49 protein-coding genes and 3 pseudogenes are annotated in these 50,904 nt (G+C 72.6%); 23 read left to right on the top strand and 29 right to left on the bottom strand.

What is annotated here, in order from left to right; translation table 11 throughout:
* Nucleotides 1-91: 91 nt before the first annotated feature.
* Both ACIQIB_RS35425 and ACIQIB_RS35430 read left to right on the top strand, forming a co-directional pair.
* Nucleotides 92-1,216: pseudogene (locus tag ACIQIB_RS35425) on the top strand (IS30 family transposase); the annotation flags it as partial.
* On the top strand, nucleotides 1,197-1,520 hold the full coding sequence (locus ACIQIB_RS35430) for an integrase core domain-containing protein (protein WP_363612236.1): 324 nt from the start codon (nucleotides 1,197-1,199) through the stop codon (nucleotides 1,518-1,520). The pseudogene ACIQIB_RS35425 and the gene ACIQIB_RS35430, both read left to right, overlap by 20 nt.
* Nucleotides 1,521-1,573: 53 nt before the next feature.
* Here the strand turns inward: ACIQIB_RS35430 and ACIQIB_RS35435 are convergent, their stop codons facing one another.
* A complete protein-coding gene (locus ACIQIB_RS35435; RefSeq protein ID WP_363612237.1) occupies nucleotides 1,574-1,834 on the bottom strand; it encodes a hypothetical protein in 261 nt (86 codons plus the stop codon).
* On the opposite strand from ACIQIB_RS35435, the gene ACIQIB_RS35440 reads away from it, so the two are divergent.
* Nucleotides 1,827-2,096, top strand: a complete 270-nt coding sequence (locus ACIQIB_RS35440) for a transposase domain-containing protein (RefSeq protein WP_363612239.1) — start codon at nucleotides 1,827-1,829, stop codon at nucleotides 2,094-2,096. The two genes, ACIQIB_RS35435 and ACIQIB_RS35440, sit on opposite strands and share 8 nt — an antisense overlap.
* A 167-nt stretch (nucleotides 2,097-2,263) precedes the next feature.
* Here the strand turns inward: ACIQIB_RS35440 and ACIQIB_RS35445 are convergent, their stop codons facing one another.
* Nucleotides 2,264-2,791, bottom strand: a complete 528-nt coding sequence (locus tag ACIQIB_RS35445) for a GNAT family N-acetyltransferase (RefSeq protein WP_400763071.1) — start codon at nucleotides 2,789-2,791, stop codon at nucleotides 2,264-2,266.
* Between the two features lie 186 nt (nucleotides 2,792-2,977).
* Nucleotides 2,978-3,481: a carboxymuconolactone decarboxylase family protein gene (locus tag ACIQIB_RS35450; protein ID WP_363612243.1), complete on the bottom strand. Its 504-nt coding sequence runs from the start codon at nucleotides 3,479-3,481 to the stop codon at nucleotides 2,978-2,980.
* A gap of 847 nt (nucleotides 3,482-4,328) precedes the next feature.
* On the opposite strand from ACIQIB_RS35450, the gene ACIQIB_RS35455 reads away from it, so the two are divergent.
* Complete coding sequence (locus ACIQIB_RS35455; protein WP_400763073.1) at nucleotides 4,329-4,829, top strand: DUF1772 domain-containing protein; 501 nt, start codon at nucleotides 4,329-4,331, stop codon at nucleotides 4,827-4,829.
* Between the two features lie 279 nt (nucleotides 4,830-5,108).
* On the opposite strand, the gene ACIQIB_RS35460 is transcribed toward ACIQIB_RS35455, so the two are convergent.
* Complete coding sequence (locus tag ACIQIB_RS35460; protein WP_400763075.1) at nucleotides 5,109-5,804, bottom strand: alpha/beta fold hydrolase; 696 nt, start codon at nucleotides 5,802-5,804, stop codon at nucleotides 5,109-5,111.
* 338 nt (nucleotides 5,805-6,142) lie between these two features.
* On the opposite strand from ACIQIB_RS35460, the gene ACIQIB_RS35465 reads away from it, so the two are divergent.
* Nucleotides 6,143-7,240: a chitinase gene (locus ACIQIB_RS35465; protein WP_400653019.1), complete on the top strand. Its 1,098-nt coding sequence runs from the start codon at nucleotides 6,143-6,145 to the stop codon at nucleotides 7,238-7,240.
* Here ACIQIB_RS35465 and ACIQIB_RS35470 read toward each other — a convergent pair.
* The 3 genes from ACIQIB_RS35470 to ACIQIB_RS35480 form a co-directional block, all read right to left on the bottom strand.
* Entirely contained in the window at nucleotides 7,218-7,637 is a 420-nt protein-coding gene (locus tag ACIQIB_RS35470) for a hypothetical protein (protein ID WP_400763077.1), read from the bottom strand. The genes ACIQIB_RS35465 and ACIQIB_RS35470 overlap by 23 nt on opposite strands.
* Before the next feature lie 422 nt (nucleotides 7,638-8,059).
* Complete coding sequence (locus ACIQIB_RS35475; RefSeq protein ID WP_400763079.1) at nucleotides 8,060-8,512, bottom strand: GNAT family N-acetyltransferase; 453 nt, start codon at nucleotides 8,510-8,512, stop codon at nucleotides 8,060-8,062.
* A 221-nt stretch (nucleotides 8,513-8,733) separates the two neighbouring features.
* Nucleotides 8,734-11,355: an RICIN domain-containing protein gene (locus tag ACIQIB_RS35480; RefSeq protein ID WP_400763081.1), complete on the bottom strand. Its 2,622-nt coding sequence runs from the start codon at nucleotides 11,353-11,355 to the stop codon at nucleotides 8,734-8,736.
* Nucleotides 11,356-11,942: 587 nt separating this feature from the next.
* Here ACIQIB_RS35480 and ACIQIB_RS35485 point away from each other — a divergent pair.
* Nucleotides 11,943-13,070: a nucleotide disphospho-sugar-binding domain-containing protein gene (locus tag ACIQIB_RS35485; RefSeq protein WP_400763083.1), complete on the top strand. Its 1,128-nt coding sequence runs from the start codon at nucleotides 11,943-11,945 to the stop codon at nucleotides 13,068-13,070.
* Between the two features lie 261 nt (nucleotides 13,071-13,331).
* Here ACIQIB_RS35485 and ACIQIB_RS35490 read toward each other — a convergent pair whose 3' ends face one another.
* From ACIQIB_RS35490 to ACIQIB_RS35510, 5 genes are all read right to left on the bottom strand, one after another.
* Nucleotides 13,332-14,129 carry a sterol carrier protein domain-containing protein gene (locus ACIQIB_RS35490; RefSeq protein WP_400763085.1) on the bottom strand — a complete coding sequence of 266 codons (798 nt, stop codon included), beginning with the start codon at nucleotides 14,127-14,129 and terminating at the stop codon, nucleotides 13,332-13,334.
* 46 nt (nucleotides 14,130-14,175) lie between these two features.
* Complete coding sequence (locus tag ACIQIB_RS35495) at nucleotides 14,176-14,967, bottom strand: putative protein N(5)-glutamine methyltransferase (protein WP_400763087.1); 792 nt, start codon at nucleotides 14,965-14,967, stop codon at nucleotides 14,176-14,178.
* A 478-nt stretch (nucleotides 14,968-15,445) separates the two neighbouring features.
* Nucleotides 15,446-17,539 carry an NAD-dependent DNA ligase LigA gene (gene ligA / locus ACIQIB_RS35500; protein ID WP_400763089.1) on the bottom strand — a complete coding sequence of 698 codons (2,094 nt, stop codon included), beginning with the start codon at nucleotides 17,537-17,539 and terminating at the stop codon, nucleotides 15,446-15,448.
* Between the two features lie 49 nt (nucleotides 17,540-17,588).
* Entirely contained in the window at nucleotides 17,589-18,236 is a 648-nt protein-coding gene (locus tag ACIQIB_RS35505; RefSeq protein WP_400763091.1) for a ScbR family autoregulator-binding transcription factor, read from the bottom strand.
* A 425-nt stretch (nucleotides 18,237-18,661) separates the two neighbouring features.
* Nucleotides 18,662-19,351, bottom strand: a complete 690-nt coding sequence (locus ACIQIB_RS35510) for a ScbR family autoregulator-binding transcription factor (RefSeq protein WP_363612267.1) — start codon at nucleotides 19,349-19,351, stop codon at nucleotides 18,662-18,664.
* Nucleotides 19,352-19,438: 87 nt separating this feature from the next.
* On the opposite strand from ACIQIB_RS35510, the gene ACIQIB_RS35515 reads away from it, so the two are divergent.
* The 3 genes from ACIQIB_RS35515 (at nucleotide 19,439) to ACIQIB_RS35525 (ending at nucleotide 22,483) form a co-directional block, all read left to right on the top strand.
* On the top strand, nucleotides 19,439-19,627 hold the full coding sequence (locus tag ACIQIB_RS35515) for a hypothetical protein (RefSeq protein WP_400763092.1): 189 nt from the start codon (nucleotides 19,439-19,441) through the stop codon (nucleotides 19,625-19,627).
* Nucleotides 19,628-19,885: 258 nt separating this feature from the next.
* Nucleotides 19,886-21,037: a Cmx/CmrA family chloramphenicol efflux MFS transporter gene (locus ACIQIB_RS35520; RefSeq protein ID WP_400763094.1), complete on the top strand. Its 1,152-nt coding sequence runs from the start codon at nucleotides 19,886-19,888 to the stop codon at nucleotides 21,035-21,037.
* Between the two features lie 75 nt (nucleotides 21,038-21,112).
* On the top strand, nucleotides 21,113-22,483 hold the full coding sequence (locus ACIQIB_RS35525) for a condensation domain-containing protein (RefSeq protein WP_363612273.1): 1,371 nt from the start codon (nucleotides 21,113-21,115) through the stop codon (nucleotides 22,481-22,483).
* A 153-nt stretch (nucleotides 22,484-22,636) separates the two neighbouring features.
* On the opposite strand, the gene ACIQIB_RS35530 is transcribed toward ACIQIB_RS35525, so the two are convergent.
* The 3 genes from ACIQIB_RS35530 to ACIQIB_RS35540 form a co-directional block, all read right to left on the bottom strand.
* On the bottom strand, nucleotides 22,637-22,933 hold the full coding sequence (locus ACIQIB_RS35530) for a phosphopantetheine-binding protein (protein WP_400652997.1): 297 nt from the start codon (nucleotides 22,931-22,933) through the stop codon (nucleotides 22,637-22,639).
* Nucleotides 22,930-23,181 (bottom strand): hypothetical protein, encoded by a 252-nt coding sequence (locus ACIQIB_RS35535; protein ID WP_400763096.1) that lies wholly within the window; start codon nucleotides 23,179-23,181, stop codon nucleotides 22,930-22,932. The genes ACIQIB_RS35530 and ACIQIB_RS35535 overlap by 4 nt, the downstream gene beginning before the upstream one ends.
* Before the next feature lie 165 nt (nucleotides 23,182-23,346).
* A complete protein-coding gene (locus ACIQIB_RS35540; protein WP_363612279.1) occupies nucleotides 23,347-24,846 on the bottom strand; it encodes a class I adenylate-forming enzyme family protein in 1,500 nt (499 codons plus the stop codon).
* Nucleotides 24,847-25,392: 546 nt separating this feature from the next.
* Between ACIQIB_RS35540 and ACIQIB_RS35545 the strand changes: the two genes are divergently transcribed.
* Nucleotides 25,393-25,944, top strand: coding sequence for a YceI family protein (locus tag ACIQIB_RS35545; RefSeq protein WP_363612281.1), 552 nt, complete (start codon nucleotides 25,393-25,395; stop codon nucleotides 25,942-25,944).
* A gap of 80 nt (nucleotides 25,945-26,024) precedes the next feature.
* Here the strand turns inward: ACIQIB_RS35545 and ACIQIB_RS35550 are convergent, their stop codons facing one another.
* Both ACIQIB_RS35550 and ACIQIB_RS35555 read right to left on the bottom strand, forming a co-directional pair.
* Complete coding sequence (locus ACIQIB_RS35550; RefSeq protein WP_400763098.1) at nucleotides 26,025-27,248, bottom strand: serine hydrolase domain-containing protein; 1,224 nt, start codon at nucleotides 27,246-27,248, stop codon at nucleotides 26,025-26,027.
* A gap of 193 nt (nucleotides 27,249-27,441) precedes the next feature.
* The gene (locus tag ACIQIB_RS35555) at nucleotides 27,442-27,846 is read right to left on the bottom strand and encodes a RidA family protein (protein WP_400652992.1); all 405 of its coding nucleotides are present in this window, start codon (nucleotides 27,844-27,846) and stop codon (nucleotides 27,442-27,444) included.
* Between the two features lie 223 nt (nucleotides 27,847-28,069).
* Here ACIQIB_RS35555 and ACIQIB_RS35560 point away from each other — a divergent pair, with 223 nt between their 5' ends.
* Nucleotides 28,070-28,690, top strand: coding sequence for a C40 family peptidase (locus ACIQIB_RS35560; RefSeq protein WP_400763100.1), 621 nt, complete (start codon nucleotides 28,070-28,072; stop codon nucleotides 28,688-28,690).
* 206 nt (nucleotides 28,691-28,896) lie between these two features.
* Here ACIQIB_RS35560 and thrS read toward each other — a convergent pair whose 3' ends face one another.
* From thrS to ACIQIB_RS35575, 3 genes are all read right to left on the bottom strand, one after another.
* Complete coding sequence (thrS, locus tag ACIQIB_RS35565) at nucleotides 28,897-30,153, bottom strand: threonine--tRNA ligase (RefSeq protein ID WP_400652988.1); 1,257 nt, start codon at nucleotides 30,151-30,153, stop codon at nucleotides 28,897-28,899.
* A 277-nt stretch (nucleotides 30,154-30,430) separates the two neighbouring features.
* Nucleotides 30,431-31,840: a dihydrolipoyl dehydrogenase gene (gene lpdA / locus ACIQIB_RS35570; protein ID WP_363612291.1), complete on the bottom strand. Its 1,410-nt coding sequence runs from the start codon at nucleotides 31,838-31,840 to the stop codon at nucleotides 30,431-30,433.
* A 151-nt stretch (nucleotides 31,841-31,991) separates the two neighbouring features.
* Nucleotides 31,992-33,554, bottom strand: coding sequence for a M28 family metallopeptidase (locus ACIQIB_RS35575; RefSeq protein ID WP_400653055.1), 1,563 nt, complete (start codon nucleotides 33,552-33,554; stop codon nucleotides 31,992-31,994).
* 171 nt (nucleotides 33,555-33,725) lie between these two features.
* Here ACIQIB_RS35575 and ACIQIB_RS35580 point away from each other — a divergent pair, with 171 nt between their 5' ends.
* From ACIQIB_RS35580 to ACIQIB_RS35590, 3 genes are all read left to right on the top strand, one after another.
* Complete coding sequence (locus ACIQIB_RS35580) at nucleotides 33,726-33,902, top strand: antitoxin (RefSeq protein WP_400763102.1); 177 nt, start codon at nucleotides 33,726-33,728, stop codon at nucleotides 33,900-33,902.
* A 364-nt stretch (nucleotides 33,903-34,266) separates the two neighbouring features.
* On the top strand, nucleotides 34,267-34,752 hold the full coding sequence (locus ACIQIB_RS35585; RefSeq protein ID WP_363612295.1) for a TrkA C-terminal domain-containing protein: 486 nt from the start codon (nucleotides 34,267-34,269) through the stop codon (nucleotides 34,750-34,752).
* 4 nt (nucleotides 34,753-34,756) lie between these two features.
* Nucleotides 34,757-36,019 carry a cation:proton antiporter gene (locus tag ACIQIB_RS35590; protein ID WP_400763104.1) on the top strand — a complete coding sequence of 421 codons (1,263 nt, stop codon included), beginning with the start codon at nucleotides 34,757-34,759 and terminating at the stop codon, nucleotides 36,017-36,019.
* A 71-nt stretch (nucleotides 36,020-36,090) separates the two neighbouring features.
* Here ACIQIB_RS35590 and ACIQIB_RS35595 read toward each other — a convergent pair whose 3' ends face one another.
* Entirely contained in the window at nucleotides 36,091-36,264 is a 174-nt protein-coding gene (locus ACIQIB_RS35595) for a hypothetical protein (RefSeq protein WP_400763106.1), read from the bottom strand.
* A 92-nt stretch (nucleotides 36,265-36,356) separates the two neighbouring features.
* On the opposite strand from ACIQIB_RS35595, the gene ACIQIB_RS35600 reads away from it, so the two are divergent.
* The 7 genes from ACIQIB_RS35600 (at nucleotide 36,357) to ACIQIB_RS35630 (ending at nucleotide 42,954) form a co-directional block, all read left to right on the top strand.
* Nucleotides 36,357-36,947, top strand: a complete 591-nt coding sequence (locus ACIQIB_RS35600) for a TetR/AcrR family transcriptional regulator (protein WP_400763108.1) — start codon at nucleotides 36,357-36,359, stop codon at nucleotides 36,945-36,947.
* Nucleotides 36,944-38,335: an MFS transporter gene (locus tag ACIQIB_RS35605; RefSeq protein ID WP_400763110.1), complete on the top strand. Its 1,392-nt coding sequence runs from the start codon at nucleotides 36,944-36,946 to the stop codon at nucleotides 38,333-38,335. The genes ACIQIB_RS35600 and ACIQIB_RS35605 overlap by 4 nt, the downstream gene beginning before the upstream one ends.
* A gap of 156 nt (nucleotides 38,336-38,491) precedes the next feature.
* Nucleotides 38,492-39,367 (top strand): class I SAM-dependent methyltransferase, encoded by an 876-nt coding sequence (locus ACIQIB_RS35610; protein WP_400763112.1) that lies wholly within the window; start codon nucleotides 38,492-38,494, stop codon nucleotides 39,365-39,367.
* 114 nt (nucleotides 39,368-39,481) lie between these two features.
* Complete coding sequence (locus ACIQIB_RS35615; protein ID WP_400763114.1) at nucleotides 39,482-40,105, top strand: hypothetical protein; 624 nt, start codon at nucleotides 39,482-39,484, stop codon at nucleotides 40,103-40,105.
* Nucleotides 40,106-40,490: 385 nt separating this feature from the next.
* Entirely contained in the window at nucleotides 40,491-41,369 is an 879-nt protein-coding gene (locus tag ACIQIB_RS35620; RefSeq protein WP_363612311.1) for an isocitrate lyase/PEP mutase family protein, read from the top strand.
* Nucleotides 41,370-41,461: 92 nt separating this feature from the next.
* A complete protein-coding gene (locus ACIQIB_RS35625; protein ID WP_400763116.1) occupies nucleotides 41,462-41,740 on the top strand; it encodes a hypothetical protein in 279 nt (92 codons plus the stop codon).
* Between the two features lie 161 nt (nucleotides 41,741-41,901).
* The gene (locus ACIQIB_RS35630) at nucleotides 41,902-42,954 is read left to right on the top strand and encodes a bile acid:sodium symporter family protein (RefSeq protein WP_400763123.1); all 1,053 of its coding nucleotides are present in this window, start codon (nucleotides 41,902-41,904) and stop codon (nucleotides 42,952-42,954) included.
* Here ACIQIB_RS35630 and ACIQIB_RS35635 read toward each other — a convergent pair.
* The 5 genes from ACIQIB_RS35635 to ACIQIB_RS35655 all read right to left on the bottom strand — a co-directional run bounded on the left by ACIQIB_RS35635 (nucleotide 42,920) and on the right by ACIQIB_RS35655 (nucleotide 47,462).
* Nucleotides 42,920-43,366 (bottom strand): hypothetical protein, encoded by a 447-nt coding sequence (locus ACIQIB_RS35635; protein ID WP_400652977.1) that lies wholly within the window; start codon nucleotides 43,364-43,366, stop codon nucleotides 42,920-42,922. The two genes, ACIQIB_RS35630 and ACIQIB_RS35635, sit on opposite strands and share 35 nt — an antisense overlap.
* 97 nt (nucleotides 43,367-43,463) lie before the next feature.
* A complete protein-coding gene (locus ACIQIB_RS35640) occupies nucleotides 43,464-44,138 on the bottom strand; it encodes a DUF402 domain-containing protein (protein WP_400652975.1) in 675 nt (224 codons plus the stop codon).
* Between the two features lie 218 nt (nucleotides 44,139-44,356).
* Nucleotides 44,357-45,202, bottom strand: coding sequence for a hypothetical protein (locus ACIQIB_RS35645; RefSeq protein WP_400652973.1), 846 nt, complete (start codon nucleotides 45,200-45,202; stop codon nucleotides 44,357-44,359).
* The gene (locus ACIQIB_RS35650; protein WP_400763118.1) at nucleotides 45,199-47,073 is read right to left on the bottom strand and encodes a GMC family oxidoreductase; all 1,875 of its coding nucleotides are present in this window, start codon (nucleotides 47,071-47,073) and stop codon (nucleotides 45,199-45,201) included. Before ACIQIB_RS35650 ends, ACIQIB_RS35645 begins: the two co-directional genes overlap by 4 nt.
* Nucleotides 47,070-47,462: a hypothetical protein gene (locus ACIQIB_RS35655; RefSeq protein ID WP_363612323.1), complete on the bottom strand. Its 393-nt coding sequence runs from the start codon at nucleotides 47,460-47,462 to the stop codon at nucleotides 47,070-47,072. The genes ACIQIB_RS35650 and ACIQIB_RS35655 overlap by 4 nt, the downstream gene beginning before the upstream one ends.
* Nucleotides 47,463-47,840: 378 nt before the next feature.
* Between ACIQIB_RS35655 and ACIQIB_RS35660 the strand changes: the two genes are divergently transcribed.
* A complete protein-coding gene (locus tag ACIQIB_RS35660) occupies nucleotides 47,841-48,650 on the top strand; it encodes a DUF4389 domain-containing protein (protein WP_400763120.1) in 810 nt (269 codons plus the stop codon).
* A 165-nt stretch (nucleotides 48,651-48,815) separates the two neighbouring features.
* Here the strand turns inward: ACIQIB_RS35660 and ACIQIB_RS35665 are convergent.
* Both ACIQIB_RS35665 and ACIQIB_RS35670 read right to left on the bottom strand, forming a co-directional pair.
* Nucleotides 48,816-49,433 (bottom strand): annotated as a pseudogene (locus ACIQIB_RS35665) (transposase); the annotation flags it as partial.
* A gap of 185 nt (nucleotides 49,434-49,618) precedes the next feature.
* On the bottom strand, nucleotides 49,619-49,951 hold the full coding sequence (locus tag ACIQIB_RS35670; protein ID WP_363612327.1) for a hypothetical protein: 333 nt from the start codon (nucleotides 49,949-49,951) through the stop codon (nucleotides 49,619-49,621).
* Between the two features lie 338 nt (nucleotides 49,952-50,289).
* Between ACIQIB_RS35670 and ACIQIB_RS35675 the strand changes: the two genes are divergently transcribed.
* A complete protein-coding gene (locus ACIQIB_RS35675; protein WP_400763122.1) occupies nucleotides 50,290-50,484 on the top strand; it encodes a hypothetical protein in 195 nt (64 codons plus the stop codon).
* 30 nt (nucleotides 50,485-50,514) lie between these two features.
* On the opposite strand, the pseudogene ACIQIB_RS35680 reads toward ACIQIB_RS35675, so the two are convergent.
* A pseudogene (locus ACIQIB_RS35680) lies at nucleotides 50,515-50,664 on the bottom strand (IS3 family transposase); the annotation flags it as partial.
* Nucleotides 50,665-50,904 lie beyond the last annotated feature (240 nt).

Here is a 50,904-nt window from a genome sequence, read left to right on the forward strand (position 1 = left end):
CACCAAGAAGCAGTAGCCGACCGAACCCCCGCAGCCAGCAGCCCTCTCCCCAACCTCAACTCGAAACGGACATCAACTCTCGAACCGCCCTCTCAAAGCGCAGGGCATCGGAGTCCGGGAGACCGCGCGACGCCTCGGCCGCGATCCATCGACCGTGTCCCGAGAGCTACGGCGTAACGCCGCGCCCCGTGGCGGCCGAATGGACTATCGGGCTTCGGTCGCGCAGTGGAAGGCCGACCTCGTGGCTCAGCGCCCGAAGACGGCAAAGCTGGCCGCGAACGACCGGCTGAGGGACTACGTGCAGGACAGACTTTCAGGCCAGGTCAGCCGCCCGGACGGGACGGCACTGGGGCCAGAGGCCGCGCCGTGGAACGGGAGGAACAAGCCGCACCGCGGCGACCGCCGGTGGGCCACGGCGTGGAGTCCGGAGCAGATCGCGAACCGGCTGAAGGTCGACTTCCCCGATGATGATTCCATGCGGATCAGCCACGAGGCGATCTACCAGGCCCTGTTCATCGAAGGCAGGGGAGCGCTCAAGCGCGAGCTTGTCACCTGCCTGCGCACCGGCAGGGCCCTGCGGGTGCCCCGGGCCCGATCCAAGCGGCAGGCGTGGGCCCACATCACGCCTGAGGTATTGATCAGCTAACGGCCGGCCGAAGCCGACGACCGCGCTGTGCCCGGACATTGGGAGGGCGACCTGCTGATCGGACTCGAGCGATCGGCGATCGGCACGCTGGTCGAGCGCACGACCCGATTCACGGTGCTCGTCTACCTGCCCCGCCAGGACGGCTACGGCGTCGTCCCCCGCACCAAGAACGGGCCGCCGCTGGCTGGCTACGGCGCCGTGACGATGAAGGATGCACTTGCGACGACGATCGGCACCCTGCCCGAGCAGCTATGGCGGTCACTGACCTGGGACCGCGGCAAGGAGTTGTCGGCACACGCCCGGTTCACGATCGAGACCGGCGTCCCGGTCTATTTCGCCGACCCGCATAGCCCCTGGCAGCGCGGTACCAACGAGAACACGAACGGCCTGCTGCGGCAGTACTTCCCGAAGGGCACAGACCTGTCCCGCTGGACCGCGGAGGATATCGAGGCGGTCGCTGCCACGCTCAACAGCCGGCCTCGCAAGACCCTCGCTTGGAAGACACCCGCCGAAGCCCTCAACAACCACCTACTATCGACCCAACAAGCCAGTGTTGCGTCCACTGGTTGAACCTGGCCAATATACGTCGGGTGCGTTCGCCGGGGTCTGCCGGACGCACGGGATACGGCGCTCGATGGGCCGGGTCGGCTCCAGCTACGACAACGCGCTGGCGGAGTCATTCCTCGCCGCGTTGAAGCGTGAACTGCTCTACGGTTCACGCCGGCTGACCCGGGCGCAGGCCCGCATCGCGGTCTTCGCCTGGCCGGCCTGGTACAACCGCAAGCGGCGGCACTCCGCCCTCGGCTACCGCAGCCCCATCGACTACGAGCAGCAGCACGCCACGAGCGTCATTAACCTGGACTTGGTTCTATAACAGGCGAGTTTCTACGAAATAGGGCAAAGCCTACACTGTGTCCGTCTCCCCTCTCAGGACACTGGGCCCAGCACGCACAATGTTCCCTTGGGCGCGGTGAATTTCTCCCGCACTTCCCACTTTCCGTCCTTTTCTGCGTCTACGTCCAGGGAGGTACTGCCGGAAGCGAGCAGTGTGGCTTCGGGGTTGGTGAAGTCAACCGCGATCTTGTAATTCGCCGCCTTCTTGTCCGGGTTGGCCGCCAGACCCTCCGCGTGCCACCCGTCCGGGGTCGCCTCGCACTTGATGATGGAGACCTGCTTGCGCTTGTCCAAGTCGTTGGGGAGCGAGGGGGGAGCGGTGTGGGGCAAGCTCGCCGCCGGTCTGGACGCCCTCGCCCTGGCGCGGCCGTGCATCTCCGCGCTGTGCCGGGCGCGTCGCCGGGTGGGGACCAAACCGTTCAAGGCGCTTTTCGAGACGCTGGCCGGGCCCGTCGCCTGGCCGCACACCCCCGGCGCGTTCCTGGGAGACCAGGCGTGCGGGGCCGGGCGGGCGCGACGCGGCGGTTCCCGTGCGAGCGCTCCGGAGCGCCACTGACCGAAGCGTCTTCGAGCGCTCGAACGCCGTTCCCCGCCGGGTGCGTTGCGCCCGTCGGCCGCGCGTCATGGTGACATGGCAGCGGCCATGAAGAACCCGTCCCCGTCTGGTCGGCCCGATCCGTCGGGCCCCGCTCTCGGACGAACTGGTCCGATCCGCCCGGTGTCTCAGATGATCTCACGGTCCAGCGTGGAGTCGCGGACCATGCGCGCATTGGACAGCCTGCCTCTCCAGAGCTCGCGCTCACCTGTGAACGTGAATCCGTGGCGCTCGTAGAAGCGGACCGCCCTTTCGTTGTAATCAGTCACCCAGAGGCGTATCCGCACGTCCCCCGCCCATGCGAGGAACTCGCCCATCAGCCTTTGTCCGATGCCCTGGCCCTGGGCTTCGTCGAGCAGGTACATCGGTCCGAGGGTGACCGTCCCGTCCCGGCGGCCGCAAAGGAACCCGACGATCTCCGCCCCGGAGCGGACGACACGGCAGAAGAGCAGGTCCGGCTGCCGCTCGGCCTCCTCAATGAACTCCCGCCACTGGGCGATGCCCTCCGCCGTGGCAGAGGACCCGCGGTGCTCGCGGATCCACGTCTCGTCGATCCCCGCCGCTTCGTTGGGGTACGTCTCGAGCCAAGCCCTCAGCTGCATCCGGCCCACAGCTGCGGCATCGGCGGCGCAGGGGGCTTCGATCCGACGGGTCATGAGGACATTCTTGACGATGCACCTGATGTGTCTCGCATGATTTTCTTCCGTCACATGCACTGCACCGGCTGATCCACGTAAGCGCGTACCGGCAGGTGGTCCTGCCGTCGGCCGAACACCGCGTTCCACGCCCGGGATGCCGGCCCGTCGCGAGGGGGTCGCACGGGAGATCCGGTTCGGGGGTGTTCAGTCGATCCCGGCCGAGGAGCAGCGGGAGCGAGGCAGGCGTGTGGGCGGTTGGACGGGCAGTTCGACCCAGAGCGCTTTTTGACTCCCGATCTCCCTGTTACCAGGTGGCGCCGCCGGCTGGCGGGTGGTGGCGTGGAGGCGGTTGAAGAGGTTGGTCAGGCTGATCCACAGGACCAGGCTCGCGAGCTGCTTCTCGTCGAAGTGGGCAGCGGCGTTCCAGGCGTCGTCGGGCACCACGGCCCGGTCGGCGAGGCGGGTGACGTGTTCGGCGAGTTCGAGCGCCGCGCGTTCGGCGTCGGTGAGGTACGGCACCTCGCGCCAGGCGGCGACCGCGTGCAGCCGCTCGTCGCTCTCGCCGTTTTTCCCGGTGCCGGCGATCCCGCCGATGACGCGGTAACTGCAGCCGTTGATCCGGCCGGCCCGCGGGTGGACCAGTTCCAGGGTGGTCTGCGGAACGCCGCCGGTGCGGGCGGCCTTGGCCACGGCGAGGATCGCGGGCATCGCCCCGGGAACGAGGCGGGGTCGGGCATCCGGGCGTCGTTCATGGTGTCCGTCTCCTTCGGGTCCGTGGCTGTCACCGCTTCGACGGAGCGCGGCACGCGAGTGTGACGGGGCGGGGCGGGAGACTTCTCCGGTGGCGACTCCCGGCGGCGCGGGGGCCGGGTCGGCCGTCCGCGCCTCGCGCCGCCGGCGCGGTGCCGGGGTCCGCGGGCGGGTGATCCACTCCCCGCGGACCTCCCACTCGCAGCCGCCGGGCGCTCTCGGCCACACCGTCCTGGCGCCCTGCTCCATGACGACGCCGGACAGGCTGAAACGGCGGGCAAGAGCACCATCGGGACCACGAGCAGCCCACAGCAGCCGGCCCCGGCCGATCCAGCCCGGAGATCATTCACCGGACGACCCGTAGCCTGGGGCGATGCGGCTGGAAACTGCGCACGACCTCGCGGACAGGCTCCTGTCGGAATTTCCTCCTCGGTGGGCACACTCTCAACCGGTCTTCGCCCGGGCCAAGTTGCCGGCCCCGGATCCGGGCGGTCGAGGTGTGCCTCTGATGGTGAGCGCGATCCTGCACGACGTGGGGTATGTGCCCTCTGCGGTTGATACCGGTCGGCACATGATCGATGGTGCTCGCTGATCACGTGGGGGTGAGGACGGGGCGCGGCAGGAACGCCCGGCGGGTTCCGGGCACGTCGAGGAGTCCCGTGAGAGCGCGACCGTGACCCAACCGTTGGGTGCTTGGCATGGGTTGACGGTCTGTCATTTGAGAGGGTCTTGAGTGGCCGGGGTAAGCAGTGGCCGGTGTTGTGACGGTTGATCGGCGGGTCGGCCGCCGGAAGGGGACTGCACGATGGAACTGTCGCGTGTGATCGCGCTCGTGGCCGCCACGGTGACGACCGGGCTGACGGCCGGGTTGTTCTACGCCTACGCGTGTTCGGTGATGCCGGCGCTGCGGGAGGCGGAGGACCGGACGTTCATCGAGGTGATGCAACGGGTGAACGTGGCGATCCTCAACGGCTGGTTCATGCTGGGGTTCGTGGGGGCGCTGCTGTGCACGGGGGCGGCGGTGGCGCTGCACGTACCGGCCGACGGGCGGCACGTGCTGCCGGCGGTGGTGGCGGCGCTGGTGTTCTACGTGGCGGCGCTGGGGGTGACCCGGCGGATCAACATCCCGCTGAACGACGCGCTGGCCGCGGCGGGGACACCGCCGCGGATCGGGGACCCGGCGGCGGTGCGCGGGCGGTTCGAGGCGCGGTGGGTGCGGTGGAACGTGGCACGGGCGCTGCTGTGCACGGCGGCACTGGGGTGCCTGTGCTGGGCTCTGGTCCTCCACGGCAGCGCGGGCGCCTGAGCGGACGGAGGCAGGGCGCGGGGCGGCGAGCACCTGCCCGGGGGGCGTGGGCAGGTGTCCCGGCGGCTCGGGCCGGGGAACGCGGGCGAGCACCCGCAGGCCGTCTCCGTCCGCCGGGCGACCGCCGGGGCGGAGGAAGCCGCCCGGCCCGGCCAGGAGGAGCCGGACCAGTGCGCGGCCGCCGGGCCGCAGCCGCACGAGCAGCCGGCCGTCGCGCAGCACGCCGGGCTCCGGGCTCCGGGCCCTCGGACCGCCGGCCCGGCTCGTCCGCGGCTGCCGTCACAGGCTCAGCAGCAGGTCCCGGACCGCCGCGGGCCGGGACAGGAACGGGTGGTGGCCGGCGTCCAGCTCGACGACGCCGCCGGCCCGGCGGGCGAACTCGCGCTGCAGCCGCGGCGCGGTGCCCCGGTCCTGAGCGCAGACGAGGTACGTCGAGGGCACCTGCCGCCATGCGGCCGCCCCGACCGGCTGCCCGGTCACCTTCACGCTCTGCCGGGCGAGGTGGTCCGCCGCCTGCGCCTGGACCTCGGCGTCACAGTCCTGCAGGAACGTGTCCACGAGCAGTTCGGGGCGGACCCCGAACGTGCCGGCGCCGGGGTCGACGTCGAGGAACGGGGCGGGGCCGCCGTCCCCGAACTCCGACAGGCTCTGCCCGACCTCGGGCAGATAACCGGAGACCAGCAGCAGGTGGCGCACCGACCCGATTCCCGCAGCGGCTTCTGCGGTGACGACACAGCCGTAGCTGTGGGCGACCACGACGGTCGGCTCGTCGACGGCCCGCAGCACCCGCCGCACCGCGGCAACGTCCTCGGGCAGCCCCGGACCGTCGACGCCGCCGGGCAGGCCCGCCTCACCGCAGCTCGGTAGCGCCGGGGCCACACTCGGCACCCCCCGCTCCCGCAGCAGCCCGGCGGTACGGTGCCACCACCACGACCCGTCCCGCACGCACGCCCCGTGCACGAACACGACTCTCATCGCCACCTCCACGCCGACCCCGGCCTGCCACCCATGCTCGCCGAACCCGCGCCGGCCCGCACGGACGAGACAGGCGCCGGCACCGTCAACCGGGAACCGGGCTCCGGGCTCCGGGCTCCCCGGACCACCGATTGGTCCAGACCTATTGACGGTTCATCAGGGTGCTCCTACGATTCCCTGCGACCGCGGAACGCGCCCCGGACACCCCACACCTGTCAGGGCCGTGACACCCCGCGGTCGGGCTTCCCGCCGAACACCCCCACGTCACTCGCCATGGCCTCCCCCACGCCGGCCCGCCCCGGGCCCGCCAGGCCATGGCCGGAAGGGAGCACACCGTCATGACCACACGGACCGCACGACTGCTGGGCGCCGCCCTGGCACTGGCCCTCGCCTCGGCCGCGCCCGCCGCCACCGCCGCCCCCACCTCACCCGCCCCCGCCCGGGCGGGGACACAGGCCGCCGCAGGCGCCACCTGCGCGCTGCAGAGCCGGCCCACGGGCAAGGTGCTGCAGGGCTACTGGGAGAACTGGGACGGCGCCGCCAACGGTGTCCACCCGCCGATGGGCTGGATCCCGCTGACCGACGCCCGCATCCCCGCGCACGGCTACAACGTCGTCACCACCGCGTTCCCGGTGATCCTCTCCGACGGCACCGCGCTGTGGCAGGACGGCATGGACACCGGCGTCAAGGTTCCCACCCCCACCGAGGTGTGCCAGGCCAAGGCCAACGGCCTGACCGTGCTGATGTCCATCGGCGGGGCCGCGGCCGGCATCGACCTGAGCTCCACCGCCGTCGCCGACCGGTTCGTGGCCACCATCGTGCCGATCCTCAAAGCCGGCAACTTCGACGGCATCGACATCGACCTCGAGACCGGCCTCGTCGGCAGCGGCAGCATCACCGCCCTCTCCCCCTCCCAGTCCAACCTGATCCGCATCATCGACGGCATCCTCGCCGCGATGCCCGCCGGCTTCGGCCTGACCATGGCCCCCGAAACCGCCTACGTCACCGGCGCCAGCATCGTCTACGGCTCCATCTGGGGCGCCTACCTGCCCGTCATCAAGAAATACGCCGACAACGGCCGCCTGTGGTGGCTGAACATGCAGTACTACAACGGCAGCATGTACGGCTGCGCGGGCGACTCCTACTCCGCCGGCACCGTCCAGGGCTTCACCCAGCAGACCGACTGCCTCGACAAGGGCCTCACCGTCCAGGGCACCACCGTCCGTGTCCCCTACGACAAGCAGGTCCCCGGCCTGCCCGCCCAGCCCGGCGCCGGTGGCGGCTACATGAACACCACCCAGGTCGCCCAGGCCTGGAACACCTACGGCACCACCACCACCAACCGCCTCAAAGGCCTGATGACCTGGTCCCTGAACTGGGACGGCTCAAAGAACTGGACCTTCGGCAACAACGTCAAAACCCTCCAGGGCCGCTGACATCACCACCCGCATTACCCGCGCCACCCGCACTGCCCGCACCCCCCGGCGCCACCGGCACCGGGGGGTTGCGGCGCAGCGGGGCGAGCTCCCGGGCCAGGGCCCGCACGTCCAGCGCGATACGCCGGGCGATCTCACGCCCTCCCGTACCCGCGGGCAGACGGCGGCTCCAGGAACGGGCACGCGCGGCACCGTCGTGAGCCATGTGGAAGTCCAGCCGCAGCGCTCCGCCCACCTCGACGAGACCGATCAGGAAATGCGTGTCGGACAGATCGATGACGACCTCGTCACCGATACACGAACAGCCGACGAGATCACCGATCTCCTCCTGCGCCAGATACCCGGCGAGCTGAACGGCCTTTCCCTCGACACGAAACGGTCGCAGTGCGGGACTCATACGGTCGCCGCCCTTCCCATGGTCGCCACTGAACACCTACCCCAACCCCAGGCCACCCGGCACCGGCGAGGGAAATCGGCGCACGGGGGAACCCACCGCAATTCTAGAACCACCTCCCGCCATCAAGTCCCCCCGCCACAACGTGACTTGGCCAACACCACCCACGGGGACACACCGGACACACACCCCACGAACCACCCCCCGCCCCACACCCCCACCGGACGGAACCAGCACCCACCGGACGACACCCCGCAACCGGAAGACACGTACCACCGCGGACACGCCACGGGCCGGCCGGCTCCCCCGGTCAAACCGCCGGGACGTGCACGGGAGACGCCGCGGACAACAGGACGTGACAGGGCCTCACAGGCCCACGGGGACGGCCCGTCCGGCGGCGCCGTACGGCCCCCTCAAACCACCCGTCACGGGCTCGCCGGCTGCGGCTGCGGCCGGCAGAGGTAGAACAGCTCGGGGTCGCCCTCATCGAGACCGTGGAGAAAACCGACCTGGCTCCAAAGAAGCCGCCGCATCGGCCGGTTGGAGACGTTCGTCGAGGTGAACAGCCTCGGGGTCGTACACGAGTCGGCGACCGCCTCCAGCAACCGGTGACCGACACCCCTGCCACGTGCTGGCGGCGCCACCATCAGCATCGTGACGAAACCCTGCTCGAAGAACGTGTACTCAAGCACGCAGTACCCCAGCAGACCGGACACGTCCTCCGCCACGACCACCAGGCCCTGCCGGCACCACCGCCGGATACTCGCCCGCCGCCCGACGTCACCCCCGGCCGCGACCACATCGATCCCGGCCAGCGCCTCCGACTCCGACCCGCACGCACGACGCACAACAAACCCGCCCGGGCCGACCCCATCCACGACCCCATGCCACCCAGCCCACACCCGGACCCCCACCATCGACCAGACCGTCAGTCAGGACCGGGAAAACCCTGTTCAAGCAGGCGCCGGGCCGGAGCCTCGGGCGACTGCGCGCAGTTGCCCGAGGCTCCGCCGATGCAATGGACTGACGGCACGCGAGTCGGTGCGGTCGTCGGCCGGGAACTGCGGGAAGGCCGCCCTGTTCAGTGGGCGTTGTGTCGTTACAGGCGGAAGGGGTTCGCTCCTGAGCCCGCCAGCAGGTACCAGGCGGTGGCGCCGGTGTGGCGTGAGGCGTAGTAGAGGTCGCCCTGGCCGGTTTCGAGTCCGTCGCTGGAGGCGGCGACGATGGCGTGCCCGTCGTTGTTGGGAGCTGAGGTCTGAGCGTCTTCCAGGGTCTTCTGGAGGATCGCGGCCTTGTCGCCGTCGCCGGGAGCGCTGCGGGCGTGGTAGGCGGCCAGAAGGTGGGCGGTGCCTTCGAACCAGACCTTGGAGCTGTAGAGCTGCACCAGGTCGGGGCGGTAGGAGTTGGGGTTGGCGAAGCCGATCCCGGTGAAGATCCCGTCGGTCGCCTTGATGTTCTGCGCTGCCCAGTCCACCGAGCGGGAGAAGTCCGGGCTGAGGGTTGCCAGGTAGCTCCAGATCTGCACGTCGGCCGGGATGGTGTCCTGGTTGATGCTGGCGCCGTCATTGCCGGTGCCGGTCCACAGGCGGCCGTCGTCGGCCTGCATGCTCTTCACGAAGGCGAAGGCGGTGTTCGACCCGTCGCGCCATTTCTGGACGCCGGTGATATCCGCGAGCATGCCGAAGAGCGCGCCGACGTCGATGTTGTGCTCGGTGGCCTTCCAGGTCTTCTTGACCATTGCGGTGCCGTTCTCCGAGGTATCGGCGTAGCCGCCGGTGTAGCCCGGGATGCCGCCGCCGTCGTAGGCGTTGGCCTGGATCCACTCGGCCGCCTTGAGCGCGCCGTCGAGGTACTTGTTGTCTCCCGTCGCCCGGTACAGGTGGCAGAACGCCATTCCCGCCCACGCCATGTTCCCGGTGTACACCGACCAGCCGCCGATGTAGGGGGTTCCGACGGGGTAGTCCCGGCCGAGGGTCGTGATGAACGGGTCGGGCAGATAGGAGGCGCGGATCCTGCCGTCGGTCCTGGTCATGACTTCGTTGGCGGTGGCGGGGTCGTGCTGCTGGGCATAGAGCAGGCTGTCGCCGAGTCGGATCGCGCGTTCGGGGTCACGGCGGGACCCCTGGAGCAGCGCGGCGATGACGACCGCGTTGTCGTAGGTGAAGGAGGTCTGGTAGCCGTCGGGAAAGTCGCCGGTGTCGTCGAAGTGGCCGCCGGTGTAGCTTCGCGGCACTCCCAGGGGACGGGCGCTGTCGACGTGGGCGTCCAGGACCCCTTGGAGGTAGGAGTAGGCGGCGTTCAGCGAACCGCCGGGTGCGTCGGCGACGGGTTTGTTCGAAACGACCTCGTTCGGGGTGCCGCCGTAGCCCGGGGTGTCGCCCTGGTAGGTGTACTGGTTGAGTGCTTGAACGGCACTCAGCGGGTTGCCCAGCTCGTACATGTCCACGGCGAGGTAGTTCGGCTTCTTGCGTGCGGCCGGGGTGCAGAACCGTTCGGCGCGGTTGAGGACCTTTTCGTTGTCGGCTTTCGCCGCCGTGTCGAACAGTGGGGCGTCACGGAAGTGATTCATGACGAACAGGCGCCGGAACCCCTTCTCTTCTTTCGCGAGGGGGATCTCGTTCCACCGGGACTTGCAGGTCCAGTCCGAGTTCCCGACGGGGCCGCCTATGGTCCAGTAGTTCTCGACGGTCCAGTCCTTCTGGAACATGAAGCCGACGTTCCGGCTCGGGTCGTCAGGGAAGAGGTCCGTCTTGTCGTCGCGGTCGGAGAAGAGGATCAGGCGCTTCCCGCTCGACCGCAGCGCCGACAGCGTGGGCCAGCCCTTGGCCCTCACCTCGAATCCGGGCTTGCCGTCCGTCGGGTTGTCGTCGAGCGGATCGAACACCAGGCCGTCGAGTTGGCCGCCGGCCCCCAGTTGGCCGCCGACCTCGGCGCGCATCTGCTCGGCGGTGGTGTAGTCCTCGACGAAGGCGGTGACGATCTCGTTCTCGTTGCCCGGGGCCTTGAGGAAGTTGGCGATGTCGGTGAGGACGTAGGACATCGGTTTGCCGCCGTCGTCACCCATACAGGTTTCGTGGCACATCCGGACTTTGCCGTTGTTGTAGTGGGCGTCGAGCATCAGAGCCCGCACTCCGCCCTGGAGCTGGTTCGCGATGGACTGGTTCTGATTGGCCACGAACCAGGCGTGACCGTTGGTGTCAGGGGTGTTGTTGAAGGAATTGTGCGTGGTCAGGAAGGTCATCTGATCGAGTGTCCGGTCGCCGTCGGCCGGCATGGCGCCGTGCGGGAACGCGACCGGAGTGACGTACCACTGCTGGCGGTCGCCGCTGACCGTGATGGGCGAGAAGGTGACCTCGCCGGACAGGTCCAGCGGCGTCTCAAGGGTCTCCTGGGGGTGTTGCGCCGGATGGATGCGGTAGCGCTCACCCTTCACCCGGTCGAAGATCCAGTCGGTGCTCGGGTCGGCGCAGTTCTGCTGGAACGCCAGGCGCGCGTTGCCTGCGGTGTCGGAACTACGGCTCATGCAGCCGTCCTTGGTGAGGCTTCGCACCCTGTAGGTGCCGGCGCCGGACTGTTCCAGCTTCCACTGCTGGTTGTCCTCGTCGCCCTTGGGCGGCGTCGCGCGGAAGAGGATCTCGGTGCCGGAGATCTGGAAGCCACTGCCTCCGGCGAGGCCCTGGCTGCCTCCGTCGCCCTGCCCGTCTCCGATGCTCTGGAACACCACCGGTTGTCCGAGCGGAGGCGTCAGCACTTCTGCCGAGGCCGGGGCCGGGGACAGACCGGTGACCGATGCCCCCGCGAGCAGGACGGCCGACACGGGCCACGCCGCCCGTCGTTGAATAAATCGCCTCATGGAGAGCCTTTGTGTGATGGCGGTGTGCACATGCGTGTGCGCGGCCAGCAGATCATGAATGCCCCTGCCCGGACCAGGCTGTACTGCCGACAGAAGTGGCCGGTGGCACAGTTCTTCCGGCCGGCATCGACTCTTCCGGCGGGCATCGGCTACCGCGGGTGATCACCGCGCGGACGATCCCGACCCGGCGGGTCGCCGACCTGGTCAGAGAGTCGATCGGCTTGGCCGGACTCCAGGTCGAGAACGGCAGGCCGCGCTCGGCCGCGAGCGCCGCCCCGGTGTCCGGGGCGGGAGAGCGGAGCACACCGTACCCCCGTTGACAAGGCCTCTGCCAGAACGTCCGATTATCGATCGTGCCGGGAAGAGGAATTGACCGTCCATCAGTTGACGGAGAAGGCGGGCCCGGCCCGCGCAGATTCGATCTCGATCAGCCGAAGAACGACCAGGAGACAACCGTGCGCATACTCTTCACCGGCCCGGCCGCGCCCAGCCACCTGTTCCCGATGGTGCCGACCGCACAGGCCCTTCGGGCCGCCGGGCACGAGATCCTGTTCGCCAGCCCGAAGCCCATGGATCAGCTCCGGGCGGCCGGCTTCCCGATCGTCGAGATCGGCGACGGCCGACCGCTCCGGGAGGCGTTCGAGGTCGTCGCCGGTGAGGATGCGCACTACGCCATGCCGGAGCTGGCTCAGGAGCAGATCCTCGATCTGGCCGCCACCGCCTTCGCCTACGCCTCCCGATCCACCGTGGACGGCCTGCTGGCCACCGCCGACGAGTGGGACGCCGACCTGCTGATCCACGACTCCTGCCTGGCCTCCGCCCAGCTGGTCGCGGCCAAGCTCAAGATCCCGGCGGCGCTGCAGAACTTCGGCTTCACCTCCGGCCTCGACATGGCCGCGCGACTGGCCGGCCACTTCACCGACCTCTACGAGGCACACGGCGTCGCCGCCCCTGCCGAGTCCACCCCGCTGAACATCGTCCCGGCCGCGCTCGGCGGCGACCCGGGCGGCCTGCGGATGCGCTATCTCCCCTACAACGGCGGTGGCGTGGTCCCCGCCGGCCTGCTGCGCCGCGGCGCCCGACCGCGGGTCGCCGTCACCCTGGGTACCGTGGTCGCCGAGATGGACGGCCTGCACGCCATCGCCCGCCTGATCGAAGCCGCCGCCTCGGTCGACGCCGAGTTCCTGCTCGCCGTCGGCGACGCCGACCTCACCCTCCTCGGCACACTCCCGGCCAATGTCCGCCCGCTGCCGTGGGTCCCGCTGGCGGAGTTGCTGCGCGTCTGCGACGCGGTGGTCCACCACGGCGGCTCCGGCAGCACGCTCACCGGTCTGCAGGCCGGCGTGCCCCAGCTCCTCCTCCCCCAGGGCGCCGACAACTTCGCCGTCGCCGACATCCTCACCGCCACCGGTGCCGCCCTGCGCTCCGCCTCCGACGACGTCGACACCCCCCTCCTCACCCGCCTCGTCACCGACCCGGGGCTCCGCGACGCCGCCGCCCGCCTCCGGGCCGAGAACGACGCCCTCCCCACCCCCGCCGCCCTCGTCCCCGCCATCGAAGCCCTCGCGACCGCCCCCCACTGACCCGCACAGCCCCGGGGAACGCCAGAGCCGCAGGTCGGACGACCTGCGGCTCTGCCGGATGGGGCAGGCGACGGAAACCGAATCCGACGCACCCCACAAACCCCTTGGCACTATGGCGAATTCACCGGATCCCGCACGAATCCGCGCCCGCCCCCACCCGAAGCCAAGGTACGACGCGCCCTTCACCCACTACCCGGCGACGGCCCGGGCCCCAGGCCCTCGCCGTCCTGCGGCCCGTGCCCGGCAGTACGCCCGCCTCGGTCAGTACACCGGGAACGACTCCCCACCCGGACAGAACGGCGCGCCCTCCGCCCGCAGCGCCGTGTCCAGCGCGGCCAGCGCTCCCGGGCGGCTCTCCCGCACCCGGCCCGTTCCGGCCAGCGACGCCAGGGCCGTTCCACCCAGGTAGGCGGAGCCGAGATCGGCCACCGGCAGCGCCAACTCCACCTCCCGATCGGTGCGTTCGCACAGCGCCGGCCGGCCGGCCCCGGCGCGCAGCAGGTACCGGCCGGTGTTCCAGGGGCAGAAGGCGTCCTCGACCTCGATCACCGTCTCCACCTGCGCCGCGTACGGGCGCGCCGCCAGGGCGCGTGCCACGTCCACCAGGCGTACCCAGAGCCGGTCCACCACCGTGCTGCGCAGGGCCCGTGGGTCGCGCAGGAGATACGGCAGCGCCTCGTCCACCGCGCCCTCGTGGGTGAGCCGGTCGAACAGGTCGACACCGATGAGGTGGCCCCAGAGCCGCGCATACGCCTGCGGGCTCGCCGCGGCGAGCTCCACGACCCGCACCGTGCCGCCGCCGGCGTCACCGTTACCGCTGAACGCCTGGCGCTCGGCGGACTTGAGGCGGTAGAGGGCGTAGCCGGTGGGGGTGCCGTCCGCGTCGTGGTGGACGGCGTGGCGCAGGGCGGTCGCGCCGTCCCGGATCCGGGGCTCGTCGTACAGGCGGACGTCCCAGAGCGGGGTGGTGCGCCGCGGCCAGCCGGTCCGGGTCCGCCGCACCCCGTCGTACACCGCCTCCACCGCCGGGCGGGCGCGGTCGGCGTCCAGCAGCCGCACCCGCCCGGTGCCCGGTGCGCAGGCGTACCGACGGGCCGGCCGGTGGTCAGCGGCGCGTGGCGGTCACCACGGTCGCGTCCAGGTCCTCGCACCAGGAGAGGGCCGCGTCCAGTCCGGCCGCCCCCGCCACCGCGAGGGCCTCCGGCGCCTGCCGCTCGCTGGTCTCGAACAGCAGCGAACCGCCCGGGGCCAGCCACTCCGGGGCCTGCCCCGCCACCCGGCGCAGCACGTCCAGGCCGTCCGCACCGCCGTCCAGCGCGGGGCGCGCCTCGTGCAGGCGGGCCTCCGCCGGCAGCAGTTCGATGTCGGCGGTCGGGACATAGGGCACGTTGGCCAGCAGCACGGTGATCCGGCCCCGCAGGGCCGCCGGCAGTGGCTCGAAGAGATCGCCCTGGAACACCCGGCCCCCGACGGCGGCCAGGTTCCGGCGCGCGCACCGCACGGCGGCCTCGTCGACGTCCGCCGCGTACACCTCGACCGGGAGTCCGACCGCCGTCACCAGAGCCGCTGCCAGTGCGCCGCTGCCGCAGCACAGGTCGACCACCAGCGCGTCCGCGCCCGTCAGCCCGGCCGCGGTGCTCACCAGGAACTCGCTGCGGCGCCGGGGGACGAACACGCCGTCGTCCACGCTGATCCGCAGGCCCCCGAACTCGGCCCAGCCGACGACGTGCTCCAGCGGACGGCCCTGCGCCCTGGACCGGACCATGCCCGCCAGCTGAGCCGGTGTGGTGGCGGCGGCGAGCAGGATGCGCGCCTCGTCCTCGGCGAACACGCACCCCGCCGCCCGCAGCCGGGCGGCGACCGACGAACGCAGCAGCACAGAAGAGAAAACCGACAAGAGAACCCCTCAAAGAAAAGGCGGAACAATCCGCCAGGGCTCCCCACAAGGCCGTCACCGAACCGGCGCGGCGCGCTATGCGCTCGGCGCCACGCCCACACGGCCGTTCCCGGGGAGCACCCGCTCCGACACACCGGTAATGGGTCTCACCTCCCCAAGATCGCGATCACATTCGGCACCGGTCACCCTACCCCACCCGGGCGCCGCCCTTCGCCGGGCGGGGGAAGGGGCCCGGGTGGGTCTCCAGCTGCGGTGACCCGCCTCCACCGCGCCCGGCAGACACCGTTCCCCGACGGCGTGCCGGGCGACCTCGACGGCGTCAAACGCTTCTTCGGCCACGGAGAGGTGACGCGCCTCGACCATGCGGGGCGTCGCACCCGTGACCGGCGGCGGGCCGACGTGGCAGGCCTGGGCCCGGGCGCCCGGGCAGGGGCGGAAGCGGAAGCCAGAGCCGAAGCCGGAGCCGGAGCCGCGGATGTCAGCCGAGCTGATCGGCGACCAGGACGGCGAACTCCTCCGGGGTGACGATCCGGATGCCCAGCTCCTCCGCCTTGGCGCGCTTGGAGCCGGCCTTCTCCCCGGCGACCAGCAGCGTGGTGCGCTTGGAGACGGACGAGGAGGCCCTGCCGCCGGCGCGCTCGACGAGTTCGTTCACCGCGTTGCGGGACAGCTCGGCCAGGGCGCCGGTCATGGCACCGGTGACGACCACGTGCTGGCCGGCCAGCGGTCCCACCGCCGCTCCACCCTCGGCCCCCTCGGCCCCGTCCTCCACCCCGTCGGCTGCCGCCGTGGACCCGCCGGCCCTGGCCGGTACGACGGGCGCGGTGACCGCGGTACCGACGTTCTGTGCGGTGAGCCGGTCCAACAGGACCGCCACCTCGGCGAGTTCGGCGACGATCACGGCGGCCTTCTCGACACCGATGCCGTCGACCTCGGCGAGCGCCTCGGCGTCGGCCGCCCGGATCGCCGCCAGCGCGCCGAAGTGCGCGGCGATCCGGCGGGACATCGTGCGGCCCGTGCCCCGGATCCCGAGCGCGCAGAACACCCGGTTGAGGGGCTGCGCGCGGGCGGTCTCGATGGCCGCGAGGAGCTTGTCGGCGCTGGTGTCGCCCATCCGCTCCAGGGTGAGGAGCTGCTCCCTGGTGAGGGTGAAGAGGTCGGCGAGGTCGGTGACCAGTCCGGCCTCGACGAGCTGGACGGCCCGGGTGCCGCCAAGGCCCTCGATGTCGAGCTGGTCGCGGCCGGCCGCGTAGATGATCGAGGCGACGGTCTGGCAGGCGCGGCCACGCACACAGCGCCAGCGCTGCTCGGAGGTGTCGATGGCGTCCCCGCACCGTGGGCAGACCTCGGGGAAGACGACCGGCTGCTCGGCACCGGTGCGCTGGTCCGCCAGCGGGGCCTCGACCCGGGGGATGACATCACCCGCGCGGTAGACGAAGACCTGGTCGCCGATCATCAGGCCCCGGCGCTCGATGTCCGCCGGGTTGTGCAGGGTGGCGTAGGTGACGGTGACGCCGTCGATCACCACCGGTTCCAGGACGGCGCGGGGCGCGATGATGCCCGTCCGGCCGACGTTCCACTCCACGCCGAGCAGCCGGGTGACCTTGTGCTGGGCCTGGAGCTTGCGCGCGACCGCCCAGCGCGGGGCGCGGGAGCCGGACCCGGCCTGCTCCTGGTCGGCGACCGCGTCCGCCTTGACCACGACCCCGTCGATCCCGAACGGCAGGGCGGCGCGCAGGGCGGCGATCTCGTCGATCCGCTGCTGCGCCTCGGCGAGGGTGGCACAGCGCCGGGGGTCGGCCGCGGTGCCGGCGGCGGTGTGGGCACCGAGCCCGGCGAGGCGGGCCAGGAGCTCGCCGTGGTCGAGGCCGGGCAGGCCGAGGGCGTCGTAGGCGAAGAAGGTCAGCTCGACGCGGTAGGGGCGGTCCTTGGCGCGCAGAGTCCCGGCGGCGCCGCTGCGGGGGTGGGCGAAGGCCGTCGCGCCGTGGGCGGTGCGGACGGCGTTGGCGTGCTCGAACTGCTCGTGGGTGAGCAGGACTTCGCCGCGCAGCTCGATGTCGAGCGGTTCGGCGAGCCGGTCGGGCAGACCGAGGACGGCATCGGCGGCGTGGGTGATGTCCTCGCCCGCGAGACCGTCGCCGCGGGTCAGGACCTGGGTGAGGCGGCCGGCCCGGTAACGGGCGGCGACGGCGAGGCCGTCCAGCTTCGGCTCGACGCACCAGGCGGTCACCGGCCGGCCGAGGCGGCGCTCCAGACCGGCCGCCCAGGAGTCCAGCTCCTCCGCCGAGAAGACGTTGTCGAGCGAGAGCATCGGCACCGAGTGCGGAACGTCGCCGACCACCGCGCCGCCGGCGACCTTGCCGGTCGGGGAGTCGGGGAGCACCTCCTGCGGGTGCTCGCGCTCGTAGGCCTCGATCGTGCGCACCAGGGCGTCGTACTCGTCGTCGCCGAGCGGGGTGGTGCCGTCGGCGTAGTAGGCCGCGGCCGCGCGCACGGCGGTGGCGACGGCATCGGCGTAGGCGTCCGGGGAGGCCAAGACAGCGGGAGAGGCCAGGGTGGCTGCGTCCTTCATACCGCCATCATGGCGACTCGCACTGACATTCGCCCCGCACCGGCCGGCGTCAGCGGGGCGGGGGCCCGGTCCGGTAGGCGCCCACCGCGCCCGGGGGCACCAGGCAGGGCAGCAGCCATTCCCAGAGCGCCTCGACCCGGCGCGAGAGCTCCTCCCGGCCGCACCCGCCGCCGGACACCACCTCCAGCCCGCACGCCGCCGTCACCACCAGCGTCTCGGGCCCGACCCCGCCCGAGCGGTCCCGCAGCTCCCCCAACCTGCGTGCCGCGGAGAGCAGTTCCCGCACCACGCCCGCCCATACCGCGTGGAAGCCCTCCACCCCGGACATGGAGCCGACCGGCCCGGTCCCGCCCTGCCACACCCCGCCCTCGCGGCCGAGGCGGAACGCCGCCCGCGTCACCGCGTCCGACTCCAGCGACTCGACCAGCCAGTACCCGGCGTCGATCACTGCCTGCAGCGGCGACGCACCGGCCCGCAGCGTGCCGCAGGCCGCACGCATCGAGCCCTCGGCGCGCTCCAGCACCGCCCGCGCCAACTCCTCCTTGGAGGCGAAGTGGAAGTAGAGCGCCCCCTTCGTCACTCCGGCCGCCCCCGCGATCTGGCCCAGCGTCGCCCCCGCGTAGCCGCTTCTGTCGAAGAGCGCCGCACCCGCCTCGACCAGACGTCCCCGTGTCCGCTCCGACCTCTCCTGCACCACCGAACCCACAACCCTTCACACCCGCAAGCACATCAGGACCGCCGCCGTACCCGCGCCCGGACTGGCGCCGACTCTCGCCCGACCCGGGTGAGGCGTCCGCCGCCCGGAGCACCCTCGCCCCCGGTACCCGCCACCACCTCCGCCCGCTCCGACTCCCCACGCTCCGGCCCCGCCATCAGAACCGAACGCCGCAACCGCCGCAACCCCGCCGACGGCTCCATCCCCAACTCCCGCACCAACGCCCCCCACCGAGGAGGCCCGACCGACCCTCGGCCCCCGCACCCGACACCGCCCCCGGAAACGGCGAAGGCGGCGCCGGACCTCACCGGTCACGCGCCGCCGCCGAATCCCCCTGCCCAGCAAGGACGTTCACGGAGTGACAACACGGGCGAGCCCTACCGGCCCACGTGCCGCCCCCGGCACCACTACGCCACGCCGACGCCCTCCGCCGCCACATCGGCCACCGCCGCCGCACGGGCCGCCGCGACCTCCGCCACGACCTGCGCTCCGCGGTCCGGCCCCATCAGCAACGAGCCCAGGACGCCCGGCACCGCGATGCTCGGCATCACATGCTGGAACAGACCCGCCACCCGACGCTCCAGGTCCACCCGCCCCGACAACTTCTGCGACTGGATCTGCACCCCCGCCCACGACGCCGTCACCAGCCACGCCGAATCCGCCGGCACCACATGCGGCAACAGTTCCCCCCGCTCCCCCGCCGCCACCAGCAACCCCTCCAACCGCACGATCCACCCCGGAACCACACCCCCACCCAGATCCCCGAACGCATCCTGGCCCAACGACAACCGTGCCCCCGCACTCAACAGCGGATCCCGCGGCATCAGATGCGCCACCACCATCCCCGTATCCACGAACTCCTGCAGCTTGCAAACCCGTTCAGGAATCTCCTCCTGAACGAACTGCTCCTCCACCACCCCCTGCGCCAACTCCCGCTTCGACGCGAAATGGAAGTACACCGCCCCCCGCGTCACCCCCGCCCGCGCCACCACCTCACCAATCGTCGCCCCCTCATACCCGAACTCATCGAAAACCGACGCCGCCGCCTCCAGAATCGCCCGACGCGTCCGCACCGCCCGCTCCTGCCGCACCACCACAACCACCCCACCCTGCGCACCTGGAAAACAAAACCAAACACCCCGTATCTTAACAAGCAGCCACCGTCGGGCCACAAGGACGTGACCATGAATCGCCACATCCTCATCACCGGCACCACCGGCTTCATCGGCACCGCCGCCACCCGGGCCGCCCTGCACACGCCAGAGCGCCGGCCGCGCCCCCTCCACCACCGCACCGCTCCCGTGGTCCCCGCCGACCGGGCGGACCTCGCCGACCCGCACCACCCCGAACTCCTCACCGATTCGCGCGCATAGAAACCGGATATTCGGTATGCAATCCGCGAAGTCCGGCTTGCGGCCGGGCCGATCCGCGGGGCACCCGAACTTCCTGGCGACCGCGAGCCCACCGTTGCTACCCTCTGCCCCATGTCAAGCCCTGAGGCGTCAAGACGCTGACCACCACCGGCCGCCGCACGCGCGGCCCCTGGTGGTACCGCGAGCGCGTTCACCGGCGGATCCGGCCGTTGCCCGGATCCGCTGCCGGGGTTTTTCGACATGGTTGCGGGGTTTGCTGTGCCCTTCGTTCTCTATCTGCTCGCCCTGGCGGTCTTCGCCCAGGGGACTTCCGAGTTCATGCTGTCCGGTCTCGTGCCGGACCTCGCCGACGACCTCCAGGTGTCCGTCCCGGCCGCCGGAGCGCTGAGTTCGGCGTTCGCCGCCGGGATGGTCGTGGGGGCGCCGCTGATGGCGGCGGTCGGGAGCCGCTGGTCGCAGCGGCGCGCGCTGGCGACCTTTCTCGGGGCCTTCCTGCTCGTTCATGTGATCGGTGCGACCACCAGCAGCTACCCGGTGCTGCTCGCCTGCCGGGTGGTCGCCGCGCTCGGTAACGCCGGCTTCCTCGCCGTGGCCCTCAGCACGGCCGTCGGGCTGGTCGCGCCGAACGCCAAGGGGCGCGCCACCGCCGTGCTGCTGGGCGGCACCACCATGGCCTGCGTCGTAGGTGTGCCGGCGGGCGCCCTGCTCGGACAGGTGTGGGGGTGGCGCGCCGCCTTCTGGGCGGTGGCGGTGGTGACGGCACCGGCCCTGATCGCCGTCCTGAGGTCACTGCCCCGCCCGACGGCCGACACCGCGGCCGAGCAGCCGAAGGCTCCCTCCCCTCGCGATGAACTGCGCGCCCTGCGCCGGCCTCGGCTGGTCCGCATCCTGCTGCTCGCCGCCCTGGTGAACGGCGCCACGTTCTGCGGTTTCACCTACCTCGCGCCCCTCGTCACGACCGTCACCGCCATCACGCCCGGATGGGTCCCGGCGGTGCTGGCGCTCTTCGGGCTGGGTGCCTTCGCCGGCGTCACCACGGCCGGCCGCCTGGCCGACACCCGGCCCGGCCTCCTGCTGCCGGCGGGCGGGGCGGTTCTGCTCACCGCCTGGTCGGCCTTCGCGATGACCGCCGACGAGCCGGTCGCCGCCCTCGGACTGGTCCTGCTCCTGGGCTCGTTCTCCTTCGCCGTCGGCGCCACGCTGGTCGCGGAGGTCCTCTACGCGGCACCGGACGCCCCGACGCTCGCGGGCGCCTTCGCCACCGCCGCGTTCAATGCCGGGGCGACGGCCGGCCCGCTCCTCGGCGGCACCGCCATCGACGCGGGCCTCGGCTACCGCTCGCCGCTCTGGGTCAGCGCGGTGCTGGTCGCGGCCGCCCTGCCGCTGGTCCGCACGGTGGGCAGGCGGTAGCCCGGGCACGATGGAACGCCCTAGGATCCGGTGCCACATGATGGTCTGTACCACCGGAAGGCGGGGGACGTCCCGATGCCGATGCACGACGACGGGCTGCAAAAGGGCGGGCGGCTGGAGGTCCGCTTCGAGGGGCTGGCGGAGGAGGCCGGACCGGCGACCTGGGGGCAGCGGACGATCTGGGCACCGATCTCCTGGTACGCGCCCGACGACCACTACTTCAACATCGCGCTGCCGCTGGAACTGCGCCATCCCGTCGAACCGGAGGCGTTCGGGGCGTCGCTGCGGGCGCTGCTGGAGCGGCACGAGTCCCTGCGCACCCTGTACCGCCTGGCACCCGACGGCTCGCTGGAGCAACGGCTGCACGGGCGGGGCATGCTGCCCGTCCGGCTGGTTCCGGCCCCGGCCGGCGAGCCGGTGGCCACCGCCCTGGGGCGCGTCGCCGCGCAGGACAGGGCGGTCCGTTTCGAACTGCTCGGGGACGGGCTGCCGTTGCGGGTCAGTGCGGTGCTGGTGGACGGCCTGGTGGCGGGAGCGGTGCTGACCGTGGCGCACATCGCCGCCGACGGCACCGGAGCGCAGGTGGTGCGGGACGACCTGCGCCGGCTGCTCGTCCAGGCGCGGCGGCGCCCGGGCACCCTGCCGCCGCCACCACCGGGCCGCCGGCCGAGGGAACAGGCCGCGTACGAGGCCGGCCCGCAGGCGGCCGCCCGCAGCAACGCCGCGATCGGCCTCTGGACCCGACAACTCGCCGGGATTCCGGCCTCCCTGTGGCCCGAGGAGGCCGGCCCCGGGGAGGCGGAGCGCTGGTGGGAGGGCGAACTCGTCTGCCCCCGGCTGGACTCGGCGAGCCGGGTGGCGGCGGTCCGCACCGGAACGTCGGCGAGCGCGGTCGTCCTGGCCGCCGTCGGGGTGGAGTTGGGCGAGCGCACGGGTGCCGACGCCGTCCCGCTGAAGGTCATCATGGGCAACCGGGTGAGTGAGGCCCAGCGGACGGCGGTCGGCGCCTTCGCCCAGAACGGCCTTGTCGTCCTGGGGACTTCCGGCGACTTCGACGAACTGGCCCAGCGGGCCTGGCGGTCCCAGATGCAGACCTTCCGGCACGGCCACTACGACCCCGGCGCGCTGGCGGCGGCGGTGGCGGAGGAGGGGAAGCGACGCGGCACCGAACTGGACCTCAACGCGCTCTTCAACGACCACCGCGAACCGGACCGCCCGCCGGGCGGCGGCGCACCGGAGCAGGGGGATCCGGACGGTCTCCCGGCCGGGCGCTTCGGGTGGCGGTCGCGATGGGCCCGGCAGGACTGCAAGTTCTTCTTCGGCCTGGCGCACCGCGACGGCGAGGCGCTCGCCACCCTGCTGGTGGACACCCGGTACTTCCCCGCAGCCGAGGTCGAGCCCTTCCTCCGAGCGGTGGAGGAACGCGTCACCCGGGCCGCGCGCTGACCCAACCCATCGGCCCTGGCGGGCGTTCGCAGCGGACCGGGGTGCTCGCCGTCGCCGCGAACGCCGCCGACGTATCGGGCGGGGACCCGGGTTCCCCCTGAGTCACGCCTGCGGGAAACCGCCGGACACCGCGCGGCACCTGCCGAGGTGCCGTCAGCTCCCTCCCGGGCCGGCCACACCGTGCCCGACCGCCAGGTGCTCGGCGAGCGCGCCGAGGCTGCGCAGGAAGTCGCCGCCGCCGTCGAGGTCGAGGAAGACCTCGAACCGCTCCTCCACCGCGTCCACCAGGCGGAGTTGGGCGAGCGAACCAATGCCCAGCGCGACGAACGGGGTGTCTGCCGCGGCCGTCAGCTCGGCGGCGGTCACGGCTCCGTCGGAGGCCTCGGCGACGAAGCCGGCCAGGATGGTCAGCAGGCCCTCGGCCTGAACGGTGCTCACACGGTCGGTCACAGCTGCTCCTTCACGGCCTCGGCGAGGCCGGTCGCATGGGGGGTGTCGAAGAAGACGTCGAACTCGACGTCCACGCCGTGGGACGTACGGATCCGGGCGGCGGTGTCCACCCGCTCGAAGGTGATCCGCCGCGACAGGTGGAAGCCGGTGCGCGCGGCGCCGAGGCGCTCGGTCAGCCAGACGCCCTGCCGCGAAAGGCCGACGGCGGTGGGGGTGACGGGGGACGGTTCGGGGGTGCGGTCGGGCATCGACAGCTCGCTTCGGAGTCGGGAGGTGCCAGGGGAGGGGGAGACGCGCAGGGGCGCTCCGGTCGGACGGCGGGTACGCCGACGCGCCGGGTGACGCCGAGGACGGCGGGTGGGCCGTGAAGGTGGAGGTACGAAGGCGGGGCCCTGACGGAGCGGCGGTCCCGGTCAGGCCGGGGCGGCCAGCAGTTCGCGCACGGCGCGCTTGAGCGGCTTACCGCCCTCATTGCGCGGCAGCGTGTCCAGGGTGGTGATCCGGACGGGGATCTCGTGCCCGGCGAGCCGGTCGGCGAGGAAGGCCCGGAGGTCGGCCGGTTCGAACCCGGCGCCGGGGACGGGGACGACGGCCGCACCGACGCTCATCCCGAGGACGGGGTGCGGCAGCCCGACGACGGCCACCTCGGCGACCGCCGGGTGCTCCAGCGCCGCCGCCTCGACCTGGAGGGTGGAGACCTTGTACGCACCGGACTTGATGACGTCGGACTCGCGATCCACCAGGTGCAGGTAGCCGTCCTCGTCGAGGAAACCGACGTCGCCCATCCGGACCCAACCGGTGCGGAAGACCGCCGCGCTCGCCTCGGTGTCACGGTAGTAGGCACGCTGGGCCCCGGGCGAGCGCAGGTGGACGTCCCCGGTCTCCCCCGGCGGCAGCGGTCGGCCGTCCGGCCCGGCCACCATGACCGTGCCGTGTACGGCCAGGCCGAGTGCGGTCGGGCGGTCCGGGTCGTAGATCATCGCGGTCTGCGCGGGCGCGGCCTCGGTGGAGGTGTAGTAGTTGACCACGGTGGCGTTGGGGAACGCCCGGGTCAGCGCGGCGGCCACGGTGGGCGGCAGCGCGGCGGCGGTCGAGCCGAGCAGTCGTACCGAGGAGAGGTCGTAGCGGGTGTGCACGCCGGCGTTGAGCAGTTCGGCGGCCATCGCGGGGACCACGAACACGCTTCCCACCGACCGCTGTTGGATCAGCCGGGCGAACCGGCCCGGAGTGAAGCGGGTGGCGACCAGGGCGGCCGGGTGTGCGGTGAGCGCGTTGATCAGCATGGTCTGCCCGGCGTTGGTGCCGACCGCGAAGGAGTGCAGGAACTCCTCCGAGTGCGCCAGCGGCCGGTGCCTGGCCGTCGGCCGGGTGCCGTGGACGACGTTGCCGTGGGTGGCGAGGACACCCTTGGGGCGCCCGGTGGTGCCCGAGGTGTAGAGCACCTGGGCCAGGTGCTCGGCGGTGACCTCCGGCAACTCCACGTCCTCCAGAGCCGGTTCGGGCACTTCGGCGGCCAGCTCGGCGGGCCCGGCGACCCACCAGGAACCGCCGGGTACGGTCGCGGCGGGGCCCGCGATCAGGCCGGCGGCCCCGCAGTGGCGCAGCACATAGGCGACCGCCTCGGCCGGCTGGCGGTCCGAGACCGGCACGGCGACGGCGCCGGCCCTGGTCACCGCGCAGTAGTGGACGGCGAATTCGGGCCAGTCGCGCAGTCCGAAGAGCAGGCCGACCCGGTCACCGGGCCGGATTCCGCGCCGGACCAGGGCGGTCGCCGCGGCGGTCGAGCGGTCCTGCCACTGGGCGAAGGTCAGCCGCTGCCCGTCGTCCGTGCTGATCGCCGTGCGGTCGGGCTGTGCCGCCGAGCGGAGCTCCAGCAGACCGTGCACGGTGCGGCCGGCCGGCGGCCCGGCCACCCGGGCCGCACCGGAAGCGGTCCCGCCGACGGCAGTCCCACCGGCAGCGCCCCCATCGGACGCAGTCCCGCCGGAAGCGTTTTCGGCATCGCCAACCGTGGCTCTGTGCATGGAACCTGACACTCTCCCCGTTGCCCCATCAGGCCGGCCCCGAACACCTCTCCATAGGGCATTGGTCCAGACCTGGCTGAGAGAGTGGCACAGCCGAACTCCGAGGGTCAAGGAACTGCCGGAATCTTCCGCGCGAAGAATCCGCAGGTCGTCGGTGCTATGCGCGTAGCACCCGGGGCGGCTCCCCCACCGCGACACCCCACCGGTCCGGCGACGCATGGCCGGACCGGCGTCGCCGCGCCACCGGCCCGCCCGCGCCCGGCAGCACCCGCCAGGACCCAGCTGGGCCGTCCGGGTGAACAACCGCATGCGGGGCCGGACGTAACCGCCTAGCGTGGCCCAAGGCGGCCCGGCCCGCGTTCGACCGGCCACCCGGCCCGCATCGGCACCGCCGTCGCACCGCCGCCACCGCACCAGCCAGGAGACCCGCTGACCATGACTGCCACCCTCTCCGACCTCACCGGCGACTACGTACTGGACCCCGCGCACACCCGGATCGGATTCGTGGCGCGCCACGCCATGGTGACCAAGGTCCGCGGGTCCTTTCACACCTTCGAGGGCACCGCCCATCTGGACGGCGGCGACCCGGGCCGCTCCACCGGCCGGGTGTCGATCACCACCGACAGCATCGACACCGGCAATGAGCAGCGGGACGGCCACCTGCGTACCAACGACTTCCTCGACGCCCCCAACTTCCCGGCGATCACCTTCACTTCGACGGCGGTCGAGCGGAAGAGCGACACCGACTACGTGGTCACCGGCGATCTCACCATCAAGGAGACGACCCGCCCGGTCAGCATCGACTTCGAGTACACCGGCAACGCGCGCGACCCGTTCGGCAACCTCCGGGTCGGTCTGGAGGGCTCGGTCACGATCAGCCGGAAGGACTACGGCATCACCTGGAACGCCGCGCTGGAGGGCGGTGGCGTCCTGGTCGGCGACAAGGTGGTGCTGGAGTTCGACATCTCCGCGATCAAGCAGGAGTAGTCCGCCGTTCGGGCGCTCCACCGCCCGCCGCCCGGGCGGGTACCGCGGCCGAGGAGCCGTGGTACCCGCCCGGGCCGCCGTCAGCGCTTGCCGCAGAAGGCCGCGTTCAGGAAGGCCCAGTCCGCCTGCGCCTGCGCCGTCTGCTCGGCCTCACCACCACGCGGGGTGAAGGAGAGCGCGACCTGCCGGTCCGCGGTCCCCCAGAGCTCGGTGGAGTAGCCGAAGATCCCGCCGTTGTGGCCGAGGATCTCCCCGCACGAAAGCTGCACCCGGGCCAGCCCGAGCCCGTACTCCGCCTGGACCTTCTTCTCCTCCCCGAGCGGGATCATCGAAGTCATCTCGCGCATCAGCGAGGGCTTCAGCAGCTTGCCTCCGATCAGGGCGCGTTCGAAGCGGAGCAGGTCGTCGGTGGTCGAGATCAGCTCCCCCGCGGCACCGGCCCAGGACGGGTTGTGTTCGGTCACGTCCACGTCGTTCTGGGCCGGGTCGGGAGACTCGCCCAGCGTGAGGTAGCCGTGCGCGTGCGGCCCCGGGATGCCCCTGGAAAGTCCGGGGAAGGTGGTCCGCGTCATCCCGAGCGGCCGCAGGATGCGCGCCGAGACCTCCTGCGCGTAGCCGTGCCCGGTGACCCGCTCGATGATCATGCCGAGCAGGGTGTAGTTGACATTGGAGTAGTGGTGCCGCGTCCCCGGCGGGAAGTACGGCGCGTGCGCCGTCGACGCGGCCACCAGCTCGCGCGCGGTGACGGTGCGGTTCAGCCCGCCCTTGGCGACCCACTCCCGGAGCGCGGGGAGATCGGCCTCGTCGGGGAAGATCCCGCCCTTCTCGTTGGTCGGGTCCCAGAGTCCGGAACTGTGGTTGAGCAACTGACGGAGGGTGATGTTCGCACCGTTCGGGATGAGCCCCGGCAGGTAGCGCTCCACCGGGTCGTCCAGGCCGAGCCGGTGCTCTCCCGAGAGCTGGAGCACGGTGGTGGCGACGAACATCTTGGTGACGCTCCCCGCCCGGAAGCGTCCGTCCCCGCGTACCGGCGCGCCCGTGGCCTGGTCCGACACCCCCGAGGTGCCGCGCCAGACCCCGGCACGGTCACGGATCTCCGCGATGGCGGAGGTCGCGCCGGCCCGGGTCAGCCCTTCCAGCGCGGTCTGCCGCTGCCCCCCGCCGAAGGTGCCGGCCACATTCTCGGCGCCGGCCGTGCCGACCGTGTCCACGGCGCCCACCGTGAACGCGACGGCCGGTACGGCCGGAGCCGCCAGTGCCAGACAGACCGCTGCGGCCAGTCCGCAGGCGAAACGACGTTTCATAAGCCCTCCCCTTGGTCAAGGCGGACGCCCCGTCCGCCTTGTCGCCAGCCTGGCCGTTGCACGGCCTTCGGGTCGTCGCCCCAGGTGAGGAGCCGAGGGTAGATCGGCAGAGGTACCCCGGTACGCCGCCGGGAGGAGACGGGCCCGCCGAGAACGCGCCCAGCAGCGTACGCCCGACGGCCGCGCTCCCGGCTCAGGGGAGCACGGCGACCGCCTCGACCTCGACGAGCTGGTTGTCGTACCCCAGCACGGTCACGCCGAGCAGGGTGCTGGGCACGTCATGCCCGCCCAGGTACTCCCGGTAGACGTTCCACACCTTCACCAGGTCTGCCTGATCCGAGGAGGCGACGTAGACGGTGGTCCGGACGAGGTCGGTCAGCGCGGCGCCCTCTCCTTCGAGCACGGCTCTCAGGTTGCGCATCGCCTGGTGGGCCTGCCCCTCGTAGTCGCCCAGCGCGACCGTCCGCCCCTCCGTGTCCAGCGGGCAGGCGCCGGCGAGCCAGAGCGACCGGACCGGCGCGTCGACGGCCGCCCCGTAGGCGTAGTCCACGGCCTGGGTGAGCTGCGGGTTGCGAATCAGTCGGACGGCACTGCTCATCGGGCTCTCCAGAGGTCGAAGGGCGTTCACCGTCCATGCTTGGCAGGTGGTGATCACCCGTCAACCGATTTACCGGCGGACGGTCCGCGCCCCCGGCCCGCGCCTTCCGGCGCCCGTGCTCCCGGTTCACCGCTGTGGGTGATGGCGGGTCGGACCGCCCGGCCGGAATCCTGGTGCTCCGTCGGACAGCGGGTGTCGGACAGCGGAGCGCAAGGGGTCTGCCATGGTCTTGTCGTCCTCGGGTCGAGGTGTCGGCCGCCGCCGGGTGCTGGGGCTGGCCCTGGGGGCGGGCGTCGCCCCGGCACTGGCGGCCGCCCCGGCGGGGGCCGCGGCCCCGGCCACCACCGCGCGGTCCCCCGAACCGTCCGCCGAGCCGGGCCCGCTCGGCCGGCGGGTCGCCGAGGTGGCGGCCGCGCAGATCGGGGTGCCGTACGCGTGGGGTGGCGGCGACCGGCTGGGGGCGGGCCTCGGGTTCTGCGACGAGGAGAACGGCTGCCTGAACGGCGAGTGCCTCGGCGAGAGCACGGTCGGCTTCGACTGCAGCGGGCTCTCCCTGTACTGCTGGTACCGGGCCAGCGGCGGCGCGGTGGAGCTCGCGCACTACACCGTCGCCCAGTACCACCGCTCCGCCGCCGTGGCGCGCGCCGACCTGCTCCCCGGCGACCTGCTCTTCTTCTCCCGCCCGGACGCTCCGCTGCACCACGTCGGGATCTATGCGGGCGAGGGCGCGATGATCCACGCCGAGCGCACCGGGACGCTGGTCGCCCGCCTTGAGGGCGTGCTCGAAATCCCCCGCTGGGCAGGCGAGTTCGCGGGCGCCAGGCGCCCGTCGGCACTCGGGTAGCGGCTGCTCCGCGTCGGCCGGCCCCTGGTGGACGCGGAGCGGCAACCCTGGAGCGCCTGGCGCTTCTGCGCGCCCGGCGGCGCGAGGACGTCGTCCCGCACCGCGCGGGCCTCGGCGCCCACCGGAACGTCGCGCACCGGGCCGTCCTCGGGCAGCGGGTGCGGCGGCCGCCCCGGCCGACGCACCGCTCCCCCTCACAGGGCCGCCTACACGGCACCGTCCCACAGGTCGGCGCCGTCCCACAGGTCGGAGCTGCCCGCCGCGACCAGGGCGCCGATCCGGGCCAGGGCCTGGCCGGCGGGCAGCGGGTCGAGTCGGCGGCCGTCGCGCAGCCGCAGGGCGACCAGGTCGTCCGCCGCCTCCCTGGCCCCGACCACGGCCTGGTAGGGCACCAGTCGGGCCGCCCGGATCCGGGCACCCAGGCTGCCGTGCTCGGGCCCGGCGACCTCGGCCCGCAGGCCCAGGTCGAGGCAGCGCTGCCGGAGCCGGTCCGCCGGTGGCAGCTCGTCGTCGGAGACGGGCAGCAGCACGATCTGAGTGGGGGCCAGCCAGGCCGGGAACGCGCCGCCGTACAGCTCGATGAGGTGGGCGACCACGCGTTCGACGCTGCCGATGACACTGCGGTGGACCATCACCGGCCGGTGCCTGGCGCCGTCGGCGCCGATGTAACGCAGGCCGAAGCGCTCCGGCTGGTGGAAGTCGATCTGCACGGTGGAGAGGGTGGACTCACGCCCGGCGGCGTCGGCGATCTGGATGTCGATCTTGGGCCCGTAGAACGCCGCCTCCCCCTCGGCCGCCTCGAACGGCACCCCGGAGCGCTCCAGCACCTCGGTCAGCAGCGCGGTGGCCCGCTCCCAGAGCGCCGGATCGGCCACGTACTTGCCGCCCTCTCCGGGCAGCGAGAGGCGATAGCGGACCGGACGGATGCCGAGCGCGCGGTGCGCCTCGCGGATGAGCTCCAGCGCGGCCACCGCCTCGTCGCCGGCCTGCTCGGGGGTGCAGAAGACGTGCCCGTCGTTGAGCTGGATCGCCCGCACCCGGGTCAGCCCGCCGAGCACCCCGGACGGCTCGGAGCGGTACATGCTACCCAACTCGGCCATCCTGAGCGGAAGTTCCCGGTAGCTTCGGGCCCTGGATCGATAGATCAGGGCGTGGTGCGGACAGAGGCTGGGCCGCAGCACGACCTGCTCGGCGCCCAGGTCCATCGGAGGGAACATGTCCTCGCGGTAGTGCGACCAGTGGCCGGAGATCTCGTACAGCTCGCGTTTGCCGAGCACCGGCGAGTACACGTGCCGGTAGCCGGCCCGCCGCTCACGCTCACGGATGAACTCCTCCAGGGTGTGCCGGACGGCAGCCCCGGCCGGCAGCCAGTACGGCAGGCCGGAGCCCATCAGCGGGTCGGTGTCGAAGAGTTCGAGCTCGCGGCCGAGCTTGCGATGGTCGTGCATGGCGGTGGTCTCCACTCGGTTCTGCGGGCGAGTGGACCGGTACGGCGAAGCCCCGGGGCACTCACCCCGGGGCTTCGGACTAGCTCAGCAGTCAGCGCGCCGGGACTCTCTCCGGCGTCGTCGTGACGACAACAGCGCGCTTCATGGTCGCCACGGTAGCAGGCCGACGGCCCCTGAGGCAGGAAATCTGGCGGGACACCGAAGACCCCACGGTGCTCAGTGCGGGGACCACGCAGCCGCGCGCCGGCGGGGCCCACCCGAGGCGGGTGGCGGCCCTCGCCGTCCCGGCGGATCACATGTTGATCATGTGACCGGCCAGCCCGTGGATCGCCTCCTTGACCGCCTCGCCGAGGGTCGGGTGGGCGTGGACGTTGCGGGCGACCTCGTGCACCGTCAGGTCCCACTGCTGCGCCAGGGTCAGTTCCGGCAGCAGCTCGGTGACCTCGGGCCCGATCAGGTGGGCGCCGAGCAGCTCACCGTGCCTGCCGTCGCTGATGACCTTGACGAATCCGATCGGGTGCCCGAGGCCGTGCGCCTTGCCGTTGGCGGCGAACGGGAACTTGGCGACCTTGACGTCGTGTCCCAGCTCCCGGGCCTGTGCCTCGGTGTAGCCGAAGCTGGCGATCTGCGGCTGGCAGTAGGTCGCGCGCGGGATCATCACGAAGTCCAGCTCCATGGTCTCCGCCCCGCCGATGGTCTCGGCGGCGATCACACCCATCGACTCGGCCGCGTGGGCGAGCATCAGCTTGGCGGTGACGTCACCGATCGCGAAGATGTGCTCGACGCTGGTCCGGCCGCGCCCGTCCACGGCGATCGCGCCCCGGTCGGTGAGCTTGACGCCGGTGTTCTCCAGGCCGTAGCCGTGCACCCGGGGTGCGAAGCCGATCGCCTGGAGCACCTTGTCGGCCTCCAGGACCTGCTGCTGCCCGTCGCGGACCACGGTGACCTTCACCCTGGCGGCCGGGTCGCTGTCGTCGATGGACTCCACCCGGGTGGAGGTGAGCACCTCGATGCCGAGCTTGCGGTACTGCTTGGCGAGTTCGGCGGAGACCTCGACGTCCTCCAGCGGCACCATCCGGTCGAGGAACTCGACGATGGTGACCTTCACCCCGTAGTTGTGCAGCACGTAGGCGAACTCGACGCCGATCGCGCCGGCGCCCGCGATGATGATGCTGCCCGGAAGCTCCTCGGCGAGGATCTGCTCCTCGTAGGTGACCACGCGGTCGCTGAGGCTGGTGCCGGGGAGCAGCCGGGTGGTGGCGCCGGCCGCGATGACGCAGTGGTCGAAGGTGACGACCTCGAAGCCGCCGCCGCTGAGCGCGACCTGGAGGGTGCGGTCGTCGACGAAGGTGCCCCGGCCGTCGTACTCGGTGATGCCGTTCTTCTTCATCAGGTAGTGGACGCCCTTGACCCGGCCGTCGGCGACCGAGCGGCTGCGGCGGAACGCCTCGCCGTAGTCGAAGCTGACCTGGCCCTCGACCTTGATGCCGAAGGTCTTGGCCTCCTTGGTGACGATGTGCGCCAGCTCGGCGTTGCGCAGCAGCGCCTTGGAGGGGATGCAGCCGACGTTCAGACAGACCCCGCCCCAGTACTTCGCCTCGATGACGGCGGTGCGCAGGCCCAGCTGAGAGGCCCGGACGGCGGCGGTGTAGCCGCCGGGGCCCGCGCCGAGGACGACGACGTCGTAGTGCGTGCTGCTCATGGTGCTGACTCCTCCGGAGGTGCCACGGTGACGTGATCCGGATGCCATCGTGTCAGGAGCCCGGCCGGCGCACCCATCGGGGCCCTCCGGACGCCCGCCTCCGCCGGCGGGCCGCACCGGGAGCGGCGGGCCCGCCGGCGGAGGCCGCGCGTCAGGCGTCCACCTCGTGGGTGTGGCCCTCGCGCAGGCCGCCGCCGCTGCCGGCCTGGCCGTCGGTGTGCTGCGGCGTCACCGGCGCGTGCAGCGAGGAGAGGTCCCAGGCGTAGGTGCCGACGGAGTCGGCGATCACGTCGATGTTCACGTCGAAGGCGCCCAGGTCCAGGTTGCCCAGGTTGTCGCAGGCCTTGTGGTAGCACTTGTCGAACGCCACTCCGGCGGTGCCGCCGTACCGGGCCGCCTGCGCCGCGGACTTGATCACCTCGGCGCCGGTGTCGGTGCCGCCGGCCGGGATGCCCGCGTCGATGAACGGTCCGTAGTCGGAGCGGCCGGTGAAGTCGGTGCCCTCGTGGGCCTTGCCCCGGCGGTCCAGGTAGTCGGTGATGTGCCGCTCCAGCTGTGCCGAGCCGTCGGGGCCGGGGCCGGAGCCGACGTGGTCGGAGTCGTCGCCGTCGTAGACGAACTGGGCGAAGTTGGGCGAGGCGATCATGTCGAAGTTCAGATAGAGCTTGATCTTCTTCTGCTCGGCCTCGGACAGGGACGTCACATAGGCCTCGGAGCCCTTGAGGCCGAACTCCTCGGCGGACCACCAGGCGAACTTGACCTTGTTCTTCACCGGCCGGGTGCCGAGGTTCCTGGCGACCTCCAGAATGCCCGCCGAGCCGGAGCCGTTGTCGTTGATACCCGGTCCGGCGGCCACCGAGTCGAGGTGGGAGCCGATGAAGACGGTGTTGTTCGCGTCCCCGCCGCGGGTCTCGGCGATCACGTTCCAGGTCGTGCGCTTCTCCATGAAGGTGCGGATGTCCAGGCCGACCGTGACCGGACCGGCGGCGGCCTCGGCGGCCAGCGCCTGGCCGGCCGCCTGCGTGATCCCGCCGGTCGGGACCCGGCCCGCCGTCGGGTCGGTGAGGGTCCCGTTGAGGTCGCCCTCGGTGTTGTTGTAGATGATCGCCCCGACCGCGCCGGCCGCCGCCGCCGCGGCCTGCTTGATCGCGAAGCTGCAGCCGCCGCGCTTGATCAGCGCGATCTTCCCGGTGAACGCGCCGACAGCGTAGTCGCCCGCCTCGCAGCCGGTGGTGTCGTCCACCGGGACGACCGCCAGCTCGGCGGTGAGGCCGGCCGCCGGGCCGCCGGCCGAGTACGTCATCGCCTTCACGGGCACGGACTCGTTCTGCGGCGACAGGACCGTCAGCCGCTCCGTGAGCGCCTCGAAGAACGTGTACTCGAACTCCTGCTTCGACACCTTCAGCCCGGCCCGGCGGGCCTGCTCGTAGACGTAGCGGGCCGACTCGTCGTGCCCCCGCGCGCCCGCCACCCGGGTGCCGCCGTTGCGGTCGGCGATCCGCTGGAGGACCTTCAGGGTGTCGTAGGCATCACGGGCACTGCTCTCCGCGACCAGCCGCGCCGCCAGCTTCGCCCCCTTCCGCGCCGGGTCGGGGTCGGCGGCGGCGCTCCCGGCACCGACCAGCAGCAGCGGGGTCACCAGGGCCGCCACCGCGAGCGCGGCGCCCGCGGCACGGCGGGCCGGAGCGGCCGAGGAGCGGGGCGGGGCGGTCAGGCGACGGGTCCAAGCGTTCAAGGCGAGTCCTTCCGACAGTCCGTGGGACTCCCGATTTGACATGCCCGGCGTCGGCTTGCCAACCCCGCCGCGCAAGCTGACCGGATGCGGACACCCGGCCGCGCGGTGATCCTGGAAGGGAGGGGGCGTCTCATCCAGGAGTGTGACCGCATGTCCATGATCGAGAAGATCAAGCAGATGCTGAAGGGCCACGAAAGCCAGGCCGAGAAGGGCGTCGACAAGGGCGTCGACATGATCGACGAGCGTACCCAGGGCAAGTACAGCGGGCAGGTGGACACCGCCCAGGAGAAGCTCAAGGACCAGTTCCGCGACCAGCCGCCCCAGTAGCCCTCGGCCTCGCGCCATTCGCGGGCCCGACAGCCCGCCGGAGCGGTCCGACCGCCCCGTGGACCCCGCACCCCGGTCCGACGCCCGATCCGGACCGGGGTGCCGCATGTCTCGGGACCCGCGCTTCCGGGGCTCCGCATCCCGGCCGATCCCCGGGCCGCCGAGCCCCTTCTCCGGGGTGCTCGCCACGCCGTCGACGTCCCCGGCCACCGGCGGACTTTACATACTCATTACTATTGGCGGTAGCGCTTCCGCGTGCCGCACGTGGAGCGGCGCAGGTCACCCCCGCACCGCCCGCCAGGCCGGCCCCTGTTCCGGCGCAGTCGCGCACGCCGTTGGAAGCCCTGACGAGAGGACAGCCGCCGTGTCGATCCCCCGTGTCCGGACCACCACCCTGCCTGGTGTCGGCGTCCAGTACGACCTGACGACCCGAGAACAGCGGCACCTGTCGGTCATCGCGCACCGGGACGGCTCACGGAGCCTCAACGTCTACCGGTCCGACGACCCCGACGCCTGCTCCCAGGCGTTCCGGCTGACCGCCGATGAGTCCGCCGCCCTGGTGGACGCCCTGACCCCGGCCCACCACAGCCCGGGTCTGCTGCACACCACCGACCTCGGCCTGGTGGCCGAGCGCATCCCGGTCAGCGGCACCTCGCACTGGAACGGCCGGCTGCTCGGCGAGACCCAGATGCGGACCGCCACCGGCGCCTCCATCGTCGCGGTGCTGCGCCGCACCGATGCCGTCCCCTCCCCCGCGCCGGACTTCCGGCTGGCCGGCGGGGACATCCTGATCGTCATCGGTACCCGCGAGGGCGTGGACGCCGCCGCCGCGATTCTGGGCAGGGAGTGATCGGATGCACACCGCGAGCGTTTTCATCGAACTCGGTTCGGTCATCCTGGTCCTCGGCCTGCTCGGCCGAATAGCCGGCCGCTACGGCTTCTCCCCCATCCCGCTCTACCTGCTCGGCGGACTGGCCTTCGGACAGGGCGGGCTGCTGCCGCTCAGCGCCAGTGAGGAGTTCGTCGCCACCGGCGCGGAGATCGGCGTCGTCCTGCTTCTGCTGATGCTGGGCCTGGAGTACACGGCCGCCGATCTGGTGACCAACCTCAAGGCCCAGTACCCGGCAGGCGCCGTGGACTTCGTCCTCAACGCGCTGCCCGGCGCGGCGGCGGCCCTGCTGCTCGGCTGGGGGCCGGTCGCGGCCGTGGTGCTGGCGGGGGTCACCTGGATCTCCTCGTCCGGGGTGATCGCCAAGGTACTCGGCGACCTCGGACGGCTCGGCAACCGGGAGACACCGGTGATCCTCAGCATCCTGGTGCTGGAGGACCTGGCGATGGCCGTCTACCTGCCCATCCTCACCGCCCTGCTGGCCGGGGCCGGGCTGCTCGCGGGCTCGATCACCCTGGCCATCGCCCTCGCCACGGCCGGCGCGGTGCTGTTCATCGCGCTCCGCTACGGGCGGCTGATCTCGAAGTTCGTCTCCCACGACGACCCGGAGAAGCTGCTGCTGGTCGTCCTTGGGCTCACCCTGCTGGTCGCGGGCATCGCGCAGCAGCTCCAGGTCTCGGCCGCGGTCGGGGCCTTCCTGGTCGGCATCGCCCTCTCCGGCGAGGCCGCCGAGGGTGCGCACACCCTGCTCAGCCCGCTGCGGGACCTCTTCGCCGCGGTCTTCTTCGTCTTCTTCGGGCTCAGCACCAACCCCGCCAGCATCCCGCCCGTGCTGCTGCCGGCCCTGCTGCTGGCCGTGGTCACCGCGCTCACCAAGGTCGCCACCGGATACTGGGCCGCCCGCCGCGCCGGAATCGCCGAACGCGGCCGCTGGCGGGCCGGCGGGGCGCTGGTCTCCCGCGGCGAGTTCTCGATCGTCATCGCCGGGCTGGCCGTGACCGCGGGCATCGAACCCGAACTCGGGCCGTTCGCCACCGCGTACGTCCTGATCCTGGTGGTCACCGGCCCGCTCGCGGCCCGGTACACCGAGCCCGCCGTGGAGCGGCTGGGCGCGCTGCGCCGGCGCGGCCGCCCGGCGTCGACCACCGTCGCGGACGTGCCGCCGGGGCTGATCCCCGAGCAGCCGGAGCTCGCCCACGAGGAACAGGTCAACAGCCTGCCGCGCTGACCCCCCCCAGCAGGCCAGGGCGTCTCCTGCGGATCCCGTCGCACACCCGGCAGGATCCGCAGGAGGCGCCCTCAGCTCTTCTGGTCGTCCTGCTCGTCCGGGTTCTTGTGATCCTTCCGGCCCGTCGGGGGCTCCGCGCCCGCGCCGCAGTGCTCGCACCGGCCGGGCCCGGGCCGCTCGCGCAGCCGCCCGCACTCCTCGCACACCCGGTCCAGCCAGCAGGCCGGCTCGCCGCCTTCGTCCATACCGCCGATTCTCCCCCGTCCGGCTCCCCCGGCACCGACCGGTGCGCACCTGCGGATAGACACTGTCTACGGCGCGCTGGTAGGCAGTGTCCATGAACGATCAGGACAGGGGTCTTCGCGCACGTCTGGTGACGGCCGGGGTCGAGCTACTGGCCGGCGAGGGCGTCCACGCGCTCACCCTGCGCGAGATCGCCCGCCGGGCCGGGGTCTCCCACGGCGCCCCCCGCCGCCACTTCCCCACCCACCGCGAACTCCTCGCCGCCATCGCCGGACACGGCTTCGGTGAACTGGCCGCCGCCCTGGCCGCCGCCGACGCCCAGGCGGGCCCCGGGGCCGGCCCGCGCACCCGGCTCGCCGCGCTCTGCCGCGCCTATCTCGGCTTCGCGGCCGCCGACCCCGGCATGTTCGAGCTGATGTTCCGCCACGACCTCCTGGAAGGCAGCGGTGCGGACCTACGGCGGACCACCCTGCCGCTCTTCGAGACCTTCACCCGCCTGGTCGCCGAGGTCCGGCCACCGTCCGGCGGGGCGCCGGCGGCCGTCGCCACCGCGCTCTGGGCGAACCTGCACGGCCTCGCCCAGCTCCGCACCTGGGGCAGTCTGCGGCCGGCCACCGGCGCCGACGACATCGAGCCGCTGCTGCGGGCCGCCCTGGACGCCCACCTCGGCCCGGAGCCCCGGTGAACCGGGTCGGCCGCCGGGGCCTCGTCCTCACCGGCAGCATCACCGGCGCCGTGGTCGTCGCCCTGGACGGGACGGTACTCACCGTCGCCCAGCCCAGCATGCAGCGCGACCTGCACGCCTCCCTCGGAGCGGTGCAGTGGACCAGCACCGCCTACCTGATCGCGGTGGCGAGCCTGCTGGTCTTCGCCGGCCGACTCGGAGACCGCTACGGCCATCAACGCGTTTTCGCCATCGGCGCGTTGGGCTTCGCCGCCACGTCGGCCGGGATAGGCCTCGCGCCCGGCATCGGCTGGGTCGTCGGCCTGCGCGTCGCCCAGGGCGCGGCCGGCGCGCTGCTGCAACCGGCCACCCTCGGCATGCTCCGCGCGGCCTACCCGGCCGACCGGCTCGCGATGCCGATCGCACTGCGGACCAGTGCGATCGGCCTGGCGGCCGCGGCCGGTCCGCTGGTCGGCGGCGCGCTGACCGCCCAACTGGGCTGGCGCGCCGTCTTCCTCCTGACCGTCGTTCCGGCCCTCGCGGTCGGCCTGTCGGCGCTCACCGTACGGCTGCCGCGGCCGCCCTCGGACGGCCGCGCCGCCGGGCTCGACCTGCCGGGCGCCGGACTGCTCGCGGTCACACTCGTCTGCCTGGTCCACACGCTGGTCGGGATACCGGAGCGGGGCTGGACCACCGCCACCGGGCTCGGGCTGCTCGTCACCGTGGTGCTCGGTCTCGCCCTCGCCCGGCACGAACGGCGCGCCGCCCACCCGTTGCTGCCGCCGGCCGTGCTCGGGTCGGTGACGGTCACCGCCGCCCTCGGCGTCCTGCTGACGGCCTCGTCGGCGATCTCCGGCACGCTCTTTCTGGGGACCTACTTCCTGCAGGACGTGCTCGCCCTCGACCCGCTGGCGAGCGCCCTCCGGGCGCTGCCGCTCGCCGTGGCCATGGTGCTCGCCGCCCCCGCCTCCACGGTTCTGATGAAGCGTCAGGGAGCGCGGCGCACCGCCGTCCCGGGGATGGCGCTGATCTCCCTGGGCGCGCTGCTGACGTCCGGGCTGGACGAGTCCTCCGGCGCCGTCGCGATCGGCGGCTGCTTCCTGCTGCTGGGTGCCGGCTTCGGGACTGTGATGGTCACCGCGACCGCCGTCGTCGTCCGCGAGGCGGCCGCGGCCCATGCCGGAGTCGCCGGCGGCCTCCAGCAGACCGCCCTGAACATCGGCCCCGCCGTCGGGGTCGCCGCCGCGACCACGCTGGCCGGCCACGCGCCGCTCACCACCGCGCTCGGCCCGGCCGTCCTCGCCCTGGCCGTCGTCGCGGCCCTGGGCACCGTGCTCGCCGCCGCCCTCCCCGGCCCGTCGGGGGCCGGCTTTCCGGCCCGGCCCGAGGCCGTCCGGGGCCGCGTCTGAGAGCCCCCGGAACGGTGCGGGGGGTGACCGGAATTGCGGCCTTCCGGACCTGGCGCAACCGGGCGGAACCGTCGCTATGATGATCCGCCTCACACCATGGTGTCGCCAGGGCGTGAACCGTCCGCCGGGCCACGCCCGCACCCTCTGGAGGCCCTCATGCCCGCTGCCGCCACCAGTACCGTCCACCCGCCGCGCCTGACGCGGGACGGCATCCCGGGCTGGTTCTTCAAGGTCGACCAGGAGGCCTTCGGCCACTTCCTCTCCGCCCAGAACGAGGCCGGCCGCACCGGCGACATCCTCGAACTCGGCACCTATCTCGGCCGCAGCGCCGTACTCCTCGGCGACCACCTCAAGCCCGGCGAGCAGCTGACCGTCTGCGACCTGTTCGACTCCGAGGCCGGCGACGCCGACAACGCCGCCGAGATGACGATGTCCTACCGCAAGACCCTGACCAGGAGCGCCTTCGAGGCCAACTACCTGGCGTTCCACGCCCGGTTGCCGGTGATCGTGCAGGCGCCCACCTCGGCGCTGGCCGACGGGCGGATCCCGGCGGGCAGTTGTCGCTTCGTCCATGTCGACGCCTCGCACCTGTACGAGCACGTGGCCGGGGACATCGGGGTGGCCCGGGCCGCGCTGGCCGAGGACGGCCTGGTGGTGCTCGACGACTACCGTTCCGAGCACACCCCGGGCGTCTCGGCCGCGGTCTGGCAGGCCGTGTTCACCGGCGGGCTGCGCCCGGTGCTGCTCACCCCGATGAAGTTCTACGGGACCTGGGGGGACGCGGAGGCCGCACAGCGGGTCCTGCTCAGCCGGGACTGGCGGTCCGAGGGCTACTCCCTGGACGAGGACAGCATCGCCGACGCCCGGGTCCTGCGGCTGAAGCGCCCGGTGCGGCCGGCCGGGACGCAGCCCCGGTCGGCCTCGCGCCGGCTGGCACTGGACCTGCTGCCGCCGGTCGCCACCAGGGCGACCCGGCGGGTGCTCCAGGCGCTGCGCAGCCGCCGCGCGGCCGAGGCGGTCCGGACCGGCTGAACACGGCCCGGACGGGCCGGGCGGTCCGGCCCCGGATCCGGCTCCCGGCCGGGGTCAGTACGCTGTCGCCATGCGCCGCGCCACCGTCTCGCCCATAGCCTCCGGGCTGCCCCGATGAGCACGTTCGTCCCGCCGGAGCCGCCGCGTTTCGCCGTCGCCTCGCCCCGCGAGAAGGGCGCGCGGATCGTCACCGACGTCCTGGCGCCGGCCCATCTCGTCATAGCTCTGCTCCTGCTCGTCGGCGCCCACAGCACCGACGGCTGGTCGGGCGCCGGGTGGGGGCTGCTGGCGGCTTCGTTCTGCGGGGTGGTACCCATCGGGATCATCGCGCTGGGGGTCCGGCGCGGCACGCTGACCGACAAACACGTCCGGATCCGCCGCCAGCGCGTCGTGCCGCTGGCGGCGAGCCTGCTGTCGGTGCTGGCGGGGGTGGCACTGCTGTACGCGCTGCACGCCCCGGCGAATGTCTGCGCGCTGGTCGTCGCCATGCTCGGCGGCCTGCTGTCGGCGCTGACGGTGACGGTCTGGTGGCAGGTCTCGCTGCACAACGCGGTGGCCGGGGGCGCCGCGATGATCCTGGTGCTGGTGTTCGGCCCGGCGCTGCTGCCGTTCGCGGCGGCCGTCCCGGCGGCGGTGGGCTGGTCGCGGCTGGCGCTGAGGGCCCACACCCCGGCCCAGGTCGCGGCCGGAACGGCACTCGGCGGCGTCTGCGCGCTGGTGTTCACCCTGCTGCGGTGACCTCGGGGCCCGCCGCCCGGACGCTTCCCGACCACTGCGGTCCGCTCTCCCCCGGGCCTGCGACCGCGCCCTCGCCCGGGCCCCGATGCCCCCGCCACGGCTGCGCGCCGATCTCCGAAGCCACCGGGATCTCGCCGCTCTCCGCGCGCCACGGCTATTGATATTTCATTCCTATTGATCCGACTGGATCCACCCTTACGAGGGAACTTCCCTTAAAGATTTGCCCACGGAACATTAAAGGCCACATAGTGATTACGCCTCAGTTGGTCCTAGATATGGCCAAGCCCAGGCAAAGTCCCGTGGCGTCGTGCGGGGCGTCGGCCCCGTCGGCAGCCGATGCGGTGGCCCTCCGCACGACGCCTCCCTGACAAGCGAGGAGAAGGCGTTGCTGCACGAAAACACGGCTTCGGGCTATGGACAGCGGCTCCGCGAGGAGATCGCGAGGCCCGGGGCGACCCCTCTCATCGGCGTCTACGACATGTACTCGGCGTCCATCGCGGCCGAGCACTACAACGGCATGTTCGTCTCGGGCTTCGGCTTCGCGGCGTCCTACTACGGCCTGCCGGACATCGGCTTCATCGCCTGGCCCGACATGGTGGCCTTCGTCGAGCGGCTGCGCGGTGCCTTCCCCCGGCACCATCTGCTGGTCGACATCGACGACGGCTACGTCGATCCCGAGGTCGCCTGCCACGTGGTGCGCCGACTCGAACGCATCGGCGCCTCGGGCGTCATCCTGGAGGACCAGAAACGGCCACGCCGCTGCGGCCATGCAGACGGCAAGCAGGTGCTCCCGCTCGGCGAGTACCTGGAGAAGCTGGACCTCGTCCTCGCCAACCGCAGCGACCTCGTCGTGGTGGCCCGGACGGACGCCACCGAGGAGGGCGACATCCTGGAGCGCGCCGAGGCCCTGGCGGCCACCGACGCGGACGTCGTCCTGGTCGACGGGGTACGCAGCGAGGAGTGGATCCGGCGGATCCGTCAGGTCGTCAACGGCAAACCGCTGCTGTTCAACCAGATCGCCGGCGGGAAGTCGCCCCGGCTCTCGCTGTCCGAGCTGAGCGACCTCGGGGTGGATGTCGCGATCTACAGCACGCCGTGCCTCTTCGCGGCGCATCGCGCCATGGACGAGGCGCTGGCCGGTCTGAAGGTGGCCGACGGCCGGCTGCCGGCCGCCGCCGGGGAGAGCCGCCAGGTGGGGGTGCGCGAGTCCACCGAACTGCTGGAGCGGAACATCGCCCGCCCGCGCGAGACGGTGACGGCGTGACGGCCTCGCTGCCCGGGCCCGCGCCGAACCATCCGGATACGCCGAAGGCAGGGCTGGGGCCGGGGCCCGAGCCGGGAGCAGGGGCGGAGCCGGTGGCGAGGTGGGCGGTGGCCCGGTGGCGGGCGGCGGCCGCCGGGCTGGCCGGGGTCTGCGCGGTACTCGTCTGCGGTGCGGTGCCCGCGTCGGCGGAGGGCAGCCTGATCACGGTGCTCGACAACTCGCACGCCGACTCGGTGCTGGAGGTCGACCGGACGGCCAACCTCCAGACCGGCAGCGGGACGGCCGGGAGCGACCACGACGGCGCCAACGCCCTGGTGGGCGGCCTGCTGGGCTCCGGGACGGCCGGTTCGACGGCAGGGAGCGGCGGATGAGCGGTGGGCTTCCGAGGCACGGCCCGCCGCCACCCGGCCCCGGTTGCTCCGAACCCGATCCCTCGGGCCCGCCCGGGGCGGCCGCGCCGTCTGGCCCGGATGGCCGGGATGACCGGGATCGGCCCGGTCCACGGCTCCGGTTGCGCGGCCTCGACCCCTACATGGCGGCGCTCGCGGGCACCGTCGCCCTCGCGGCGCTGCTGCCCGCCACCGGTTCGGCCGCCCGGGCGGCCGAGCTCTCCTGCGACCTCGCGATCGGGCTGCTCTTCTTCCTCTACGGCGCCCGGCTCTCCGCCCGGGAAACCTTGAACGGGCTGCGCCATCTGAGGCTGCACGGGCTGGTGCTCGCCTGCACCTTCGTCCTCTTCCCCCTGCTCGGGCTCGCCACCGCCGTGCTGACACCGTTTCCGCTGACCGCGCAGCTGCAGACCGGTGTGCTCTTCCTCTGTCTGGTGCCCTCCACGGTGCAGTCCTCGGTGGCACTCACCGGCGCCGCCCGGGGCAATGTCCCGGCGGCCATCTGTGCGGGCACCTACTCCAGTCTGGCCGGCCTGGTCCTCACCCCGCTGCTGGCCGCCTGGCTGCTGGGTTCGCACACCGCGCTGTCCGCGGACGGCCTGCTGCGGATCGGCGGGCAGTTGCTGGCACCTTTCCTGGCCGGGCAGTTGCTGCGCCCGCGAATCGGCAGATTCCTCACCCGGCACAAACGGCTGCTCACTCCGGTGGACCGGGGCTCGATCCTGCTCGTCGTCTACACCGCGTTCAGCGCGGCGATGGCCCAGGGCATCTGGGGCCTTGCCACGCCCGCCGCCCTGCTCGGGCTGCTGGCCGTGCTGCTCGCGCTCCTCGCCGCCGCCCTGGCCTTCGCCCACCTCGGTTCACGTCTGCTGGGGCTCGACCGGGCGTCCGGAATCGCAGCCGTCCTCTGCGGCTCCCAGAAGAGCCTGGCGAACGGTCTGCCGATGGCCACCGTGCTGTTCGGACCGCAGGCCGGCCTGCTGGTACTGCCGCTGATGGCATACCACCAGCTTCAGCTGGTGGCCGGCACTCTGCTCGCAGGCCGCTGGTCCAGGGCTCCCGACGAGGCAGGGCCGGACAGGGCCGTTCCCGGGTTGCCGCCCGAAGCCGACCCGGCCGCGCCCGGGCCACCGGCGACGCCCGCCGACCAGCGGGCCCGGGTCAGCCACCCGGGCGTGCGGCAAGCTCCCGGGTGATTCCGCGGCGAAGACGGGCCGAGGCCCCGGGCAGCGACCCCAGCCCCCTGGCCCGGTCCCCCGGCAGGTCGGGGCGCCGGGCCAGGGCCAGTACCGCCGCGAAGGGACGGTGACCGGCGGCGAGTTGCCGGGTGACGGCGTCGTACACGCGGTCCAGGGCCTCGCCCACGGTCGCGGGGTGTTCGGCGAGCAGCAGAAGCAGCCGGTTGTCGTTCCACGGGGTGTGCCGACGATCGGCCAGTCCGGCGAGGACATCTCCCGGGGTGGCCGGGTTCGCCGCGATTGCGTGCCAGACGAACGGGTACCCACAACGGGCGAGTTCGCGCAGCACCACGGGGTTGGCCGTGCGTTCGGCGAGGCGGCGGTAGTCCCCGCCGTCGTGCAGGTGGTCGAGAGCTTCGAGATCATCCATACCGGCGGGCCACCGTAGCAACTCCGCCCGCCGGTGCCCACCCCGGAGGGCGGAGAACTGGTCGCCCCCTCACCAGGGACGGGCACCAGGGGGCGGGTCAGGGCCGGGCGGGCGGCGCCGAGAGCGCGGTGTCGGGCAGGGTGGGCAGCGGGAAGAGGGGCGGTGGCGTCCAGGTGGAACCGGCAGGCGCGAACGGGCCCTGCCGCCGCCGCAGCAGGCCGAGGGCGCGGTCGCGGGCCTGGTCCACCAGTCGGTGGTGCGCGTCGTCGATCAGCCCGAGCCGCCTCGCCTGCGCATACTCGTCCTCGTCCTTCCAGGCGTGCGTGGAGAGGTCGGGGGCGGCCACCAGGTCCAGAAAGAGATCGAAGGTGTCGATGCCGATGGCGGTCCGCCGGTGGGGCAGTTCGAAGTTGACGTACCAGCGGAGCGGCCGGCCCTGCTCGTCGAGGAAGCGGTGCACGCTGAAGTACTCGCCGGCTGTGTAGCAGCTGAGCACGGTGGTGTCGCGCCAGACCCAGCGACCGAGTTCCCAGCGGCCGGCGGCGAGATCGGCGATCCCCTGTTTGCGCACCGCCTCGTCACCGGTGCGCAGCGAGGTGATCCAGGTGGTCGGCGCGAGGCTCTCGATGCCCGGCCAGGCGGCGAGGGCGAGGGTGTCGCCGGTGTCGGCGAGGGTGCGCAGCGGCATCGCCGTCCACACCTTGCCGTGCATGATGTCCCGCCGGACGGCGGTGGCACCCGGCTCGAAGGGTTTCTCGGAGTTGGCCGTCATGTCGACAGTCTGGCAGCGCCCAGGCGCCGCGGGGCCGGCCCGGACGGCGCATCAGTCGATCGGGGGGCCGCTCGGCGGTGGGGTTGACGTCTCCCCCGGCGGTGGTGTGTCCCCGGGTCGGGGTGTGACGCGCGGTCGTCCGGGTGCGTCCGTTGCCCGCCGCCGCCCGTCCGCGCGCCGCCCGGGGGTGCGAGCGGCGGGCGGCGGGCGTTTCCCGGTCAGCGAACGTAATAGGGACGGTTGTGGGCGGCGACCGGCGCGGACTGGTAGGTCCACACCCCGGCGGCCGGGGCGTCGGCGATGAGCCGGGCGAGGTCGCGGGCGGCCTCCTCCGCCGGGTTGCCGAGGGCGAGGCGGACCCGCTCGGCGGTGCGGTCGTCGAGGGCGTAGTAGCGGTAGGGCTGGTGGACGTTGAGCGGGCCGGCCAGCAGGGTGCCCTCCTCGTCGGTGCCGTAGCCGGTGATCGGCGTGTTGCTGACCGGTTCGGGAGTCAGGCCCACCAGGTCCGCCTCGACGGCGAACAGTTCCTCGTCGTGGCGCCGCAGGCCGTCCGGCCCGAGCGAGGCCCGACGGCAGGAGACCGACCAGCGCTCGCGGACGGACGGCGCGTTGAGCGAGGGCATCACCGTCTCGAACCAGCCAGGGTACTTGGGCTCGGCGTACAGCCTGGTGCCCGCGTCGATGGCGAGCGGGTTGTCACACAGGACGTGCAGCCGGGCGATGCCCAGCAGTTTGGTCTGGTCGTACCCCCGGGCGTACTGGCCGTAGTTGAGCACGGGCACCCGGTCGCCGCTGAACAGCGGGTGGGCGATGACGTTGATCTCCACCTCCTGGGTGATCCCGCCGCCGCCCGGGTAGTGCGCGAAGTAGAGCTGGTAGTTGAGCGAGACGCAGGCCATGCCGTCGAACTCGGCGGCGGCCAGCCCGGGGTGCCGCTTGCCGAGCAGTTCGCGCACCGGCTCGGGCTCGACCAGGTAGTCGACGCCGATGTTGTGCAGGGCACCGTAGTGGAAGGGCAGATGGTAGGGCTCCGGCACGGGCGGGAGCGGAAGGCCGACGGTCATGAGGACTCCCGAATGGTTTCGGCGGGCGGGGTGGACGGCGCGGGCAGGGGGGACGGCGCCGGCCCGGAGACGGACGCGGAGACGGACGCGGAGACAGGCCCCGGCGGCCGGGTGGCGGGAAGGGTCACCGGGCGGCGCAGCGCCAGCAGGTCGCGGTGGATCCGGTCGGCGCTGCGCAGCGCGAGCGCTGCCATGGTGAGTGACGGGTTGGAGGTGCCGAGCGAGGGCATGGAACCGCAGCCGACGGCATACAGGTTGGGGTGGTCCCAGCACCGCTGCCACTGGTCGACGACGGAGTTCACGGGCGAGTCGCCCATGACATGGGTGCCGCCCGCGTGGCCCGCGCCCCGGTAGGCGTAGGGGCGGCCCTCGAACTCCAGCCGGCCCGGCCACTGCGGGCCCGCTTCGTAGCGGGTGTGGTCCTCGGCGCCGAGGAGGGCGAACAGCTGGTCGGAGACGGCCCGGGCGGAGGCCATCCCCCGCCGCACGTACGCGGAGAGGTCGTAGTCGAGCACCGGGCGCGGAAGGCCGAGGCCGTCCCGCAGCGACGGGTCGAGGGTGACCCGGTTGGCCGGGTCGGCGGGCTGTTCCAGTTCGAACTGGAGCGAGAACTGTCGGCCAAGCCGGTCGCCCAGCCGGTCGCGGAGCTCCTTGCCGCGCAGTCCCGCGCCCAGCAGCGCCGTGACCTCCGTCTGCGGCGGTCCGGCGGCCCAGGACCAGCCCCAGTTGCCGATCTCGACCCGGAACGGCGCGCGGAGCAGGCGAGGCGCCCCGAAGCGGAAGGCCTCCAGCCCGCTGGTCGAACCCGGCCCGCGGTACGGGCCGACGGGCCGGGGCATCAGGCCCCAGGTGAGCAGCACCGGGTGGTCCATCAGATTGCGGCCGACCTGGTCGCTGCGGTTGGCCAGGCCGGAGAGCAGGAGCAGCTTGGCGTTCTCGATCGCGTGGGCGGCGAGCACGACCAGCTCCGCCTCCACCCGGTGGGCGGCACCGCCGGACAGGTACTCGACGCCGGCGACCCGGCCGGTGCCGTCGGCCAGCACCCGGCTGACCACCGCCTCGGTGCGCAGCCGGACGGTGGGCGCCCAGCGGGCCTGGGTGCGCAGCGGGGTGTACTTGGCGTCGGTCGGGCAGACGGGGACACAGCTGGCGCTGCCCGCACAGGGGCTGCCGAGCGGGCGGCCCGGGCGCCCGGGCTCGGTGGGCAGACCGTTGCGGGCGTGCGGGGTGGCCGTGACGGTGAGCGTGGCGGGGTCGGCCACGGCGGGGTCGCGGACGGTGCGGCCGTCGAGGGCGTCGGCGAGGCGGCGGTCGAGGTAGCTCGGCGCGATGGCGCGCATCGGGAAGGCGTAGTCGTCGGGGATGGGCAGTCCGACGGCCTCGCGCTGCTGGTCGGCGTCGGCGGCGACGCCGAGCTCCCGTTCGGCCCGGCGGTAGTACGGTTCGAGGTCGCGGTAGGTGATCGGCCAGTTGCGGCCGTGCCCGAGGTCGGCGGTGCGCAGGTCCTCGGGATGCATGCGCGGTGCGAGTCCGGTCCAGAGCAGGCCGGTGCCGCCGTTGGCCCGCAGGTACCCGCTGGCGTAGGGCAGCGGTCCGCGCTGGACGAGGTAGCCGGTGGCGGTGAAGCCGCCGTCCGGGAGCCCGGTGAGGTCGCCGACGTCGGGGGACGGGGCGTCCGCGCTGTGCGGGTACGGGGAGGTGGGTGTGCCGCCGGCCGCGGCGCGGTACGCCGTCGCGGTGGCGGCGGCGCTGTCGGCGGGTCGGCCGGCCTCCAGCACGAGGACCCGCCAGCCCTGCGCGCCGAGGCGTTGGGCGACGAGCGATCCGGCGAAGCCCGCGCCGACCACGATGGCGTCCCAGCGCGCGCTCACCGGTCGCCACCACCGCGCGGGGCCTCGGCCCAGCTGCCGTAGCCGGGTGCGGCGGCGCCGGGCGGGGTGCCGTGGAAGGTGCGCCACATCAGGCCCTCGTCGTGGGCGCGGGCCGAGGACGGTGCCTCGTTGGGCCAGGCTCCGACGTACCAGAGGTGGATGAGGGCGTGCTCGTCGCGGACTCGGTGGGCCAGCGTGGTGCGGTGGTGTTCATGGGCCATGCCGGTCGCCCGCAGCTCGGTCTCGTCGAAGCCGGTCAGCCCGGCGGAGATCCTGAGGAACTCGTCGAAGTCGGAGAGGTCGGTCCGGTCGGCGAGGTCCTCCGGGTCCGGGAGATCGCCCGGGCCGGCGTGGTCGGCCGGCTCGAAGAGGTCGTCGGTCGCTGGCAAAACGGGCACCCCCACAGTGATCGCTGTGTGGCCAGGACATGCCACTCCATGACTGGACGTGGCACGACGTGGCCGACCGCCGCTGCGATCCTGCCTCCCGCTTCGGTGGCGCCAGGCCCGATGTCGGGAAGTGCCCCTCCTTGGAACTCTTTTGACCGATCCATGTCTGACCATGAACGGAATGCGATCAGCCAACCGATCGGTAGCGCCACGCCCGCGCCGCTCGGTCCCGTACCCTTCGGGTGCCCACGGCCCTGAGCCCCGGATGTCCCCCGCTCGGCCCAGCGCAGCGCGCGGTGATGCTGCCCGGCTGCGATCTTCGGAGCACGCGGTGCGCCCACCGCCGCGTCCGCGTTGTGTCGACACCTGGAGGCCCGGATGTGGCAGGCTCCCCCCGCCCCCGTCGAGAACGAGTGGCTGCCGGTGCTGGACATGCCCGCCCCGGCCCCGCAGAACCGGCTGACCGTGCTGGTGCGCGTCCTGCTGCTGATCCCGCAGTTCGTGGTGGTGTGGGTGCTGTCGGTGGTGGCGTTCTTCGTCGCCGTGGCCGGCTGGTTCGTCGCACTGGTACTGGGCCGGCTGCCCGGCTTCGCCGCGGTCTACCTCACCAACTACGTCCCGTACGAAACCCGGGTGAACGCGTATCTGCTGCTCACCGTGGACCGCTATCCGCCGTTCCGGTTCCACACCCCGGAGTATCCGGTGCGGGTGGAACTGCGGCCCGGTGAGCTGAACCGGCTCGCGGTGTTCTTCCGGCTGATCCTGGCCGTCCCGGCGATGATCGTCCAGAGCCTGCTGTACGCCGGGTGGTGGACGGTCGCGTTCTTCGGCTGGCTGGTGGTGCTGATCATGGGCCGGATGCCGCTGCCGCTCTTCGAGGCGACGGCGGCGATCCTGCGCTACCGGATGCGGTTCATGGCGTATCTGCTGCTTGTCTCCTCCGCCTACCCCAAGCGGCTCTTCGGCGACGAGCCGGGCTCGGTACCGGGCGGCCCGGTGTCGGCGACCCGGCCGCTGGTGCTGAGCGGCGGCGGGCGCGGACTGCTGGTGGCGTTCCTCCTGATCGGGCTGATCTCCTGGGCCACCGGCTCGATCACCACCGCCGTCACCTCGGACGAGGACAACAGTCACGACATCGAGCAGGTCACCGGGCCGCTCGTGCCCGGTGCGGCCGGCGCCGCACGGTAACGGCCCCGGGATCACACCTCCGGCGGACCGGCCCGCGTTCCGGCCCGCGATCCGTCCGGCGGCCTCTCCGGCGTTCCGGCCCGCGATCCGTCCGGAGGCCTAGAAGTCTCCTGAAGATCTTGTTGGTGGAGGGGTGTCCCGGGTGAGGGTGCCCCTCCATCTGTGGCCGACGGGGCAGGTCACCTCGCCTTTGGCGGTGTCGACGTGGAAGTCGTCGGCGGTGAAGCCGCCGGGGACGGCGGGTCGCGGTGGTGGCGGTTTGATGATCAGGGTGTGGCCGTCGGTTTCGAGGGTTTCGCGCAGGTCGCCGGTGCCGTAGGCGGTGTCGCCGAGGACGGTCAGGTCCCCGGTCCCGTCGGCGAGGAGAGTCCGGGCGACGGCGGCCTCGTGGTTCTCGGCGCCGGTGCCGGCGGTGAGCTCGACCTCGGTGAGCAGGCCGGTCTCGGGTTCGAAGGCGCCGTGGGCGCGGAAGTCGTCCTGGTAGCGGGTTCGGTTCTTGTGGGTGTGGCGGGCCTCGGGATCGACGGTGGAGACCACCCGGTCGTGGACGGTGCCGCGGGCGATGCGCCAGCGTCCGTCGCGCCTGTCGGAGCCGTCGGTGACCTCCATGTCCTGGCCGGCGACCAGGGCCAGCAGCCCGACCGCGTCCGCGGCCTTCTCGTCCAGCTGCCGTTCGGGCAGGCGGCCGAGCAGGTTGAGCGCGTCACGGACCAGGGCGTCGACCAGGTCGGCGCGGGCCTGCTCGTCGTTCCAGGCGATGCGGGGCTTGCCCGGGTCGGTGTAGAGGTAGCGCATCGGTTCGCCGCTGCCCTGGTAGGAGGTGCCGTCGAGGTAGAGCGCTGCGGCGGCCCGGGCGAGTTCGTTGGCCCGGTGTTCGACGGCGGCGAGGAAGTCGGCCGGGGCGCCGGCGGTGACGTGCTCCGGGCTGGGGAGGTACTCCCAGCTCCAGGTCATCCGGTCACCGCCGGCTAGGCGGCGCGGTAGAGCTCGGCGATGGTGGTGGCGTGCTGACGGCACTCGGCGATGGTGGTGGCGTGGTTGGCGAGGTAGTTCGCCCGGTGGTAGGCCTGCGCGGTGGCCGGGTGCCGTTCGATCTCGACAACGGTGGCCCAGCGGTCGACGAACGAGCGGATCGGCTGGACGCTGCCCGTGGTGATGGCTTCGGCCATGGCCTTGGTCTGCCCGTCGATCATCTCCGGGAGGCGGTCCGCGGCGACCACGGCCAGGGCGGCCTTGAGAGCGGCCGGGTTCTGCTCGGGCCTGGGAATAAGCTCGACTCCGTCGTGCGCGGGCTGACTCATGGCGGCGCTCCTCTCGTTGGGTGTGAGGCTACTCGGCATCGGCCGGGCGGTCGGCGTCCTCACGCGGCACCGCGCACGGCGCCGGGCTGCGACTGGCGGGCGGTGCGCAGCGGGACGGCATGGCCGCGGGCGACGGCCTGGGCGGCACGGTGGCGTGCAAGAAGGTCGCGGGCTCGGGCGGCTTCGGCCAGGGCCTGCTCGTCCTCGACCGTGGGGCGGTGGTCGCGCTCGGTCCCCGTTGGGGCGGGCGGCGCGCAGGGCGGTGCGGGCGAGGTCGGCGCCGCCGGGCTCCTGGGTGGTGCTGGTCATGCGGTGAACCTCCTGACGGGGATGCGGGCGTGCCCGGCGGCGTCGGCGATCTGCGCGTCCAGGGCCCGGTTGTCGGTGAAGGCGAGGACCAGGTCGTCGTCGGTGAGTGGCGGGTGGCGGTGGTCGGGGGCGGCGTCGAGGCATTTTCAGGGCCCGTCGCGGTCGACCGGTTCGTTGGGCTGGCCGTTGGCCTGGGCCCAGCGGCGGGCCAGGTCGCCGACTGAGCCTTCCCCCGGGAGGTGGACACCGGGGTTTCATGCGGCGAGGGTGACCCTACGGGACGCCGCTGTCTGCTGTTCGAACTGGACCGGGCTGAGGTAGCCGAGCGTGGAGTGGCGACGGCGGAGGCTGTGGAAGGAGACCCAGCGGAACACCTCCAGCCTCGCCTGATGCCGGCTGGCCCATCGGGCCCCGTGGCATCAACTCCCGCTTCAGCGAGGCGAAGAAGCTCTCCGCCGCGGCGTTGTCGTAGCTGGAGCCGACCTTCCCCATGCTCCGCCGGATCCCGTGGCACCGGCAGAGTCCCGCGACCTCGGCCGAGCCGTATTGGGCGGATTCAACCAGTCGTTGCAACACCGGCTCTGACCGGTGACATTAGCTGATCGGCGAGGGATTCGGCAGGAGTTCTCCAGTCGAGGGTCCTG

Origin of the sequence: Kitasatospora sp. NPDC092286, assembly GCF_044755565.1 — a bacterium.
Lineage (GTDB): Bacteria > Actinomycetota > Actinomycetes > Streptomycetales > Streptomycetaceae > Kitasatospora.

Bases quoted from the DNA above. Each gene is read 5' to 3' on its own strand.
- ACIQIB_RS35445 (WP_400763071.1), bottom strand. From the start codon at position 2,791: ATGACCCGTCGGATCGAAGCCCCCTGCGCCGCCGATGCCGCAGCTGTG.
- ACIQIB_RS35450 (WP_363612243.1), bottom strand. From the start codon at position 3,481: ATGCCCGCGATCCTCGCCGTGGCCAAGGCCGCCCGCACCGGCGGCGTT.
- ACIQIB_RS35455 (WP_400763073.1), top strand. From the start codon at position 4,329: ATGGAACTGTCGCGTGTGATCGCGCTCGTGGCCGCCACGGTGACGACC.
- ACIQIB_RS35460 (WP_400763075.1), bottom strand. From the start codon at position 5,804: ATGAGAGTCGTGTTCGTGCACGGGGCGTGCGTGCGGGACGGGTCGTGG.
- ACIQIB_RS35465 (WP_400653019.1), top strand. From the start codon at position 6,143: ATGACCACACGGACCGCACGACTGCTGGGCGCCGCCCTGGCACTGGCC.
- ACIQIB_RS35470 (WP_400763077.1), bottom strand. From the start codon at position 7,637: ATGAGTCCCGCACTGCGACCGTTTCGTGTCGAGGGAAAGGCCGTTCAG.
- ligA (WP_400763089.1), bottom strand. From the start codon at position 17,539: ATGAAGGACGCAGCCACCCTGGCCTCTCCCGCTGTCTTGGCCTCCCCG.
- ACIQIB_RS35515 (WP_400763092.1), top strand. From the start codon at position 19,439: ATGAATCGCCACATCCTCATCACCGGCACCACCGGCTTCATCGGCACC.
- ACIQIB_RS35525 (WP_363612273.1), top strand. From the start codon at position 21,113: ATGCCGATGCACGACGACGGGCTGCAAAAGGGCGGGCGGCTGGAGGTC.
- ACIQIB_RS35535 (WP_400763096.1), bottom strand. From the start codon at position 23,181: ATGCCCGACCGCACCCCCGAACCGTCCCCCGTCACCCCCACCGCCGTC.
- ACIQIB_RS35545 (WP_363612281.1), top strand. From the start codon at position 25,393: ATGACTGCCACCCTCTCCGACCTCACCGGCGACTACGTACTGGACCCC.
- ACIQIB_RS35550 (WP_400763098.1), bottom strand. From the start codon at position 27,248: ATGAAACGTCGTTTCGCCTGCGGACTGGCCGCAGCGGTCTGTCTGGCA.
- ACIQIB_RS35555 (WP_400652992.1), bottom strand. From the start codon at position 27,846: ATGAGCAGTGCCGTCCGACTGATTCGCAACCCGCAGCTCACCCAGGCC.
- ACIQIB_RS35560 (WP_400763100.1), top strand. From the start codon at position 28,070: ATGGTCTTGTCGTCCTCGGGTCGAGGTGTCGGCCGCCGCCGGGTGCTG.
- lpdA (WP_363612291.1), bottom strand. From the start codon at position 31,840: ATGAGCAGCACGCACTACGACGTCGTCGTCCTCGGCGCGGGCCCCGGC.
- ACIQIB_RS35580 (WP_400763102.1), top strand. From the start codon at position 33,726: ATGTCCATGATCGAGAAGATCAAGCAGATGCTGAAGGGCCACGAAAGC.
- ACIQIB_RS35590 (WP_400763104.1), top strand. From the start codon at position 34,757: ATGCACACCGCGAGCGTTTTCATCGAACTCGGTTCGGTCATCCTGGTC.
- ACIQIB_RS35595 (WP_400763106.1), bottom strand. From the start codon at position 36,264: ATGGACGAAGGCGGCGAGCCGGCCTGCTGGCTGGACCGGGTGTGCGAG.
- ACIQIB_RS35600 (WP_400763108.1), top strand. From the start codon at position 36,357: ATGAACGATCAGGACAGGGGTCTTCGCGCACGTCTGGTGACGGCCGGG.
- ACIQIB_RS35610 (WP_400763112.1), top strand. From the start codon at position 38,492: ATGCCCGCTGCCGCCACCAGTACCGTCCACCCGCCGCGCCTGACGCGG.
- ACIQIB_RS35615 (WP_400763114.1), top strand. From the start codon at position 39,482: ATGAGCACGTTCGTCCCGCCGGAGCCGCCGCGTTTCGCCGTCGCCTCG.
- ACIQIB_RS35630 (WP_400763123.1), top strand. From the start codon at position 41,902: ATGGCGGCGCTCGCGGGCACCGTCGCCCTCGCGGCGCTGCTGCCCGCC.
- ACIQIB_RS35635 (WP_400652977.1), bottom strand. From the start codon at position 43,366: ATGGATGATCTCGAAGCTCTCGACCACCTGCACGACGGCGGGGACTAC.
- ACIQIB_RS35640 (WP_400652975.1), bottom strand. From the start codon at position 44,138: ATGACGGCCAACTCCGAGAAACCCTTCGAGCCGGGTGCCACCGCCGTC.
- ACIQIB_RS35645 (WP_400652973.1), bottom strand. From the start codon at position 45,202: ATGACCGTCGGCCTTCCGCTCCCGCCCGTGCCGGAGCCCTACCATCTG.
- ACIQIB_RS35660 (WP_400763120.1), top strand. From the start codon at position 47,841: ATGTGGCAGGCTCCCCCCGCCCCCGTCGAGAACGAGTGGCTGCCGGTG.
- ACIQIB_RS35670 (WP_363612327.1), bottom strand. From the start codon at position 49,951: ATGAGTCAGCCCGCGCACGACGGAGTCGAGCTTATTCCCAGGCCCGAG.